Origin of the sequence: Slackia heliotrinireducens DSM 20476 (assembly GCF_000023885.1) — a bacterium.
GTDB lineage: Bacteria > Actinomycetota > Coriobacteriia > Coriobacteriales > Eggerthellaceae > Slackia > Slackia heliotrinireducens.
Genome location: NC_013165.1, coordinates 2,180,995 through 2,238,407 on the forward strand (window position 1 = coordinate 2,180,995; position 57,413 = coordinate 2,238,407).

Sequence of the window (57,413 nt, forward strand, 5' to 3'; positions counted from 1 at the left end):
TGGCGGCCACATGCGGCTTGCGGCTCACCTTGCCCATATGGGCCAATGGCGAAACGAAGGCCTTTTCGGTATCGAGAGGGCCGTCTTCCTCCTGTGGCATGATCAAAGCTGACGGTGCGAACACCGGGTCGATGGAATAATCGATGATTTCTCGCCTGTCGGACACGTCGTTCTCCTTGCGTGAATGGTTCGTGCACGAATGCATTATACCCATATACGACAACGCGCCGGCCGATTTGGCCGACGCGTTTAGAGAAAGTACGTCTTTGCGGATTCGAACGAATGCGTTAGTCCGCAGCGCCCGCTCCGTCGCCGGAGCCGCCCTTAGGCGCAACACCGGCATGCGACAAGTCGAATTCCGGCAGCAACGAATCCGCTTCGCGGGCGATGCTGTCGCGCTTGCGCTTCTCGGGAATGACGCCTTCGCCGGCGGTGAACACCAGCTCGTCGTCCTTCACGTCAACGTCGATGACCGAACCGGCCTTCCAGGTGCCGTCCAGAATCTGCTCCGAAATCGGGTCCTCCAGCAAGCGCTGGATGGCGCGACGCAGCGGACGGGCGCCCATGGCCACGTCGGTGCCTTCGTCGGCGATGAACTTGGACGCCGCAGGCGTCAGGTTGATGGTCATATCCTGCTCGATCAGGCGGTCGCGCAGGTCGGCCACCATGAGGTCGACAATCTGCAGAATCTGCTCGGGCGTCAGGCTCTTGAAGACGATGATCTCGTCCAGACGGTTGAGGAACTCAGGACGGAACAGCTTCTTCAGCTCGGACATGACTCGGCTGTTGATTTCCTTGTCGGACAGGCCCTTCTGCGATTCGGGAGCGAATCCCAAAGGCGCGGTCTGGGCGATGTCGCGGGCACCCACGTTGGACGTCATGATGACGATTGTGTTGCGGAAGTCCACAGAACGACCCTGGGAGTCCGTCAAGCGACCCTCTTCGAGAATCTGCAGCAGGATGTTGAACACGTCCGGATGCGCCTTCTCGATTTCGTCGAACAGCAGCACCGAGTACGGGCGCTGACGCACAGCCTTGGTAAGCTGGCCGCCCTCGTCGAAGCCCACGTAGCCCGGAGGCGAACCCACCAGACGGCTGACGGAGTGCTTCTCCATGTATTCCGACATGTCGAAGGACACGAGCGCCTCTTCGGAGTTGAACAGGAACTCGGCCAGCGCCTTGGACAGTTCGGTCTTGCCCACGCCCGAGGGGCCCAGGAAGATGAACGATCCGGCGGGACGGCGGGGGTCCTTAAGTCCGCTACGGCTGCGGCGGATGGCCTTGGACAGGGCCGTGACGGCCTCGTCCTGACCGATGATGCGCTCGTGAAGCACTTCTTCCATACGCAGCAGCTTGGAGGTTTCGGCCTCGGTCAGGTTGCTGACAGGAACGCCCGTGGACATGCTGATGATATCGGCGATATCCTTCTCGCCCACCTCGGTGATGGTACGGTCGGCCTCTTCAGCGGCCTTCTTCATGACCTCTTCGCGCTTCTCCTGAAGCTCCTTCTCCTTGTCGCGCAGGCGTGCAGCCTCCTCGTACTCCTGCTTGCTGACGGCGGACTCGCGGTCGTTGCGGACCTTGCGGATTTCGTCGTCGAGCTCGCGGACCTCGTCAGGCAGCGTGCGGTTGCGAATGCGCGCGCGGGCGCCGGCCTCGTCCAGCACGTCGATGGCCTTATCGGGCAGGAAGCGGTCCTGGACATAGCGCATGGACATGGTGACGGCAGCGTGCAGCGCCTCATCCGTGAAGTGGACGTGGTGGTGTGCCTCGTACCGGTCGCGCAGACCCTCGAGAATGCGGATGGTCTGCTCCTCGGTGGGCTCGTTGACCATGACGGTCTGGAAACGACGCTCCAGCGCGGAATCCTTCTCGAGGTGCTTGCGGTACTCCTCGATAGTGGTTGCGCCGATGACCTGAATCTCGCCGCGGGACAGCGGCGGCTTCAAAATAGCGGCAGCGTCGATGGAGCCCTCTGCAGAACCAGCGCCGATGATGGTGTGCATCTCGTCGATGAACAGGATGACGTCCTTGGACTTGATGACCTCTTTGATGACCTTCTTCAGGCGCTCCTCGAACTCGCCGCGGTATTTGGAGCCCGCAACCAGAGCGGACACGTCCAGCGTGATGATGCGCTTGTCGGCGATGATGTCAGGCACCTGGCCGGCAACCACAAGTTCGGCAAGGCCTTCGACCACTGCGGTCTTGCCTACGCCGGGCTCGCCGATGAGCAGCGGGTTGTTCTTCTGGCGGCGCGACAGCACCTGCAAAACGCGCTCGATCTCGGCAGAACGACCGATGACCGGGTCGAGCAGGCCCTTCTTGGCTTTGGCGGTCAGGTCGGTGCCGAATTCGTCCAACATGCTGGATTCGTTGGCCGACTCACCCGTGCCGAAGAACGGCATGCCCGAAGCCACAGGCGATGGCTTACCCACCAGATCGTTGAGCGCCGCTCGCAGGTCATCGAGGTTGACGTCCATGCGCTTAAGCACGTCGACGGCACCGCCCTCGCCTTCGCGGATAACGCCGAGCAAAAGGTGCTCGGTGGAAATGAGGCCCTGCCCCATCTGCAGCGCTTCGCGCAGCGCCTGCTCAAGAATGCGCTTCACACGAGGAGAGAAATAGAGGTGCGTGGTACCGCTTTCCGCCTGGTCGGCAGACTGATCGGACGCTTCGCCTTTCTTCATCTCGGCAACCACGTCGCGGGCCTTGTCGTAAGTCACCCCCACCTGCGACAACGCCTGAGAAGCCATGCCTTCGGTCTCCTTCGCAAGACCCAGGATGAGGTATTCGCTGCCCACGCAAGGCGTGTCGAAGCTGCGAGCCTCCTCCTGTGCCAAAGCGAGGACGTGGCGTGCCCTCTCAGTGAATTTCTCCAATGGCATAATCGATTCCTTCCGATTGGACCCGGTCGCAATCCGGGTATGGTTTTTTACGTTTCGCATAGTAATGCATTCGCGGCTGCATACCTGCGGCAACCCCCATCTGTTACGTTTCTGAGAACTTCTATGTGCTTATAGTTCAAATAATCTATTAATCTGGCACTAAAGTTTTCTTATGCGAGGATTTGACGGGATTCGGCCGCGGATACACCGCGCGGCGACAGGCCCGAAAGCGCTGCCGCCGCACAGGATGCGTTTCTATGAGAGTGGTTCCCCTATGCCTCGGGGCGCATATGCGGGAACAACAGGACGTCGCGGATGGTCGCGGAATCCGTGAGCAACATGACCAATCGGTCAATGCCCAATCCCACGCCGCCTGCCGGCGGCATGCCGTATTCAAGCGCTCGGATGTAGTCCTCGTCGTAGCCCATGGCCTCCTCGTCACCCTGGACCTTGGCCTGCATCTGGGCGGCGAAACGTTCGCGCTGGTCCACCGGGTCGTTGAGCTCGGTGAACGCATTGGCGTACTCATGTCCGCAGATGAACAGCTCGAAGCGGGCGGTCAGCTCGGGGTTGTCAGGCAGCTTGCTGGCCAACGGGGAGATTTCCAGCGGATGCTCTGTGACGAAGATGGGCTGGATCAGATGGTCCTCGACGTAGGCTTCGAAGATCTCGGAAATGATCTTGCCCTTGCCCCAGGCGTCTTCCACATGGGCCCCGCCGCGTTCAGCGATGGCGGCCAGCTCCTCACGGGTGCGATCGAAGCTGACTTCCTCCCCGGCATATTCGGTGGCCAGGTCACACATGGTGCGGCTCTCCCATTCACCGGAGAGGTCGACAGCCTGACCCTGGTATTCGATCTGCAGCGTACCGCATGCCTCCTGCGCGGCAAACTGAATCATGCCTTGGGTAAGCTCTTTCATGCCGTCCAGGTCGGAATAGGCCTGATACGCCTCGATGGTGGTGAACTCGGGGTTGTGGTACGGGTCCATGCCTTCGTTGCGGAAGATGCGGCCCATCTCGTAGACGCGCTCGAAACCGCCCACCAGCAGGCGCTTCAGCGGAAGCTCCGTGGCGATGCGCAGGTAGAAGTCGATGTCAAGGGCGTTGTGGTGGGTCACGAAGGGCTTGGCGTTGGCACCGCCCATGATGGAATGCAGCATGGGGGTTTCCACAGCATAGAAGCCCTGGCCTTCCATATAACGGCGAATGGCCGCCAGAATCTTGAAGCGCTTCTCGAAGGTCTCGCGCACGTCGGGGTTCATGACCAGGTCGACATAACGCTGGCGGTAGCGGGTTTCCTTATCCGCCAGGCCGTGGAATTTCTCAGGCAGCGGACGGATGCTCTTGGAGAGCAGACGCACCTCGGTAGGCGACACAGATAGCTGGCCGCGACGCGTGCGGATGACGGTGCCTTCGGCACCGACCCAATCGCCCACATCGAGGTTCTTGACCTCTTCGTAGGCCTCTTCGCCCAACACGTTGATGCGGCAGAACAGCTGGATGTCTGCCGTGGCGTCACGCACGACGACGAAGGCAATCTTGCCCTGATTGCGGATGGCCATGATGCGGCCGGCCACCTTTACCACGTCTTCGGTGACTGCCCCGTCTTCCAGATCTGCGTACTTCTCTTCCAGTTCGGCCACGTGATGCGTGTAGTCAAAGCGAGAACCGTAGGGGTTCTTCCCTGCGTCGATAAGCGCCTGACGCTTGTTGAGGCGAACCTCGATGGGATCGTCCTCGATTGCTTCGGGCTGGATGTTTTCTTCAGTCATTACGCGTGTCTCTTTTCAAACAGCAAACGGGTGCGCATCGATTAATGCTCGATGTTGAGCACCGTGATTTCAATCTTGCGGCCAGTGGGGCCTTCGGTGGTGAGCTGATCGCCCTTCTTGCTGCCCAGCAGAACGGAGCCGACGGGGCTGTCGTTGGAGATCTTGCCCTCGGCGGCATTTGCCTCGGCGCCACCGACGATGGTGAAGACGCGCTCGCGTCCGCCCATGTCCACGGTGACGGTGCTGCCGACGGTTACGCGGTTGGAGCGCTTGGGCGCCTCCACAACCGTGGCGTTGGCCAAGATATCGTTGATCTGAGCGATGCGGACCTCGAGCATGCCCTGCTCGTTTTTGGCATCGTCGTACTCGGAGTTCTCGGAAATGTCACCGAACTCGCGGGCGATCTTAATGCGCTCTCCAACCTCAGCACGCTTCTCGTTCTCGAGGTAGAGAAGCTCCGCCTCGAGCTTCTCCTTGCCTTCGGGGGTCAAAACGTAATCATTGGCCATTTGAAAACTCCTCTATGCAAAAACGGCACGCGGGCAGTGCACGCGTGCTTCCAATAAAAAAGACATGCCGAGAAGTATCGGCATGTCTAATCTGTACAAGTAACCGCTACTCCTCAGTGTCGGCCGAGGACGTGGAAGCGGCAGCCTTCTTCTTTTTGCGAACCGGCTTCTCTTCAACCTCTGCTTCAACCTCATCCTCAGTGGCTTCCTTTTCGGCTCCGCCGCTGATGCCTTCACGCAGATTCTTGACCGTACGGCCAAGTGCGTTACCAAGCTTCGGAAGGTTCTTGGGACCGAAGATAAGCAGAGCAACGGCCAAGATGATGAGAAGCTCAGGAACACCCAAACCAAAAATCTTCATTCAATCCTCCATAATCTGCTGGTATCTCGGTACGCGAGATTCCTTAGACATAGCCGTGCGAGAAAAGATGGTCGGGACGACAGGATTTGAACCTGCGGCCTCTGCGTCCCGAACGCAGCGCTCTACCAAACTGAGCCACGTCCCGACATGCTCGCAAACAGCGATGGATATGTTAACACAAATGCTTCAGAGGGCAAGAAAATGATTCGGCTCCAAATTAATACCATCTTAATGCCGCAACCCACGGGTTCCACGACGCCGTGCTGCTGTAGGACACGACATCGCCCGGCACCGGCGCATGGATGTAGCTCGAACCTCCCCTGTTGGCGGCGATTCCGACATGTCCGCTGGTCCAAAGCACGTCTCCTGTCTGGGCTTGGCTTGGCAACCCCACCCATTGGGCATTGGCATACTGGGATGCGGACGTGCGTCCGATCCAGATGCCGGCGCCCACCGACCAGCAGTAGCTGGTAAGGCCGGAGCAGTCGAAACCCACGCCAGGCTCGCTGGCGCCGAACACATAATCAACACCAAGCTGGCTTTGGGCAACGGCCAAAATGGCCGATCCGTAGTTGTTCGCGCCGCCCGATCCGCCCGAATATGATGGTGTGGTGACATTGCTTCCGGAAGAGCTGGAAGAGCCCGAAGATCCCGACGAGCCTGACGAGCTGCCCGATGAACTTGACGAAGACGAACTCGACCTGGAACTTGAGCTGGAACTCGAGCTTGAACTTGAGCCGGAACCGGAGCCGGAGCTGGAGCTTGAGCCTCCGGACGAAGACGCACCACTCGATCCCGAAGAGCCGCTGGACGTGTCCTCCTCGGCTGAGGATCCTCCGTCGGATTCGGACCCTTCGTCAACGGACGCATCCGACCCGCCGTCCCCCTCTTCAGGGGCTTCTGCAGGCTGTTCCTCCCCCGCTGCCGGCATGTCGGTCTCGTCGACCATGTCGGCTGCCGCTGCGGCGGCTGCGGCAGCGGCGGCCTGTTCCTGCGCGATAAGCTCCGCCACCTCGGCGTCAAGAGCGTTGACCTCGGCCTGGTATTGCACGACCAGCGACTCGGCGTGCTCGCGAGCCTCATCGGCCTCAGTAAGCGCCACCTCCGCCTCGTCGGCGTGGTGCTGGTACGTTTCCTTCTGAATCTCGTTCTCGACTCGAAGCGACTTCGTCTCGATGACCAGATTCGCGTCCTGCTGGTTCATGGAGTTCAGTGCATCCCAGTTCTTTATGAACTCGTCATACGTGGCCGAACCTAGCACGATGTCCAAAAACGTCGTGCGGTCGGACGTGTACATGTCATGGGCGCGCTGGGCCAACCGGCGTTGCAGGTCGGCAATCCTGGCGTTGTTGTCGTCGATTTTCTGCTGGGTCTCATCCATGCCTGCGACAGCGGCGTCATAGTCTTCGAGCGCCTGGTTGTACGCGTCCGAAGCCTGGCCGAGTTCGATCATCATGGTATTGAGTTTTTCCCGAGCGGCATCTGCCTGGGCCTGCAGGTCAGCAGACGTTACCGCAAATGCATCCTTCGGAAGCGTGATGGCCACACCGAATGCAGCTGCTCCTCCGAAGAAGGCTCGTCTCGTCAATGGTGCGTTTAGAGTGTTCATAAACGAAGCCCCTTCGTATTCACTTGTCAACCCCAAAACGGAGTTCTAGTAAGCATACCAAACTCGAAGGAGAAATGCCAACTCGCCCGCATGAGACGTAGGCGCTGCGCCCGCCATTCGCCTCCCCTGAAGCGAAAACACCCCGATGAAGGGCGTTCGGCAGCGGGTTTTCCGGTTCTTTCCAATCCGCCTGACAAGCTAGACGAACACCCGCATCGGACAGCAAACCGCCGGAACGTGCCCTTCAGCACGCCCCGGCGGCTCAATAGCGATTATGGATGTCGATCAGACCAAAGCCCGATCGTACGCACGGCACTAGGCCATGCCGACCAGTTCCTTGGCCATCTTGACGGCCTCGACGGCGTTGCGGGAGTATCCTTCCGCACCGATTTCGTCTGCGAACCTGCGGGAAACGGGGCTTCCGCCGACCATGACCTTCACCTTGTCGCGGATGCCGGCCTCTTCCAGTTTCTTCACGACCTCACCCATGCCGCCCATGGTGGTCGTCATGAGGGTGGACATGGCAATAATGTCGGCGTCGACCTCCTTGGCCTTGGTGACGAAATCGTCCAGCGGAACGTCGCGGCCCAGGTCGTAGATTTCGAAGCCAGCGGTTTCCAGCATGATCTTGACCAGGTTCTTGCCGATGTCATGTGTGTCGCCTTCGACCACGCCGATGACCACCTTCTTGCGCTGACCGTCAGCCTCTTCAGACTTCAGGTGCGGACGCAGGACGTCGAGGCCCGCATACAGCGCGTCCGAGCACAGCAGCACGTCGGTAACGAAGTATTCCTCCTCGTCGTACAGCTCACTAGCCCTGTTCATACCTGCGACCAGGCCTTCCATGATGCCATCGTAGGCATCGTAGCCGGCTTCCAGGTATTCGTTGCACACATCGACGACCTCTTCGTCCTCCATCTCGACGACGCAGTCGTACATTTTCTGAATCAGCTCTTCTTTGCTTGCGGCCACCATAGCCTCCTGTAATCGTACTTGTCACGTTCTGTCTCTACACCGCCCGCTCTTCAGGCGGTCGTTCTGCATACATATGGCAAGGCCCTACAACTGGCCTTCCATTCCCTTGGGCATGCATCCCTTGCGGGCGCCGCGTCCGTAGGTGCGGGCCGCGTAGATGAACGCCATGAAGTTTTCACGCGGGGTTCCGATGGGCACCTGGCAGCCGGTTCCGAGGTTGTAGCCAAGCGGGCTTTCGGCACCTTGGCGAATGCATTTCTTGCACGACTCGATAACGTCATCAATGGAGCCCTTCAGCATGACGTCCACGGGAGGCACATTGCCGACCAGCGCGAACTTGTCACCCATGCGGTCCTTGGCTTCAGCGAGGCTCTCGCGGTTGTCGACGCTGAAGCTCGCAACCTTCAAGTTGGCCATGTCGTCCCACAAGGGGTTGGTCTTGCCGCAAATGTGCAAGCCGGGTTTGCGGCCCAACGCCTTGGTCAGACCCTCGATGAGCTTCTCCTGCGCGGGCATCGAGAATTCGAGATACTGCTTGCGGCTGAGGATGTCGGCGCAGCTTACCGGGTCGCAGATGGTGCATGGGCCGCCGCCGAACTCCTTGGCGAACATCTCCGCCCATGCCACGGAATGGTACACCGCGAAATCCAGCAGGTCGCGCACCGCCTGCGGATGCTTGCGTGTGTCGCGCAGCAGGCGCTCGATAGGCATGATGGTCGAAGCCACCGTGAAGGGACCCGCGACAGACGTTCCGATGCCCATCTCGGGGAACTCGTCCTTAAGGATGCGTCCGCGCTCGAGTATGGCCTGATATACCGGGCTTGTGTACGGATCGACGGACAGAACCTTGTCGAGGTCGGCAAGCGTCTGTATCGCATGCGTCTCGACTCGGTCGATGCCCACCTCGGGGAAGAACATCTTCGTTCCGACCGCCTGGCCGACCGTGCGCAAGCGCTGGCCCGCGGCCAGACCCACGATGCCGAACTCGTCGCGCCGACGTTTGATGACGTCGATGTGCACTTTGGGGTCGTTACGCCACTGAGCGGTAGTGTATCCGAACAGGTCGGCCATGGCCTCTTCGTTACTCTGGATGGAGAACGGGATGTAATCCGCCTCCTCGCCGGAAGCATACGCCGCAGCGCGTTCCCCTTGGGTCATTTCATCTTTGTAATCGTAGAACAGCTTCTCGAGCTCTGCACGATCCATATCGGCTCCTCGTTCCGTATAGTGCGTTTACCGAGCAGATGCGTTCCGCCACGCGCGGGACGCAGGCCCCCTAATCGGCAAACAGCGCCGAAAAGCCAAGGCTCTCGACGCATCGAAGTCATATGCAGAAAGATGTTTTGCGAATAGCGCCAACCTTGCGGCCGCCTGTGCAGAATGCAGCCACAGAGCCACCGCCCGCAAGCAGAATGGGCGGCGTTGGCGATTGACGGCCTTCATTATAATACGAAGAGCCCCCGCGCAGACCAACGGGTTGAATCAATTCGGTTCTGTGGGCCCTTTTCATGCGCTTTGCAATCCTTGCGGCATGCACCCCTTTCGTGCACCCCGCCCATAGGTTGCCGCAGCATTCATGAACGCAATCATGTTATCCAAAGAGGTTCCCACAGGCGTCGTGCAACCCGGGCACAGGGTGAAACCCCGCGGGTTGTCTGCCGCCTGCTCGATGCAATCGCGAACTGATGCGGCGATAGCCTCCTGCGTTCCGTTGCGAAGGACATCAACCGGCGCAACGTTGCCGGAAATGCCGATACTGCTTCCGTGGGCGTTCTTCAGGTCGCACAGGCTTTCGCAGTTGTCTACCCAGAAACCGCTGATGCCGCATTCCACAACCTCGCTCCAGCGGTCGTTCGTATGCCCACAGATATGCAGCGAGGGCACGTTCTGGAATTCGCTCATACGTTCGACGCATTGGCGCAGGTAAGGCACGAAAAACTCGTTGAACTGCCGTTTCGACACCAAGTCTTTGGACGCCACGGGTTCCGAAAGCGAGAATCCGATGCCGAGAATCTCATGCAAATCGCGGCAGCATTCCACCACGCAGTCGGTGGCGTACTGCATCAGACGATGCACGCCTTCCGGGTCTTTGCGGGTGGCCTTCAGGAACCGCTCCACGCCGTAAAGCGTTGCCGCCGTAGTGAAGGGACCGGCCAGGCCGCTTCCCATGGTACGCACATCGCCGTACTTGTCTTGCAGGCGCTGGAACGCCTCGATAATAATGGGAAGCCGACCGTCCTTGCGCACGTCGACGTGGGGCCGCCCCTCTACCTCGTCCAAAGACTTAAGAGCCGGCTCTTCCACATACGAAACGCTGGTTTCAGGATATGCCAGCTTGCAGCCGAGCGCCTCCGGCACCGTACGAAGCCCCAGGCCCATGCCAAGGTTATCCGCACCTGTACTGTCGGCCAAAAACGACTCGATCCGCACCATGATATCGGCCGAGAAATAGTAGTCGCAGATGGGTATGCCCAACAGATGCAAACAACCGGTCTCCCCCGCGCTCAATGTCGTTGGAATGCGGTCCACCTCTTCGCCGCGGGCATACGCCGCCAGGCGCTCTTTCGGCGTCATTTCCATCTGGATGAGCTCAAGCATCTTCTACCTACGCTTCTGTTTCTGCATACACCCAAGCGTGCCCTTCGGGATTCACCCCAAGGGCACGCCTTGTTCTTTCATCAGGTTATCCTGCTCGTAAAGGGCAGGCCTTCCGTGTTTTTACTGCCACATGGGCACCATGGTGCCCTGCTTCTCCTCGGCGAAGTAGGTGGCCAAGTCGTCGCACTGAACGGCCTCGGCCAGCGTTTTGGCCCACTCGGCATCTGCATCCTCTGGACGAACGACGAAGCCCACAGCATAGGTCTCGGCGTCATCGGAGGCTGCGATATAGGAGGAAGCGTCCATGCCGGCATTCACGATGTGCGCAGCAGCCAGGCAGATGGCGTCGACGTCAGCCATGGACTGGGGAAGCACCTGCATCTCGGCCTCGATGAACTTGAAGCCGCGGGGGTTCAAGTCATCGGTGATGTCATAGATGCTGGGAACTTCGACATCGGCGGGCAGGGAAATCAGACCCAGGGACTCCAAAAGATGCAGGCCGCGGTCCTGGTTCGTGGTGTCGTTGCACATGCCGAAGGTTGCGCCGTCGGGAATCTCATCGACCGATTTATGGGTGGAAGAGTACATGGCGAACAGAGGCGCTGCAGTCTTGGGCTGGATCATCACGAATTCCGTGCCGTTCTCGGCGTTGTAAGACTGCATGTAGGGCTCATGCTGGTACCAGTTGCAGTCGATGCTGCCTTCGGCCAGAGCCACGTCGGGCTGGACGGAGTCGTCGAACAGAACATAGGAGGGATTCAGGCCGGTAGCCTTGATCTCGTCCTCCACGACCAGGTACTGGTCGATGCCGTCGGAGCGCAGGCCGATAACGACGTCAGTCTTTTCGGCGGCAGCTTCGCCACCCGCTGAGCCGCAGCCTGTCATAAAGCTGCCCATGGCCACAGAGCCAGCGGCGGCAAAGCTGAGGCCGACGAACTTCCTGCGAGAAATGTCCATGATGGTACTTCCTTTCGTTGCTTGTCCCTCGCTTGCCCATGAGAGACCTTGTGCCCCCTTCCCCACTAGGAAGGGCATGAACGGGATCCTTTGCCCCGGTTTCACCGATAGAGTTACTTCAGCCTGCGGTAGATCCATTCGCCGAAGTACTGGATGAAGGCGACCAGGATGATGAGCACCACGCAGATGGTGTACATGACCTGGTCGTTGAAGTTCTGGTAGCCGTAGGTCAGGGCAATGGCGCCCAGGCCGCCCGCACCCACAGCGCCCGCCATGGCGGTGCAGCCGAGCAGGTTGATGATGGCCAGGATCAGGCCCGACACGATGGCCGGCACCGACTCCTTGAGCATGACGGACACGATGATCTGCAGGCGGGACGCGCCGAAGGACTGGGCGGCCTCGATGAGGGCCGGGTCCACCTCTTTCAATGCGTTCTGGATGATGCGCCCGATGAAGGGCGACGCCGCGATGGTCAGCGGCACGATGGCAGCGGCCTCGCCGATCGACGATCCTACAATCAGTCGTGTCAGCGGGATGATGGACACGATGAGGATGATGAACGGGAACGAGCGGACGATGTTCACGATGACGTCGAGGATGCGGTTGACCACGACGTTCTCGCACAGGCCGCCCTTCTCGGTGACGACAAGCACGACGCCGATGATGAAGCCGAAAATCGTAGCCAGAATGCCCGAGATGAACACCATGCGCACAGTTGCGGCAAAAGCCGGGATCACAAGGATCGTTACGATGTCGTAGAAGGTGAAATTCGCAAGAGACATGGGTTATTCGCCTTCCCTTCCGTCGATGATTTCGGACGCTTCATCATGTATCTCTATCTCATGCCATTCGAGATCGCGCGCGTTCAAATACTGACTGACCGCTGGCATATGTTCGTCATCCACATTGATGGTGAACATGCCCACGTTCTGTCCGCGGTAATCCAGGATCTGGCCGTCGAGGATCGGGAACACGTAGCCCAGGTCGAACGCCATCTGGTTCAGCAGCTTGCCGTCTTCGGGAGTCTGCACCAGATGGGAGATGCGCAGGTTGTGCCCGTCGCTCGGCAGGGTCTGGCGCTCGTCGCCCAAAAGCCGCAGCAGCGAGTCGGGGCGGTCGAAGAAGATGTCCTCCACGGGGCCCTCCGCCGTGATGACGCCGTGCTCCAGGATGCAGGCGCGCTGGCAGGCCTTGCGCACGACCTCCATCTGGTGCGTCACGATGATGATGGTGATGCCCGTCTTCCTGTTGATCTCGAGCAGCAGATCCAGGATAGAGTTGGTGGTCTTGGGGTCGAGCGCCGAGGTGGCCTCGTCGCACAGGAGATACTTGGTCTCCATGGTGAGGGCGCGGGCGATGGCGACGCGCTGCTTCTGTCCGCCGGAGAGGTTGCGGGGCTTGGCGTCCTTCTTGTCCGCCAGGCCAACGAGCTCGAGCAGCTCCATCACCTTCGCGTGCTGCTCCTCCTTCGGATACTTCCAGCACTTCATGGGCAAGGCAACATTGTCGTAGACCGTCGCGCGCTCCAGAAGCGAGAACTGCTGGAAGATCATGCCTGCATGACGGCGGAGCTCGCGGAGCTCTTTGGGGCTCATGTCCTTGACCTCGCGGCCGTCCACCTTGATGCTGCCCTCCTGATAGGAGGTTAGGCCGTTGATGCAGCGGAGCAGCGTTGACTTGCCGGCACCGCTTCGGCCGACGAGGGCGTACACGTCGCCGTCGCCGATGGTGATGTTGATGTCCTTAAGGGTGACGGTCCCGTCGTCCCACACCTTCTTAAGGTTCTTGATTTCAATCACAAAGCTACCTCCGCAATCCGATGAAAACCGCAGCAAACCAAGACCCACGTTCAGGGTCGACTCGCATATATATTGGTTAGGCAGAATAAACAGCAGGGCACGATACGCAAGCGCAGACGTGCCCCTTAGGGCATATAAAGCAGATGCCTACGGCCTGGCAGAAGGCCGTAGATTTTATATGATCATCATGATAATAAAACTCAACCCATTGTCAACGGGTAAGAGTCATATGGGTTTATACTCTTTATCAAAGCATCTCGCGATATATATTTCCGATTTTATATTATCGGTTCTTCATACAAGTGTTGAACTTCGGTTTCTGCAATCGCAGGCTTTTGTCGTGCAGAAAAAAAAAGAAAGCCCGCCGAAGCGGGCTTTCTTAAAACCATCGTACTACCAGCGAAGTGCGCAGTAGAACAGGCTGTAGCTGCCGTACTTGACGCAGCTGCCGGGTGCCTCGGCGTGGATGTAGGATCCGCCGCCCGAAGAGGCGCAGATGCCCACGTGGCCGCCAGTGTACAGAACGTCACCGGGCTCTGCCTGAGACAGAGGCAGAATGTAGTTCGCGCAGCCGTACTGAGCGCTGGAGGAGTGCGGAATGCTGTAGCCGTAGCAGTAGCTGGTCAGGCCGGAGCAGTCGAAGCCGACACCGGGCTCGGAAGCGCCCCAGATGTAGGGCACGCCCAGCTGGCCTTCGGCCAAGGCGACCGCACCGTAGTTTGCCGATCCGCCGGAGCTGTAGCTGGAAGAAGTGTCTTCCTCGTAGCCATCGCCCGTATCCTCGGAATAATCGTCACTCGAAGAGTCGTCGTAAGTCTCGCCGCCCGTATCGCTGTCGGTGTCCGCGGGGGCTTCGTTATTGGCGGGCGCCTCGGATCCACCGCCGTTGTTCGAAGGGGCAGCGGCTGCGGCAGCTGCCGCTGCGGCAGCTTCTTCAGCCTGCTTCTTGGCGAGCTCTTCAGCCTGGCGCTTGGCCTCGGCTTCAGCCGCGGCCTGGCGCTCCTTCTCTACCAGCTCGGCAACCTCGGCATCGAGAGCGTTGACTTCGGCCTCGTACTGGGTAACCAGCTCCTGGGCCTCGGCCTCGATAGCCTGAGCTTCGTCCATCTTTTCCTGGGCAATCTCGGCCTGAGCTTCGTACTCGGCCTTTTGCGTCTCGTTGTCCTCGCGCAGAACCTTGGTCTGGGCGACCAAGTCGGCGTCCTGCTGGTTCATGGCGTCGAGGGCGTCCCAGTTCTTCAGGAAGTCGTCAAACGTGTTGGAACCGAGGATGACATCCAGAATCGTCGTGCGGCCGTTGCGATACATGTCGCGGGCGCGGCCACCCAAGCGCTCCTGCAGGTCAGCGATTTCAGCATTGTTCTCATCGATGCGCACCTGGGCCTCGTCCATGGCGGCCACAGCGTCATCATGCTCGACCATAGCCTCGTAATAGGCGTCGGAAGCTTCTTCCAGCTTCGTCATCATGTCGTCGAGCTTAACACGGACAGCGTCGGCCTCGGCCTGAACGTCGGCAGAGGTGCGCTCTTCGTCAGCCAAAGCAGGCAGCGGGGACGCCAAAGCGACGCCAAATGCAGCTGCACCGCCAAGAAATGCCCGTCTGGAAAACTGTGTTTTCGTAATCGTCACAACAATCTCCTTATGGTCATGTGGCGCATAATTGCGCCGTACGGTTCTCAAGGGTAACAAACCTCTTCCCCTTGCTCAAACCAATGCACGGTATCAACAAACACTTTCCTCAAAAGGTCGCTGTTTCTGCATAATTCCACTACATCAGAGCATGGGGAGCACTGTATCTTCGCGCTTACAGTAGCGCGTTCATCAGGTGTTATTGTGCAACGTTCGGAGCCTTTGCTACCCTTGGGACAAAGCGATGCAGAATGCGTCGAGCAAACGAATCGCTTCATGATGGGCAGCTTGGTTCAGATTGTCCTCGGAGCCATCAGCGGGCGGATACGCAACCTCAACGGCAATGCGCGCAGGGGCGGAACCGTCCACCTGAGATTTCGCCGAACCTATGGCAGCTTCAAGACGAATGGCGTATGAAGACGGATCGTCATCGGACACGCGGGGCATGCCTTCGGTGGCCGTGGTAGGCTGCACGATCTGCGTCAGAAGCATGGAAGAATCCGGCGGAACCAGCAGGATGTCCGCACTGAGCATCTTGGAGCGCGGATTCGTGGCCAGCGCCAGGTTCGAAAGGTAAGAAGCCACCATGCGTGTGTACTCGTCCGTTCCGAACAGGCAGACCGCATTGTGCTCCAGCACGTCGGCGGCACGGGCGAAACCGATGTAGGAAGACGAACCCAACGTGGGCTTGTCCATCCAGGCCTTATGCAGGTGCTTCAGCGTGTCGTAGGTTTTGAGACCGGCGATTCCGTCGGGCTCGAGGCCCATGTTCAGCTGGAACTTGCGCAATGCGCCTTCCGTATACGCGTCGAAGGTGCCCGACGCTCCGCCGCATGCGAAACCCAGGGCTCCGAGGGCAGTCTGCAGCTGCTCTACGTCCTGCCCCTGGAAATGCGGCGTACGCAGGTATAGCAAGCGCTCGCCCAGAGAGTACTTCAGGCTTTCGCTGTCTTGGCGTTGAATCGTTTCCATAGTTCTTAGCTCCAGTGTCGGTTCTGTGTCGGCCCAAGCGGACGATGTTATTTGAGACGGTTGACGAAGTAGTCGGCCATGGAAAGCAGCAGATCGCGTGCAGTGCTCGGCTCAAGCATATCGACCAGTCGGTTCTTCGCTATGCTCGTGAGGTTTTCCGCATAGTTGCGCGCGTATTCCACCGAACCGGATTCGCGCATGATGGATACGGCCTCGACCAGTGCATCGTGGTCGGTGGTCTTCGAAGAGAGAATTTCCACCAGCCGATCGCGCTGCGTCGAATTCTGCAGGGCATGCACCACCATGAGTGTGCGCTTGCCTTCGGTGATGTCGTTGCCCCAGTCCTTCCCTACCACATTCGGGTCGCCTTCGATGTTGAGCAGGTCGTCCTGAATCTGGAAGGCAAGGCCGGTGTCCAGACCGTAATTGCGCAGCGCCTCGATTGCTCCTTCAGTCGCCCCTCCGACGATGGCGCCGATGGCCAACGGTACGGCACCGGAGTAATGGGCGGTTTTGTGTGTGGCCATGATCAGGTAGTTCTCAGGCGAAATGTCGTAGCGCTCGTCACGGGCCCAACCGATGTCCATAGCCTGCCCCTCGATGGTCCGACGGGTCATCTCAATGAGCTCGGTCACGACGCGGACCTTGGTGTGGTCGTCGAGGGCCGGATCTTTCATGACGGTGCCGTTGACCAGCGACAAGCCCAAATCGCCCATGTTAATGGCCAGCCCCATGCCGTAGGTGAGGTGCAGGCACGGCTCGCCGCGGCGAAGCGTGGCCTCGTCAGCGATGTCGTCGTGGATGAGCGCCGCCGTATGGAAGTGCTCGATAGCCGCCGCCGAAGACAACGCCTTGCGGACGTCGCCGCCCACGGCTGCGCAGGCTGCCAGGCAGATAAGCGGGCGGTGGCGCTTGCCGCCGTTTTTGCTGTACGCCAGCAACGGGTCGTACAGATAGCAATCCATATCTGCAACCATGCCCTGGGGGATGTAGGTGTTCACCAAATCGCCCACAGCGTCCGCGTACACATTGAGGTACTCTTCGAAGTCCTTCGGCGGATTGGCAATTCCCGACATGATTGCAGCCATACGTTTGCTGCGCTCCGCTTCCAGCAGCGCTGCGTTGGGGTTTTCAACAACCATTCGTAAGCATCCTCTTCTGCCCAAGGCGTCAAGCGAATTGAAAGTGGTAGGAGCGGTGGGACTCGAACCCACAAGTCAAAGACGGAGGATTTTAAGTCCCCTGCGTATGCCAATTCCGCCACGCTCCCGTAGCGTCGGTTCGAAAACGAACGTCCGAATATCATAGCAAATTTAGAGCTCCATGCTCCGTTTCGCGTATTTCCACACGACAGAATCACGCGCGCGCCGCATCCAGAACAATTCCCTGGAGCAGGTCGCTTTCGCTGATGGTCATGGAATCCACGCCGGCCAGGTCCATCACGACCTGCAGGACCCCCACCCCGGCAGGCATGACGGCTGCACGCTGGGGCTGCAGGCCGGGCATCTTCCTGCGCTCTTCCAACGGCAGTGCACACAGGCGGGATGCCACGTCGTCCAAATCGGCCCTGGTGACCGTGGCCTTGTGCACGCGGGAGGAATCGTAAGGCACCATTTCGTCCCGCACGGACACCACCGATGTGGCCGTTCCGGCGACGGCGATCACGCGCTGGCACGGCAGCCCCTGCGCGAAGAAGTCCGCCATGCCCTCCTTGGCCCATGCACGGGCCGCGTCCATTTCTTCAGGAGACGGCGGATCGGAATGCAGGAACCTCTCGGTTATGCGGCGGCAGCCGATGTTGAACGAGTGACGGGCATAGATGCGCGTTTCGGGCACGAGGCCGCCCTCCGCCTCAGCCCGGCCGAAGATAACCTCGGTGGAACCTCCGCCGCTGTCGACCACCAGGACGTCTTCGCCGCGAAACTCGTTAGCGGCACCCAGGAACGCCAAGGCGGCCTCACGCTCACCGGGGATGACCGTCAGTGTCACGCCCAGTTCACCCAGCTTCCCGACGAAATCCGCGGAGTTCTCGGCGTCGCGGCTTGCACTGGTGGCTAGGGCGACCAGACGGTCCACACCGCCCACCGCGTCAATCTCGCGCTTGTATTCGGCGACCTGGGCCACCGTACGGTCGATGGATTCCTGCATGAGCACGCCCGTCGCGTCGACCCCCAACCCCAAGTTGGTGATGACGCTCCGACGAACGATGGGGCTGATGCCCTCAGAGGTCACGTCGGCGATGTAGAGACGGCTGGTAACGGTTCCGATGTCAATTGCTGCAACGCGCATAAGTTCAATCCCTTGCTCGAAGTCGCGCACCTTTACTGTTGCTGTTCAGAAGCCCCTTCGGCTTCGGCCCCGGTCTCGGCTTCGGCCCCGGTCTCGGCTTCGGCTTCGGCTTCGGCCTCGGTTTCCGCAGCTGCATCGTCTGCAGACTCCTCTTCTGCGCCGACACCGTCATCGTAGCCGAACACGACATCCAGAAAGCCGGAATACCACGTATCGGGCGTTTTCACGCTTGAAGGGACGATGGATGTGTGCACGGCGCTGTCAACCGGTTCGTCATCGTCGTCGAGGCCTTCCACGATGACGGCCTGCTCACCTTCGCGAACCCAGCCGTATTCCTCGCGCGCGATATCCATGATACCCTCATCCGTCGACAGGCGGTCGATGTCGTCCTGAATGGCCTCGACACGCTGCTCTTCAGCCGCAGCAACGGCTTCGAGTCGGTCCTGCTCGCGCGAAGCAGTGTAATACTCCTTCGCCGGAGGATACAGGAACAGCATGATGAACGCCGCGACGAGCACGACGGCGGCAACGATGGCCATTTTGGGCGTGGCGCCGCCTGCAAGGGAGGTTATGCGGTCGATCGAGAACACGGGGGCATCCGCCGTGCCGGATTCCATCTCGCGGTTCGCCCTGCGTTGGTCGCGGCCCATCGAACCCGTGTACACCGCAGCCCTGGAGCCGGCGTTCGTATCCGCCTCGGAGCTTCCGAACTGCCTCATGAACTGTTTGTCGGCCTTGGCCTTCGACCGGTTGCGCTTGCGGGCTTCCGCACGGGATTCTGCACTGCGCTCGTAGGTTTCCACCGCAGCGCGGGGCTCGCGCGACGGATACGCTCGCCTTCCGTCGGCCAGCGGGGCCAACGAGGCGTCACGTCGCCTGGACGCACGCGCCGAGGACGCGACCGACCGGCGAGCAACGGGCTCGTCTGCCGCGGCCCTGCTCTTCGAAACCGCACGGCGGGCATTGGCCGCAGAAGGTCGCCGACGCGTTGCCGCCTCGTCGCGCGCCTCGTTGAAGGAGATGACGTTGTTATCCTTATTGCTGGCCATATGCCGTTTGAAGCCCCTCACGCATTGTAGTGTGTTTCAGTTGGTCGTTTAATGCTGAAAGTATAGCCATCCTAACAGCCAGCGCCGATTCTTACCACGCCTGCCGCCTATTTTACTGAAATCATCATGCGAGCGACAAATCGTGCCGTGTTCCGAAGGCGCCGAAAGCACCCTTCTGCCAGGTGCCCTGAAAATGCACAGGGCGCCCTCCAATGAGGACGCCCTGGGACGTGTTGGAAGCGATTAAGGCCCTACACCACGACGATGCCTGCGACGATGCAGTACACGCTGATGCAGAACAGCACGACGATGCCTGCGGCAATAACCTTGTCGTACCAGTTGGGCAGCACGGGCAGGCCACGCTGACGTTCGCCGATGGCATACAGGATGATGCCGGGGGCAATCAGGATGGTGGTAATCATGAAGTACGAAAGGCCGCCGGCGTAAATCAGGAACAGACTGTAAACGAAACCGATGAAGCCGATGACACGGTAGAACGTGAGCTTGCCCTGGGCGATGTGGGACATGCCGCCAAGCTTCTTGACAGCGCAGATGAAGAAGAACAGCGAGCTCAGGAAGTACGGAATGAGAATCAGCGACAGCGACACGCCGTAGAAGAACTGATAGGTCCTCTCAGAGAAAATAATGACGATCAGGAAGAACTGCACGATGGCGCAGGTCAGGGTGACCGTGAAGAACGGTGCGTTCTTTTCGTTGCGCTGTGCGAACTGGGTCGGGAAAACACCCTGGTCGGCAGCCTCGCGCGGGCACTCGGCGGACAGCAACGTGTAGCCGAGCATGGAGCCCAGCAACGACAGGCCGACGCCGAAGTTCACGAGCGTGGCGCCCCAAGGACCGACAACGGCCTCAAGCACGCCTGCGAGGGCTGGATTGGGCAGCTCGGCCAGTTCCTCCTGCGTCATGACGCCCATGGACAGGACGGAGATCATCAGATACAGAGCCAGGATGCACAGAAACGCCGTAATAGTGGCGCGACCGACATCGCGGCTGCGCTTGGCTCGACCGGAGATGGCCACGGCGCCCTCGATGCCGAGAAACACCCAGACGGTGACGCTCATCACACTGATGACCTGCTCATACACCGAACCGCTGTCGGCGGAGCCCCAGAAGTTCTGCACGAAGATGGCCGGATCGAACTTGAAGGCGAAGATGATTGCGACGACCACGACGAAAATCGGGACGATTTTGGCGATGGTGGTGACGACATTGACAGACGCCGCCTCTTTCACGCCGCGCGTGACCAAAAACCAGCAGACCCACACGATGATGGATGCGCCGATCATGGACGGGATGTTGTTGCCGGCGCCGAAGATCGGGAAGAAATACCCGATGGCCGCAAAGAGCAGCGTTGTGTACGAGATGGTTGCGAAAAATGCGCTGACCCAGTAACTGTAGACCGAGACGAAGCCAACGAACTTTCCGAAGCCTTCACGAGCATAGCTGAAAATGCCGCCCGTCAATTCCGGACGATACCGATTGAGGCCGTAAAAGCACATCATCAGACAGAAAACGCCAACGCCGCAGACAAGCCATGCGATAAGGACGGCGCCCGTATGGGCCCCGGCCATGGCCATGTCTCCGACCATTGAGAAAACACCGCCGCCGACGACCGCAGTGACGATCGCTGCGACGAGATGAGCCATGCCTAGGCCGTTAGGATCGTTGATCCCCTCTTCGCGATCCACAAGATCGTTCGCCATGATACCTAACCTTCTTCCTACCTATAGACCCACAGAGCGCCATACCGGCGCTCAAACCGAACTGTTTCAGGATACTCCAATTTGTAGCCTTTGTCCCAATAATTCTTTTAGAATTTGGTATGAATTGAAGCTTTTATGCACTATTAACCGCTATATATTGCATGTTTATGCATTTCGCTCGCATAGCAAAATGAAAGAGGGGCGATCGCTCGCCCCTCTCAGGAATACCATGAGCTCACAGACGCTTAGCCGCGGGTCGTGGTGTCAATGTTGTAGAAGGCATTCCAGCCGGCATACTGGCTGCTGGTGTACAGCTCGTCCTCGATGCGCATCAGCTGGTTGTACTTGGCGATGCGGTCGGAACGGCAAGGCGCGCCGGTCTTGATCTGGCCGGCGTTCACAGCCACGGACAGGTCGGCAATGGTGGTGTCCTCGGTTTCGCCGGAACGATGGCTGATGACGCAGGCATAGCCGGCCTGCTTGGCCATCTGGATGGCGTCCAGGGACTCAGTCAGGCTGCCGATCTGGTTGACCTTCACCAGAATGGCGTTGGCAACGCCCAGCTCGATGCCCTTCTTCAGGCGCTTGGGATTGGTGACGAACAGGTCGTCGCCCACCAGCTGGACCTTGTCTCCGATGCGATCGGTCAGAAGCTTCCAACCATCCCAGTCCTCTTCGGCCATGCCGTCTTCAATAGAGATGATGGGCCACTTCTCGACGAGCTTCGCCCAATAGTCGACCATCTGCTCGGAGGTATATTCCACGCCTTCGCCGGCCAGCACGTACATGCCGCGCTCGGCATCGTAGAACTCGGTGGAAGCCGGGTCCATGGCGTACATGATGTCAACGCCAGGCTTGTAGCCGGCCTTCTCGCAGGCCTCGGTGATGTAGACGAAGGGCTCTTCGTTGGTCTTCAGGTTGGGAGCGAAACCGCCCTCGTCGCCGACGCCGCCGCCCAGTCCGGCCTCATGCAGGACCTTCTTCAGGGTGTGGTAGATCTCGGCGCACCAGCGCAGGCCTTCGGCGAAAGAGCCGGCGCCCACGGGCATGATCATGAACTCCTGGAAGTCGACATTGTTGTCGGCGTGCACGCCGCCGTTCAGGATGTTCATCATGGGCGTGGGGAGCATGTTGGCATTCACGCCGCCAATGTATTTGTACAGAGGCAGGTCGGCGGATTCAGCGGCAGCGCGGGCCACGGCCAGAGAAGCACCCAGGATAGCGTTGGCGCCCAGCTTGCCCTTGTTATCGGTGCCGTCAAGGTCGATCATTTCCTCGTCCAGACCGCGCTGGTCATCGGCGTCCAGACCGATGATGGCTTCGGCGATCTCGTTGTTCACGTGCTCGACCGCCTGGGTGACGCCCTTGCCCAGATAACGCTCGGCGTCTCCGTCACGAAGCTCCACGGCCTCGAAAGCACCGGTGGAAGCACCGGAGGGAACGATGGCTCGGCCGGTGCAGCCGTCATCAAGCGCAACTTCAACCTCGACCGTGGGGTTGCCACGGGAGTCCAGAACCTCGCGACCGTAAACATCGATGATGATGCTCATGTAAGCAGCCTCCTCATTGAAAAGTTATACAACGCGAATGATTCTAGCAGGAGTCAGAGGAAGTATCCAACCGCGAAGCAACAAAGCGCCGCAAACGCAATGCAAAGAACATCGACAGGGCGCAAACTCAGGTCCTGCAGGCTCGTGCGAGGCCCAGCCCCGTAGCAACGCGAGTCCATGGCACCTGCAAGAACCTCGGCACGGCGGAACAACCCGACTATAACGGGAATGAACACGTTGGCCCAAGCCTTCAGACGAACCACCAGCCCGCCCGTATCAAGGCGGGAGGCGCGCGACTTTTGAGCCGAGGCGACGCGCTGCAGCTCATCGTAGCTCACGGGAATGAACCGGAGGGCGATAGATGCGGCCATGGCGAAATCGTCCACGGGCACGCGGAGGTGGCGAAAGGGCGCAAGCAGGGAGGCGATGGCCCGTGCGAAATCGTTGTTGTCGTAGGCTGAGGCCATGGCTATGGCACCGGCTGTCAAAAGGAGTATCCGGCAGGCGTAGTACAGACCCTCCCCCACGCCCGATGGGATGTGCGCTACCACAACGAACGCGAGAAGGACGTACAGGGGGATACCTACCAGAAGCAGACGCCGAACATCGCAGCGCAACGCAATGGCGAAGGCGACCAGCATCGTTGCGCATGCCGCCATGCCCGCCCAGCCATCAATCCAGAAAAGCGTGACGGAATAGAGGAGCACCACCAGGATGGCAACGCGTATGTCGATGCGGGAGCGACCCATCGCATTCCTTAAACCAGCAGTTGAATATAAAACGGAGGCGCGCCATGCGCCTCCGATAGGATATCTTCATTTAGTCAGGCGTCAAACCCGAAAGCCGTGAATTACTCGTCGACAGCAATACCGTTATCGCCATCGTCGACGGCGGCCGCATCCTGCTTGCGGGCCTCAGCGGCGTTCTTGAAAACATCGGCCGTCTTCTCAGCAGCGGCCTTCATGGCCTCACCGGAATGGGTGGCCACATCCTTGGTGGCATCCGCCATGGTGTTGCCGATCTTCGATGCGGTATCCACGGCGGCCTTGGTGGCATCCTTGGCTCCATCGATGGCACCTGGGACGGCGTCTGCCGTGCGGGTGATCATCTCCTTCGTCTTTTCGGCGGCGCTGTCTGCCAGTTTGGGAGCCACCTCTTGAACCTGATCGATAATCTTGTTGTTGGCCTCGATCATCTCGCCGGCGAATTCCTGAGCTTTATCGATGGCCTCGTTGATGAGCTTTCCGATTTCAGACATTGCACACTCCTTCATTCGGCAGTCAACCATTTGAACAACGCTATCGTACCATGGCTGCAAGGCCAAATGAGTCCGAAAGTGTTTGTTCATCGAACGGTTGCCTTGATACGCTTCGGCGCACAACGAAAAAGGCGCCTGCATGCAGCAGACGCCTTTCACACTCAGCGTGAGCGGAAACGACCTATTCGGCCTTCTCCTCAGCCTCTTCGGCCACAGCCTCGACAGCCTCTTCGGCCTCGGCCACCTCTTCGACTTCCTCTGCGGGAGCCGGAGCGGCTTCAACCTTCTTGGGCTCAGCCTTGGGGGCAGCCTTCTCAGCCTTGGGCTTCACCGGATCGGTGCACAGCTCCATGATGACCATGGGAGCGTTGTCGCCCTTGCGGGGGCCCAGCTTGTAGATGCGGGTGTAGCCGCCGTTGCGATCCTGGAACTGACCCTGCGCAACCTTCTCGAACACCTCGCGGACGAGTTCTTTGTCGCCCAGGGCTGCGATGGCGAGACGGCGAGAATGCAGGTCGCCACGCTTGGCCCAGGTGATGATCTTGTCGACGTCAGGACGAATCTCCTTGGCACGAGACTCGATCGTCTTGATGCGGTCGTTCAAGAACAGAGCACGGACCAAGGACTTCTTCATGGCCTTGGTGTGGCTGGAGTCAGTGCCCAGCTTGCGGCCCTTAACGTTATGCCTCATGGTTAAACTCCTATTGCTTCAAGTTGAGGTCCATGGAGATCAGCTTGTCCTTGACCTCCTCGATGGACTTCGCGCCAAAGTTACGAATGTTGAGCAGGTCGTTCTCGGAGAACTCGACCAGCTGGCGCACAGAATGGATGCCGGCGCGCTTGAGGCAGTTGTAGGAGCGGACGGAAAGGTCCAGATCCTCGATCTGCTTGTCAAGCTCAGCGTTGGACTCCTGGCCTTCGGTGGCGAAGATGGAGGGGATGTCGCCCTCGTCCTCGTCGGTGATGTCAGCCAGGGTCAGGAAAGCACCCATGTACTGGTTAATGATGTTAGCTGCACGGCAGACTGCTTCGTTCGGAGCGATGGAGCCATCGGTCTCGACTTCCAGCAGCAGCTGATCGAAGTCGGTACGCTGACCCACGCGGGTGTCGTTGACGGCGAGCGTGCAACGACGAACCGGCGAGAACAGGCTGTCGACAGGAATGATGCCGATCGGGTCTTCCGTGCGCTTGTTGCGCTCGGCGGAGACGTAGCCGCGGCCAACACCAATACGGATGCTCATGTTGAGAGTTCCGCCGTCAGCAACGGTCGCGATGACATGCTCCGGGTTGATGAGGGTGAACTCGGTGGGCACCTGGATGTCGGCGCCGGTCACCGTGCAGGGACCCTCGACGGAGATAGTTGCGGTTGCTTCAGTGTAGTCCTCGGTGAGAGCGGCGAAAACAAGACCCTTGACGTTCAGGACGATGTCGGTGACATCCTCGATGACGCCTTCAGCGGTCGTGAACTCGTGCTGCACGCCTTCAATCTGGATGGCGGTCGCGCGGGCGCCGTCCAGGGAGGACAGCAGAACGCGACGCATGCAGTTGCCCAGCGTATAGCCGAAACCACGCTCGAGCGGCTCCACAACGAAACGAGCGTCGGTATCGCTCACTTCTTCAGTTGTGACGGTTGGCCTCATGAACTCTGCCATAGTTTATAAGCCTCCTAATAAACCGCGGGATCAATACTACTTGGAATAAAGCTCGACGATAAGCTGCTCACGGATATCCAGATCGATCTGATCGCGGTTAGGGAGCGAAAGCACGCTGCCCTGCAGCTTCTCGATGTCAACTTCGAGCCATGCAGGAACCTGAACGCGCTCGTTGGAAACCAACGCGCTCTTGATGACGAGGAGGTCCTTGGCCTTGGGGGCGACGGAAACCAGGTCACCGGGACGCACACGGTAAGACGGAATGTTCACGCGCTTGCCGTTGACGTAGATGTGGCCGTGAGACACGGTCTGACGGGCTTCCTTGCGGGTGCGAGCGAAGCCCAGACGGAACACGACGTTATCGAGACGGGACTCGAGGATGCGCATCAGGTTCTCACCAGTGATGCCGGGCATAGCCTTGGCCTTCTTGAAGTAGCCACGGAACTGCTTCTCGAGCACGCCGTAGATGAACTTAGCCTTCTGCTTCTCGCGCAGCTGCAGAGCGTATTCGCTCTCCTTGCGGCGACGCTGGGGCTGACGGATGGATTCCTTCTTGCTGCTGTAGCCCAGGACGACGGGATCGATTCCGAGCTGGCGGCAGCGCTTAAGAACCGGGGTTCTATCGATAGCCATTGTTGGTTGATCCTTTCTGAACTACACGCGACGACGCTTGCACGGACGGCAACCGTTGTGCGGGATGGGGGTGCAATCCTGGATGCTGGTGACTTCCAGACCAGCAGCCTGCAGGGAGCGGATGGCGGTTTCGCGACCGGAGCCGGGGCCCTTGACGAAAACGGCGACCTTCTTCAGGCCGTGCTCCATAGCATTCTTGGCACACTGCTCGGCGGCCATCTGAGCCGCGAACGGCGTGGACTTACGAGAGCCCTTGAAGCCGACGGTACCAGCAGAGTTCCAAGCGATCACATTACCCTGAGGATCCGTGATGGAAACGATGGTGTTGTTGAAAGTGCTCTTGATGTGAGCCTGACCAACGGCAATGTTCTTGCGGTCGGCACGCTTCACGCGAGTACGAACGTTTTTCTTAGCCATGTGTCAAACCCCTACTTGTTCTTCTTGCCGCCGATTTGCTTGCGCGGACCCTTGCGGGTACGAGCATTGGTGTGCGTGCGCTGGCCGCGGACCGGAAGGCCCTTGCGGTGACGCAGACCACGGTAGCAACCGATCTCCATCAGGCGCTTGACGTTCTGGGAAACCTCGCGGTGGAGGTCACCTTCGACGGTCAGGTTAGCGTCGATGTAGTTACGGATCTTCTGCAGGTCTTCTTCAGAAATGTCACGGACGCGGACGTCGGGGTCGACGCCGGTCTCAGCGATGATCTTCTTGGCAGTGGTGTTGCCAATGCCGTAGATGTAAGTCAGGCCGGTCTCGATGCGCTTATCGCGAGGGAGGTCGACACCAAAAAGACGAGGCATATTACCTGTTCCCTTCCTCTCTTAACCCTGGCGCTGCTTATGGCGCGGATTCTCACAGATGACGAGCACCTTGCCATGGCGACGAATGATTTTGCACTTGTCGCACATCTTCTTGACCGAAGGACGTACCTTCATGTTCGTCTCCTTTTAATATGGTCGGCTTGCCTTTGAGTTGACGGTCCCTCAGGCTTGCCTGGTTTATCTTCTCTATACAACACGCCCAGCCGCAGGCGATAGTTGTCACATCATACAAGGGATGTTGCGAACATCCAGCCGTTCACCGTATTAACGCAGAAAAAGAGCGTCATTCACAAGAAGCACAAAATTGCGCTTCTTACAAGGAGTATTTGACGCCCCTATTTAAAGCGATATGTAATCCTGCCACGGCTCAGGTCATAGACGGAAAGCTCCACCGTAACCTTGTCGCCAGGAAGGATCTTGATGTAATGCATGCGCATCTTGCCCGAGATATGGGCGAGAATCTTATGACCATTCTCGAGTTCGACGTTAAACATTGCGTTCGGGAGCGCCTCAAGCACGGTGCCCTCAAGCTCGATTACATCTTCCTTAGCCAAGAATCTATTCCTCTTCTTTCTGAGTTCAAACGGCAACCGAGAATGTTACCAAAATTTTCGTAAAAAGTCACGGATAATCTCGTCCTCACCCAGCCACCACATTTTTTCCGAATACCAACCTCTTATGCAATACGCACCTCGATTGAGACGAACGAGTGTTAGAATGGGACTATCAATACCGATTCATTCGCCTTATAGGAGGGTCATCATGGGCAAGCAATACACCCGTATTTTCGCCGCTCTCGATGGAGCCAGGACTCAAGAAGCCGTAGCAGAACGGGCGCTGAAGCTCGCCTCCGAGGAACATGCCAGCCTGTGCTTCGGCCACGTGGTCGACTCTGTCCCCTACGAAGCCGCCGGCACCGACTTCGCCGCCCTCTCCAGCAGGATGCAGGAACAGCTGGAACAGTCCATCGGCGACATCCTTGCCGCTGCTAAGGCCGATCCCAACATCCCCGACGTGCAGGTCATCGTGAAGGCCGGCCGCATCACAGAGACCTTGGCGGAGCAGATTATCGCCCCGTACGACCCTGACCTCGTCATCTGCGGCGAGCGCGGCTTGTCCAACATCAAGTATGTGTTCGTCGGCAGCGTCTCCACGTATCTGATTCGCAACCTGCGCTGCGACGTCCTGGTCGTCAAGCAGGATTAGCCTGTCGTCCATCCAGCACAAAAGCCCTCGGAAGAAGCGCCTTCCGAGGGCTTTTTCATGGTTGCAGGCGAAATAGCGACGTTATGCGATGGCGGCGACGATGTCCTCGAAATGCCCGCCGTAGGGCTCCAGACTCAGAACACGAGTCTGGTCAGGAAGAATGCGGATGGTGATGGCAAGGCATTCATCCGGCTGGGCGTCTTCGAACTTGTCGGCCCACTCCACCACCGACACGCCGTCGCCTTCGATGGTTCCGTAGTAGTCGATGTCCTCAAGTTCGTCGGCGTCTTCAAGCCGGTACAAATCGAAGTGGTACAGCGGCAGGCGGCCGCCCTCGTAGACGAACATGATGTTGAACGTGGGACTGGTAGGCACCGTGGGCGTTTCCAGTCCGGCAGCCAGCCCCTGCGTGAAATGGGTCTTCCCCGCCCCGAGGTCGCCGTTGAGCAGGATGACATCGCCAGGCTCAACCAGACGGGCAATCTGCTGTGCGATTTCTTGCGTCTGCTCGACGGATGCGCTTTCCAGTTCCAATGACATACTGTGCTCCCTATTGAAAAAGGGCGGCCCGCAAGGACCGCCCCGACATACTTAACCGACGCTTTACAGCGCGAAATCCTCTTCGCCGTTGAAGACGGCCAAGGCGCGGTCGACGTCGTAGTCGGCCAGCGTGATGGCGGAAATTGCCTTGGTCAGACGGACAGCCTCGTCCAGCGAGCGCTGGTGGATGTTGCGGCCCGTCGCGTTGCCGGAAGCGCCGCCGATGTAGATCTGGTCATGCAGCTGCTGCAGGAAGACCTTGGCCTCGACGGTGGAACCGCCGGCGCAGACCAGGCCGGTGCGGCCAGCAGCGGCCGAAGCGACGGCCAGGTTCTCGGCAGAGGTCTTGTCCTCGGTGGCCACAGGCGGGTTCACCTTAACGAAGTCGGCGCCCAAGCACAGGGCCACGCCGGCGGCACCTGCGATGGTGGTAGGTGCCTTCTCGTCCTTTCCGACGGCCTTGCCGCGAGGATAGATCCAGAGGACCACGATCAGGCCTTCTTCATGGGCCTGAGCCACGAGCTGACCCGCTTCGGCAAGCATGGTGGCTTCGTATTCGCTGCCCAGATACAGGGTGTAGCCAAGGCCGACGACGTTGACGCCGTTGTCGCGCATGGCCAGAACGGCCTCGATGTCATGGAGCTGCGGGCTATAAGGGTCATCTTGGGCGGTCTTGACCAGGTTGGTCTTAGAATTCATCTTCACCAGATAGTTCACGTTGGGGTAATCGGCCGCATAGCGGGCGATGAGGCCGCGCTGGCCGGCCATGACGCCGCAGACGCCCTGGTCTGCGATCTTGAACAGATGCTCAGGATCGGAGTCGGAGATGTCGATACCCTCACCATAGAAGTCGCCGTTGAGGTGCTCGACCTTCTGGTCGCAGGCAAACAGCATCAGGCGTCCGGTGCCCTGCGTTGCCTTCATATAGTTGTCGATATAGGTTTCACGGGCGTCCGCAAGCACGTCAGCCGGGACCTTGACCTGATCACGAGTGATCTTGGGCATGTTTTCCTCCTAATGCATTGGTTTTTCGCGCCTTGTGAAGACGTTGGTACACCTATCAGTATACGCGAAAACCCGCGCCGCATGCAGCGTATCGCGAGAAGACGCACACATTGCTTGGTGAGCGTGCAGACCTGGCGGCTAGTAGGCGACTTTCGGGAACGGCGGTTCCAGGTTGCGCTTAAACTCGTAGGAGGCCACCCGCTTAACCACACGTTGCACCTCGTCGGCATCGTAGCCGGCCATAACGAGTTCGGGGATGCCCATGCCATGCTCCACATGATCGATAAGCAGCCTGTCCAGTTCAGCATAGGAGCCCAGCGTGGCCTCGTCCACCTGCCCGGGAGCCAGCTCCGCGCTGGGCGGCTTGACAAGCACGTGCTCGGGGATGGGCGGCGTGAGGCCGGCCTGTTCGGCACGGGCGTTGACATAGCGGGATGCGGCGAACACGTCCGTCTTGTACAGGCCGCCGATGGGCGCATAGGCGCCTGCCGTGTCTCCGTACAGCGTGGAGTAGCCCATGCAGGCCTCGCTTTTGTTGCCGGTGTTGATGAGCATCCACCCATGGGCGTTCGACAGCGCCATGAGCATGACCATGCGGCACCTGGCCTGGGTGTTTTCCGCTGCAAGCCCGCCGAAACCGTTGCAATGGGCGGCCAGTTCGGCGGCGAAGGCGTCATACGCCCCCACGATGGAGATGATCTCGGTGTTCAGCCCCAGGTTGTTCGCCAGAAGCTGGGCGTCGATGAGGGAATGGTCGGTTGAGTACGGGCCCGGCAGCATGTAGCCGTGGACGTGTTCGGGACCCAAGACCTCCACACACATGCAGGCGACCAAGCTCGAATCGATACCGCCGGAAAGCCCCAGCACCACATCGGTGGTACGGGTCGAATGGAGGAACTGGGTCAGCCCGTTGATGCAGACCTGGTATTTCTCCGCGATGTCCATGATAAGCCTCCTTATCGAACAGGCACTATATTTGGCTGCGAAGCCAATCCGCCCACGCCTCGACGCCTTCTCCTGTCGTTGCGACGACCGGGAAGATCGGTGCCGACGCATTGGCCTTGCGGACGAGCGAGCAGAACCGATCGAGATCGAATCCGCATTGGTCCGCCATGTCTATTTTATTCACAAGGACCGCATGGCAGCGTCGGAAGATTTCCGGGGCTTCAAGGGGCTTGGCGTCGCCTTCGGAAACGGCCGTCACCAAAACCTTCAAACCCTCGCCCACGTCGACGAAAACCGAGCCGGACGGGTCGCCCGCGTTCTCGATGATTACGAGGTCAAGACCGTCCAAGTCAAGTTCGGCCAAAGCATCGCGGACGCAGGCCGCGCTGAGATGCCCCGAAGGTTCGGCGTCGACCTGCACGGCGGGAATGCCGCGCTGGTTAATCCGCTCCGCTTGAATCCTGCTGGCCATGTCGCCCTCGATGACGGCGAGGTTGAATTCGTCCCGCAGCGCCTCGATGGTGGCAAGAATCACCGAGGTCTTGCCGGATCTCGAGGCCGCAACCACATTGACGGCGAACACGCGCTTTTCAGCCAACAGCTTGCGGTTGGCGAAGGCTGTCGCATCGTTTTCCTGCGCAGCGTGCATGCCCCTGACGGTGTCCACAAGCTGCCTACCCTTCCGATGACGGTTTCCCGTCATCATCCGGCGTCTCAACCTCGATGCTGTCGATCCGAAGCTCGCGGCCCGCAATGAGCCGGCCGAAGCCCCCGCATTCGGGGCAGGCCTGCTGGAACCTGTCATGCTCGTACTCATGTCCGCAGACGGTGCAGCGGCTTTTCGGCTGGATGATGTGGACGTCCAGCTCGGACCCCTTGAGAAGGGGGTCGTCCTCGGTAATGGCGTCGAATGCGAAATGCAAAGCATCTTCGATGGCTTCGGTCATGGCGCCGACAGACAGGGTCACCTTGTATACACGCGTGGCCCCAGCCTGTTTGGCTGCGGCAGACACGCTGTCCACAACGCCTGTTATGATGCCGAGCTCATGCACGTTAAATCCTCCTGAAAAATGAAGGCGCCCATGTTTGCGCCTCCACGGTGTCTCGCCCGGACAATCGGGCGAAAAAGCAAACGCGCCGACGGATGCAGGCGCGTTTGCGGAAACAATCTTATTCTTCTTCGTCGTCGCCTAAACGCTCTTTGATCCTGGCGCGGGTCTTCTCCCACTCCGAAGCCCATTCGGCCTCTTCGGCGGCTTCGGCGGCGGCCTCTTCCTTCTGCTTCTGGACGCGGTTGCCCAAAACCAAGCGGGCGATGAGCAGGCTGACCTCGTAGAGCATCAGCAGCGCCGCGAACATAAGCAGCATGGTGACGGGGGAAGCGTCCAGTGTGACCATGGCCGAGATGACCATGAGCACGATATAGACCGTGCGCCACTGCTCACGGAGCTTGGCGTAAGGAATAATCTCGAAGACCACCAGGTAGAACACAATCAACGGCAGCTCGAACGCGAAACCGAAGGCGATTTCGAAGTTGATGATGACGTCCACCCAAGCCTTGGCGTCCGGGAAGATGGACGCATATCCGCTGGCCTGGTCGGTCAGCCATGCGACGGCCGGGTTCAGAATCAGGAAGTAGCAGAACAGCGTGCCGGCGATGAACAGGACCACGGCCACGGCGAATGTGGGGATGAACCACTTACGCTCGTTGGGCTTGAGGGCCGGCAGGAAGAATGCCAGGATCTGCCAGAGGATGATGGGCATGGTAGCGACGACGGAGGCCCACAGCGCCACCTTGAAACGGATGGTGAAGGAGCCGAAGACGTCCAGGACGTTCAGCGTGTACGTGCCGTCTGCGTCATGGGGAAGGTATTCCGAAATGGGCTCGAACAGCAAATGGATGATGGTTGGCGTAGCAAGATAGAACACGCACATGGCGACGAAGAGAACCACCACGATGCGCACCAAACGCATGCGCAGCTCGCCCAGGTGCTCGAAGAGCGGCATTCGCGCCGGACCGATAGGCATTATGCATCCTCCCCTTCTGCAACATCTTCGGTTTTGGGAGCAGATTTCTTGGCTGCAGGCGCGGCGAAGATCTCGTCAGCCAGGGCGGCATCCGCCTCACGCTTGGCGGCGATGTCGGCGGCAGTCTCTTCGCTGGCAGCCTTGCGGGCGGCCATGACCTCCTGATGCAGCTTCACGTTGCTGCCCTTCTTGGGTGCGGCAGCGGCCGTAGCGGCGGCGCCGGCAGCGGCGGCGGTTTCGGCAGCGGTTTCCTCGGTGGCCTTCTTGGCGGCTTCGCGGACCTCGCGGGCAGCCTCGTTGGAAGCTTCGCGCTTCTTCTTCTCGGCGCGCTCGCGGTCGTACTTGGCCTTGCGGGAGGAGAAGGACTCCTTCCTTTCGACCTTCTGTTTGTTAGCCTTGTCGATAGACTTCACAGGGTTCTTGATCGGATCAGCCGCGGAGGGGTCGAACACTTCGTCCTTAACGACGCGGTTCATCTCGTCCTGAGCGCTGCGGAACTTAGCAAGAGCCTGGCCGATGACCTTCGCGATCTGCGGCAACTTGTCAGGGCCGAAGATGAGAAAGCCGAACAGCAAAATGAGGAAAAGCTCAAATCCACCTATGCCGAACACTGGTACCTCACAAAAGGGTCGTAATCCATACAAAACAGCGCGTCATTTTACCACAGCGGAGCAAGGCAATCTCGACATCTCATGAACGAAACAGAAACGTTAGGATTGGGTTAGAGTTCCTGGACTTGCAGCCTGCGCAGCTGTCGCCCAGCCTGCCGCGTCAGACCAAAACCACAAGGAAAGCCCCGTCCAGACAGATGCCGGACGGGGCTGAATATCGAAAGCGAACGGGATTGCAGCCGCAGGCGTCGTGCGGCGCACCTGAGGGGACGTGCATGTCAAGAAACCAGCTTCACGTAGTGCGCCGCCTCGTGGGACATGGCGATGAGCTTTCCGTTGTAATCCACCACAGAGCCAACCCAGCTGTTCTGCTTGACGTCCAGCCTGTCGTCGGGCCGCATGCCCAGGTTCTCCTCAAGGGCCTGGCCGACCGAACCCAAAAGCCATGCGATCCGATAGCTTCTTCCCGTTTGAGCCTGATTGAGCGTTATCATGCCGCGCCTCCTCCCTATCGGCTGCCTCCTGGTTCGACCATAGTACCCAAACCACCAGTTAGTCAAGAATTACATATTGTTTACCTGGGCAAACGCTATTCCGAGGCTAACTTTCAGAGGCTCCGGAAGGCATCAGGACAGCGCCGCTCCAGACGCTTCGGCATCCAAATCGCGCAGCCTGCGAAGCACGCGCCGACGCGATGCGCTACAGTGATGCCGCAGATTGAAAGGACCAGGAATGATTCAAGACATAGAGCCGCACCGCTTCGACAATGCGTTTCGCAGCACCGAGCCGCAGCAGGACGACCGGATGATGGTCTTCGCCGGCCGCACCATGCTGGTGCATCTGCTCGACGAGGCCGGAACCTTCGAATTTCCCACCTACGGGCACACGGAACCCGCTCTCCCCCATCCCGCCGTGTGCGTCTACGCCTTCTCCATCGATGACGAGAAGTACTTCGTGTCGCTCGGTGAAGGCGGCGATGCACCTGCAGGACTGGCCTACGTCCCGTTGGAAACGTTCCGCATGGCCACGCGCAAGCACATGGGGCATGCCGCCCAGACCGGCTGGCACCTGCACCGGTGGTACACGCGCTCCAAACACTGCGGAGCCTGCGGTAGTGAGATGCGGCACACTGTCGAGGAGCGCGCCATGGAATGCCCCGTCTGCGGCAACCGGTACTACCCGCCCATCTCGCCAGCGGTCATCGTGGCGGTCACCGACGGCGACAAGCTTCTGATGACGCGTTATTCCCGCGGAGCCTATAGACTGCGGGCTCTGGTGGCCGGATTTTGCGAAATCGGCGAGACCGCAGAGCAGACCGTGGCACGCGAGGTGCTGGAGGAAACGGGGCTTCGCGTGAAGAACATCCGGTATTACAAGAGCCAGCCCTGGGGATACGCCGGTGACCTGCTGCTGGGATACGTCTGCGACTTGGACGGGTCGCCCGAGGTGAGCCTCGACGACGCCGAGCTCGCCAGCGCCGAGTGGGTGCCCCGCGACGAGATCGTCGAAGAGGACGATGGGGCCAGCCTTACCCGCGAGATGATCGCCCGTTTCAAGAACGGCCTCCTGTAGCTACGCCGCGTCATAAGGTGCGCGGCCCGGCTCCCAAAGCCAGGCCGCGCACCTCAGCGGTTCGTCAGTTGTTCCAAAGGTACCCTGCGCCTCGGACCGTTTCTATATGCTGGGCAACTTCGGGACCGAGTTTCGCACGCAGCCGTCGCACGTGCACGTCCACCGTGCGCGACCCGCCGTAGTAATCGAAGCCCCAGACCTGGGACAGCAGCACCTCGCGAGAATAGATGCGCCCGGGATGCGTCGCCAAAAACGACAGCAGGGCGTATTCCATAAACGTCAAGTCGATGGGTTCGTCGCCCACTTTCACCTGGTAAGAGGCCAGATTGATGGTCAACGGTCCCAACTGGAGGAAATCGGCATCGCCCGTCGTCTCGCCAGGCCACAGCAATCGCCGCAGGCGCAGCTTCATCTCGTCGCCGCCGGCATACGACGACGCGAAGTCCGTTGTCACCACCAGCGGGAGCACCGCATTTGCCAGACGGCTTTCGTCCAACACGACGAACAGCGACGTCTGCCCGCCTGAGCCGAGGGATCGCTCAACTGCCTGCAGGTCGACCCCCTGACCTGTCGCGTCGATGACGAGCAGGTCCACGTCCAAGCCGCGGCCTGAAGCCAGCGCATCCTGCAGGGGCACTTTCAGAATACGAACCTGGACGTCCATGTGCGCGGTCAGCTCCCAGATGCGCTCAGGCGTCAGGACGGGCCCGCAAACGGCCAGAACCGTTTTCTCATGCATGCGCGGCCCCCTCTACAGCTTCGCCAGATACCGCTTGAGCTCCCAGGAGCTCACATGGCGCTGATAATCCTCCCACTCGCGACGCTTCGCATCCGCAAGGGCGCGATGCAGGTAGTCGCCAAGCACGTCGTGCATGAGCTCGGATTGTTCAAAGGCGTCAACGGCGCGGGAGAGGTCGCCTGGCAGAGCCACCGCATCCAAAGTTGCATATTCTTCAGGCGTCAGCGTAAGCCGGTTGCCTTCCACAGGCGGCTGCAGCACAAGCTCCTCCTCGATGCCCTTCAGCCCGGCGGCAAGCGTGGCGGCGATGGCCAAATACGGGTTCGCCGCGGAGTCTACGTTGCGTATCTCCACCCGGGCCGACATTTCCTTGCGAGGTTTGGAGCGGGGCACGCGCACGAAAGCGGAACGGTTCTTGTTGCCCCAGGCCGCATAGGTCGGCGCGTCGAAACCCGAGACCAGGCGCTTGTAGGAGTTCACATACTGGTTTGTGATGAGCATGTATTCCGGGGCGTATTTGAGCACGCCGGCGATGTAGTGCTTGGCCAAAGGCGAAAGACCGTACCCGTCGGGGTCGTTCAGATCGAAGAACGCGTTGCCCTCGTCGGTCAGCAACGACTCATGGATGAACATGGCCGACCCGTTCTCGTTTTCCAGAGGCTTGGGCATGAACGAGGCGTGGACCCCGTGCATGCAGGCCACTTCCTTCACCACCAGGCGCGAGGTCATGACGGCATCCGCCGCGGTCATGGCGTCGGAGTAATGAAGGTCGATCTCATGCTGCGACGGGGCGTTCTCGTGCAGCGACCGCTCGACCGGGATGCCCATCTGCTCAAGCATGAGGATAGTTTCGCGGCGCAGGTCAGAGGCGTTGTCCAGCGGCGTCAGGTCGAAGTAGCCGCCGTCGTCGATGGGTACGGGCGCGGTAGCGTCCTTGAAGTAGAAATATTCCAGCTCGGTTCCGACGTCCATGATGAAGCCCATGTCCTGGGCCTTGCGCAGCATGCGCATGAGAACCTGGCGGCTGTCGCCCGGCGAAGGGTCGCCGTCGGGCGTGCGGATGCTGCAGAACATGCTTGCCACGGCGTTGTTGGACGGACGCCACGGCAGCACTTGGAAGGTGGAGGCGTCGGGAACCACCAGCATGTCGGAGTTCTGGGCGCCGTGCACTATGCCTTCGATGGACGTTCCGTCGAAGCTTATGCCCTCTTGGAAGGCGCTGTCCACATCCGACGGGGTGATGGCGAAGCTCTTCAGGTTGCCCAGCATGTCGGTGAACCACAGTCGGATGAAGCGGATGTCCCGCTCCTCTATCTGCTTGAGGACGTATTGGCGCGTATCGATCATAAACGGCCCCTTCCCTGGGCGTACCGCATTGCATTTCGCATCATCATACCATCAGCCCGCAGGCAAGCCGTGTTTCCGTTCGGTTAATCCTGACGCGTCGGGCAGGATGCGGCTCCTGCAAGCGACTGCAGAAAAGCCGTATACGTGAAGAGGGGCGGCATGGCCGCCCCTCGGATTGGTTCGTCGTTCTGCTCGCGAATCGTTAGCAGTAGAACAGGATGTCGTTGTAGGTCGGAACAGGCCAGTACTCGCGGGCAACGATGGGCTCCATGGCGTCGACGGCGGCGCGCAGGGATGTCATGGCAGGCGCTACCTCGTGGGCGTAGACGTTGGCCATATCCTGGGAGTTCTCGCAGGACTTGGCCTTCTGATGGATGGCGGTCAAAGCGTCGATGCCTTCGTAGATGTCGCTCACGCCTTCGGTCAGGATCTTCAACTCGCGGCGCTCGTGGCTCATGGGCGCTTCCGGCATGGCGGTGGTCACCGTGGTGATACCCTTGGCGATCTTGGTGGCGTACGCGCTGATGACAGGCAGGTACGTGCGGCGGGCCTGGCGTTCCATGGTTGCGGCCTCGATGTTCATGAGCTTGCAGTACTTGTCCAGCTTCACCTCGTAGCGGCTGCGGACCTCCACCTCGGAGAGAACTTCCATTTCCTCAAACAGGGCGATGTTCTTCTCGGCCACGAAGCAAGGCAGCGCGTCGGCCGTGGTGGGGTAATTGCTCAGTCCGCGGCGGGCCGCCTCTTCATGCCACTCTTCGGAATAGCCATTGCCCGAGAACAGGATGCGCTTGTGCTCGGCGAGGCTCTTACGCAGGTACTCGATGGCGGCATCCTCGAAGGCGACGTCGCCCCGGTTCTCCATGGCGTCGGCGAAGTCTTTCAGGGACTTGGCGACGGCGGTGTCGAGCACCATGTTGGCGTCGGAGGGGTTGACCGCCGAGCCTGGCATGCGGAACTCGAACTTGTTGCCCGTGAAGGCGAAGGGGCTCGTGCGGTTGCGGTCGGTGGTGTCGCGGTCGAAGGTGGGCAGGACGGCCACGCCGAAGTCCAGCGACTCGCGCAGCTTGTGGCCCACGCCATGGCCTTCGGCCAAGCCCTCGACGATGTCGGACAGCTCGTCGCCCAAGAAGATGGAGACGATGGCCGGAGGCGCCTCGTCGGCACCCAGACGATGGTCGTTGCCGCAGGAGGCAACGGACATGCGCAGCAGGTCCTGGTAGTTGTCGACTGCCTCGATGATGCAGGTCAGCACCACGAGGAACTGCAGGTTCTCCTCGGGGGTGTCGCCCGGGTCGAGCAGGTTCTCATCTTCGGTGCCGAAGGACCAGTTGTTGTGCTTGCCGGAGCCGTTGATGCCCTCGAACGGCTTCTCATGCTGCAGGCACACCAGGCCGTGGTGGCTTGCCAGCAGACGCATCTCCTCCATGGTGAGCAGGTTCTCGTCGATGGCGCGGTTAGCGTTGCAGTACACGGGCGCAAGCTCATGCTGGGCAGGGGCCACCTCGTTATGCTTGGTCTTGGCTGCGACGGCGAAGCCCCACAGCACGTCGTCGAGCTCCTTCATGAAGGCGTTCACCGTCGGGCGGATGGCGCCGAAGTAATGCTCGTCAAGCTCCTGGCCCTTGCAGGGCGGCGCGCCGAACAGCGTGCGTCCCGTCATGATGAGGTCCTGGCGCTTCTCGTACATCTCCTCGGGGATGAGGAAGTATTCCTGCTCGTTGCCGACGTTGACCGTGATGGTCTCGGGGTGTTTTCCGAACAGGGCCAGCACGCGCTTGGCCTGCACGTCAAGAGTGGCCATGGAGCGCAGCAGCGGGGTCTTCTTGTCCAGAGCCTCGCCAGTGTAGGAGCAGAAGGCCGTGGGGATGCACAGCACCTCGTCTTTGATGAAGGCCGAGGACGTGGGATCCCATGCGGAATAGCCGCGGGCCTCGAACGTGGCACGCAGACCGCCGTTAGGGAAACTGGATGCGTCGGGCTCGCCCTGGATGAGTTCCTTGCCGGAGAACTTCGCAATGGCAGAGCCGTCATGCAAGGGCTCGATGAAAGAGTCATGCTTCTCGGAGGTAATGCCCGTCAACGGCTGGAACCAGTGCGCGAAATGCGTGGCGCCCTTCGACATCGCCCATTCCTTCATGGCATGGGCAACCGCATTGGCGACGTCCAAGTCGAGGGGCTTGCCCTTCTTGATGGTGTCGCTGAGCTTCTTGTAGATGTCGGAAGGCAGGTACTCTTTCATGACACGGTCGGAAAAGACCATGGTACCGTAGCGATCGGTCAGGCTCTCTGTCATGGGTTGCTCCCGTCTAGATAGAATTGGACGGAGGTATTGTACTACGGAGTGCCATCTGCGGCTTCAGAACGTGGACAGAGAAACGATATCTTAACATGTACGGCGCCGAACGCTGCTGGGCTCTCCCGTGCCATGAAAAGGGGCGGCCCCGCAGGACCGCCCCTCTGAAGGTTGTGTGGCAACCGAAGGATTACTCCTCCTCGTCGTCTTCCTCTTCGTCTTCTTCTTCGTCGTCAGCCTCGGCCGAAGCGGAGGTCTCGCCGAATCCGAAGTCGCCCAGACCACCGAGCAGAGCGTCGAGCTCGCTCAGGTCGCGGTGGTATGAACGCGGGGGCAGGGCCTCGCCCAGCATCTCCTCACCGTCGGTGTTGAAGGTTGCCGGGGCGTCGCCGCCGATGAGCACCGTGTCGTCGGGGCTGAAGACCATGTCGAGCAGCTGGCTCATCTCGTCGTTCGTGGCCGTGAGGTCATCCTCGAGCAAGCTTTCCAGACCATGGTCCTGCAGGCCCGCCTTGAGCTCCTCGAGAGCCTTGGCGCCGATGCCTTCGATACGCAGCAGCTCGTCTTCGGTGTAGCCGACCAGATCGCCCACGGTCTCGATGCCGGCCTCGCTGAACTTGTTGGCCCAGCGCTGGGAAACTCCCAGGTCGTCATAGAGGTACAGGCGGGCATCCTCGTCGGACAGCTTCTGGCCGCGCAGGCCGCGGTAGCTGTTGGTGCCGTACATGTTGGAGTAGCCGGCGTAGGTGTCGTCCAGCGACCAATCCTGCGGCTGGGGCAGCAGTTCCTCGATCTCACGCAGCTCGGAGGGAGCGACATCGGGCAGCGACTCGTTGTCGATGCCGGACACCGGCTGACCATGGTAGGTCAGGCCGACCTTATGGTAGCGAGGCAGGCCCGTACCGGCGGGAATCGGCTTGCCGATGATGACGTTCTCCTTCAGGCCGGCCAGCGTGTCGGTCTTGCCCTCGATAGCGGCATCCGTCAGGACCTTGGTGGTTTCCTGGAAGGATGCGGCGGACAGGAACGAGTCGGTGGCCAGAGACGCCTTGGTGATGCCCAACAGCAGCGGCTGGCCCACGGGCGGCTCTTTGCCTTCGGCGATGAGCTCGTTGGCGATGCGCTCGAACTCGTAGCGATTCACCTGGCGGCCAGGCAACAGGAGGGAGTCGCCTGCGGACATGACGGCCACCTTGCGCAGCATCTGGCGTGCGATGACCTCGATGTGCTTGTCGTTGATGTCCACGCCCTGGGAGACGTACACGTCCTGGACCTGGGACACGATGTAGCGCAGCGTGGTGTTCGGGTCGGTCAGACGCAGCAGGTCGTGGGGGTTCACGGAACCCTTGGTGAGCTGCTGGCCCACCTTGACCTGATTGCCGTCGCGGACGCCTGCCTGCAGCTGCGTACGGGCGGAAACCACGTACTCGCGGACGTTGCCTTCCTGGTCATGGATGGTCAGGGTCTTGGTGTTCTTGTCACCCGTGACCTGCAGCGTACCGGCGATTTCAGCCAGAACGGCCAGGCCCTTGGGCTTACGGGCTTCGAAAAGCTCGGTGACACGAGGCAGACCGTGCGTGATGTCGTCGCCCGCGACGCCGCCGGCGTGGAACGTGCGCATCGTCAGCTGCGTGCCGGGCTCGCCGATGGACTGGGCCGCGATGATGCCGACAGCCGTGCCGATGTTGACGGGGCGGCCGTTGGCCAGGTCCCAACCGTAGCACTTCTGGCACACGCCGCGCTCGGCATGGCAGGTCATGACCGTACGGATGTTGACCTCGGTGACACCGGCTTCGACGAGCTGCTTCAGGTCGTCCATGGAAGCGATGTAGTCGCCTGCAGCCAGGTGTCCCGCACCCTCGTTCATGCAGCGGCCGATGAGGTTGCCGTCGATGTCGCCCTTCTCGTTGAACAGCGGGTAGGGAACGCCCTCGGTGCTACCGCAGTCGATTTCGCGGACGATGACGTCCTGTGCGACATCGACCAGACGACGGGTCAGGTAACCGGAGTCGGCGGTACGCAGAGCGGTGTCGGTCAGACCCTTACGGGCGCCGTGGGTGGAGATGAAGTACTCCAGCACGGACAGGCCTTCGCGGAAGTTCGCCTTAATGGGTCGGTCGATGATCTCGCCCTTCGGGTCGGCCATCAGGCCGCGCATGCCGGCGAGCTGACGAATCTGCTTGATGTTGCCTCGAGCGCCGGACGTCGCCATCATGTAGATGGGGTTGTTGCGGTCGAAGTTCTTGTCCATGGCCTCGCCGACGGCCTCGTTGGCCTCGTTCCAAATGTCGACGACCTGCTGGTGGCGGTCATCTTCGTTCAGAATACCCCACTCGTAGTCCTCATCGATGGCGGCGACCTTCTTGTCGGCCTCGGCCAGGATGGATTCCTTCTCGGGCGGGATGGTCGCGTCGTAGACGGAAACCGTAATGCCCGCGCGGGTGGCGTAGTGGAAGCCAAGGTTCTTGATGCCGTCGAGAATCGGCGTCATCTCGGACAGGCTGTAGCGGTTGCAGCAGTCCTCGATCAGGCGGCCGATCTGCTTCTTGTCGACCACGAAGTTGACGAACGGATAGTCCTCAGGCAGCACCGAGTTGAAGATGATGCGGCCGATGGTGGTCTGGATGCGCTCGCCTGCCTTGTGCTCCTCGAGCTCGTCGAAGGAGTTCGCGACCTTGACGTCCCTGCTCAGACGCACGTTGATCTTGGCCTGCAGGTCCACATCGGCGTGGGCGTCGTAGGCGTTCAGGGCGTCGTCGAAGTCGATGAAGGTGCGGCCCTCGCCCGGGAATCCGTCGCGAGGCGTGGTCAGGTAGTACATGCCGATAACCATGTCCTGGGTAGGAATGGTCAGCGGACGGCCATGGGCCGGGCTCTTGATGTTGTTGGAAGACAGCATGAGCACGCGGGCCTCGGCCTGAGCCTCGTTACCCAGAGGCACATGGACGGCCATCTGGTCGCCGTCGAAGTCTGCGTTGAACGCGGTGCAAACCAGCGGATGCAGCTTGATGGCCTTGCCCTCGACCAGGACAGGCTCGAAGGCCTGAATACCCAGACGGTGCAGCGTAGGTGCGCGGTTCAGCAGGACCGGGTGATCCTGAATGACCTCTTCGAGGACGTCCCACACGTAGCTGGCGCCACGGTCGACGGCACGCTTTGCAGCCTTGATGTTGGCAGCGTACTCGAGCTCGACCAGGCGCTTCATGACGAAGGGCTTGAACAGTTCCAGGGCCATCTGCTGAGGCAGACCGCACTGGTGCAGCTTCAGGTTCGGGCCGACGACGATAACGCTACGGCCGGAGTAGTCGACGCGCTTGCCGAGCAGGTTCTGACGGAAGCGGCCCTGCTTGCCCTTGAGGGTGTCGGACAGCGACTTCAGAGGACGGTTGCCGGGGCCCGTGACGGGGCGGCCGCGGCGGCCGTTGTCGAACAGGCTGTCGACGGCCTCCTGAAGCATGCGCTTCTCGTTGTTTACGATAATCTCAGGGGCGCCCAGGTCCAGCAGGCGCTTGAGGCGGTTGTTGCGGTTGATGACGCGACGGTACAGGTCGTTCAGGTCGGACGTGGCGAAGCGGCCGCCGTCGAGCTGCACCATGGGGCGCAGATCGGGCGGGATAACCGGGATGACGTCCAGGATCATGTCGGCCGGGCTGTTGTCGGACTTCAGGAACGCGTCCACGACCTTCAGGCGCTTGACGGCCTTCAGGCGCTTCTGGCCCTTGCCAGTCTCGACGATTTCCTTGAGCTCCTCGGACACCTTCTCCAGGTCGATGGCCTCCAGCAGTTCGCGGACGGCCTCGGCTCCCATGCCGCCGTGGAAGTAATCGCTGTAGTTCAGGCGAATCTCACGGTACAGGGCCTCGTCGGGAATGAGCTGCTTGGGGGCGATGCGCATGAAGGCGTCCAGAGCCTCGGAACGCAGCTCCTTGCGCTCGTTGTACTCTTCGTAGATGTCGGCGATTTCCTCGGCCACCTCTTCGGGGGTCAGGCGCTCGTCGTCGTCGATGTCGTCTTCGAAGTCGTCGTCCTCGGGCACATAGTCCACGGACAGACGGCGGGTGGCCTCGATCAGGCGGTCACGCTCGGCGTCCAGCTCTTCGAGGTCGGCGGCCAGCTCATCGCGCAGGTCGTCGGCGTCTTCGTCGCGGGCTTCCTCGTCAACCCAGGTGATGATGGCGGATGCGAAGTACAGCACCTTCTCCAGCTCTTTGGGCGGGATGTCCAGCAGGTAGCCAAGACGGCTGGGGCTGCCCTTGAAGTACCAGATATGGCTCACGGGAGCTGCCAGCTCGATGTGGCCCATGCGCTCGCGGCGCACCTTGGCGCGAGTGACCTCGACGCCGCAGCGCTCGCAGACGATGCCCTTGAAACGGACGCGCTTGTATTTGCCGCAGCTGCACTCCCAGTCCTTGGTGGGACCGAAGATCTTCTCACAGAAAAGACCGTCCTTCTCGGGCTTGAGCGTACGGTAGTTGATGGTCTCGGGCTTTTTGACCTCGCCATGAGACCAGCTGCGAATATCTTCGGCGCTGGCCAGGGAGATGCGCAGCGCAGAGAAGTTGTTCACGTCGAATTCGGTCATTTATCGATCCTCTCCTTCGCCGTCGGCTTCCGGCTCGTCGCCGCCGAACAGGGTGTCGTCGTCGTCAGCGGTATCGGCCATCAGCGTGCGCAGGTCTTCGGCGATGTCTTTCAGGGCGTCGGATTCGACGGTCTCCTCCGCCTTGGCGCTGGCCATCATGGAAGACAGCATGGCGTCCTCGGCGTTGGGCTTCTCGTCGTATTCGGCGTCCAGGTCGATGGTGGCCTTGTCCTCGCCCACCATCTCGACGTTCAGGCCGAGGGACTTCATTTCCTTAAGCAGAACCTTGAAGGATTCGGGCACCTCTGCAGGCGGGATGTTCTCGCCCTTGACGATGGCCTCGTATGCCTTCACGCGACCCGCGGTGTCGTCGGACTTGACGGTCAGGATCTCCTGCAGGACGTTGGATGCGCCGTATGCATAGAGGGCCCAGACTTCCATCTCGCCGAAACGCTGGCCGCCGAACTGGGCCTTGCCGCCCAGAGGCTGCTGCGTGATGAGGCTGTAAGGACCGGTCGAACGCGCGTGGATCTTGTCGTCGACCATGTGGCCCAGTTTCAGGATGTAGGGGTAGCCGACGGTGATGGGCTCGCGGAAGGGCTCGCCGGTACGACCGTCGTACAGGGTGGTCTTGCCGAAGGCGTTCAGCTGGGGAACGAGTTCCTCGCGGGCCTTGTCGCCGTACTTGGCATGATGCACGTTGATGAGGTTACGATTCGCCTTCTGGATGACGTCGGCAATCTCTTCCTCGGTCGCGCCGTCGAAGACGGGCGTCGCAACGAACATCGGGCCCTCGACGGGCTCGTCGGACTCTTCGTTCCAGCCCCACTTTGCGGCCCAGCCCAGGTGGCATTCCAGAAGCTGGCCGACGTTCATACGGGAAGGAACGCCCAGCGGGTTGAGCATGACGTCGATAGGCGTGCCGTCCGCCAGGTACGGCATGTCCTCGACCGGCAGCACGCGGGAGATGACGCCCTTGTTGCCGTGACGGCCGGACAGCTTGTCGCCCTGCTGGACCTTACGCTTCTGAGCGATGTAGACGCGGACGAGCTCGTTGACTCCGGGAGCCAAATCGTCGCCGTTCTCGCGGCTGAAGCGGTTGATGCCAACGATGCGTCCGCCGGCGCCGTGAGGCACCTTCAGGGACGTGTCGCGGACCTCGCGGGCCTTCTCGCCGAAGATGGCGCGCAGCAGGCGCTCCTCGGCGGTGAGCTCGGTCTCGCCCTTCGGGGTGACCTTGCCGACCAGAACATCGCCAGGGAACACCTCGGCGCCGATGCGGATGATGCCGTCGGCATCCAGGTCGGAAATCATGTCCTCGGAAATGTTCGGGATTTCGCGGGTGATTTCTTCGGGGCCCAGCTTGGTGTCGCGAGCGTCGATCTCGTACTCGGAGATGTGGACGGACGTCAGCAGGTCCTCGGCCACAACGCGCTCGCTGATGATGATAGCGTCCTCGTAGTTATAGCCTTCCCAGGTCATGTAAGCGATGAGCAGGTTCTGACCCAGAGCCAGCTCAGCATGGTCACAGCTGGGGCCGTCGGCCAGCACGTCGCCGGAGTGAACTTCGTCACCCTTGCGGACGATGGGCTTGTGGTTGATGCAGCCGGACTGGTTGGAACGCTGGAACTTCGGAATGAGGTACTCGTCGAAATCACCGTCGTCGGTGCGGATGATGATGGTAGAACCGTCGACGTAGTCGACCACGCCGGGGTTCTGGGCGATGAGCATTTCGCCGGAGTCAACGGCGATGCGATGCTCGATGCCGGTACCGACGTAAGGCGCATGCGGGTTCAGCAGCGGCACTGCCTGACGCTGCATGTTGGAACCCATCAGAGCGCGGTTAGCGTCGTCGTGCTCGAGGAACGGAATGAGCGACGTGGCGACCGACGTCATCTGGCGCGGCGACACGTCCATGAAGTCGACCATCTGGGGATCGACTTCGTCAGGCTCGCCGAAGACGCCCTTGGCGTCGGTAGTGCGGCACAGGACCTTCGTAGAAGGCACGAACACGCCGTCGACCGTGCGGCCGAACTCGCGGGTCTCCTGGTCGAAGTAGTCGTTCGCCTGGGCGATGGTGTGTTTTTCCTCCTCGTCGGCGGTCATGTAGACGACTTCATCGGTGACCTTGCCGTCGACGACGCGGCGGTACGGGGTCTCGATGAAACCGTAGCTGTTGACGCGTGCGTAGGTTGCCAGCGAGCCGATCAGGCCGATGTTCGGGCCTTCAGGCGTCTCGATGGGGCACATACGACCGTAGTGGGAGGTGTGGACGTCGCGGACCTCGAAGCCTGCGCGCTCGCGGGACAGGCCGCCCGGGCCCAGAGCGGACAGACGACGCTTGTGCGTGATGCCTGCGGCCGGGTTGGACTGGTCCATGAACTGCGACAGCTGCGAGGAGCCGAAGAACTCTTTGATGGCGGCCACGATGGGGCGGATGTTCACCAGGGACTGCGGGGTGATCTCGTCAGCCTCCTGCATGCTCATGCGCTCGCGGACAACGCGCTCCATACGGGACAGGCCGATGCGGAACTGGTTCTGGATCAGCTCGCCCACGGTGCGGATGCGGCGGTTGCCGAAGTGGTCGATGTCGTCGGTGGTGAAGCCTTCCTCACCTTCGTGCAGAGCGACGACGTAACGCATGGTTGCGACGATGTCCTGCTCGGTAAGGGTGGAGCTATCGGCGCCTTCGCCTTCGGGATCGAAGCCCAGCTTCTTGTTGGCCTTATAACGGCCGACGCGGGCCAGGTCGTAGCGCTGGGGGTTGAAGAACAGGCCCTCCAGCAGCGTGCTGGCCGAATCCAAGGTGGGCGGCTCGCCCGGACGGAAACGCTTGTACAGCTCGATGAGGGCTTCCTCGCGGGTGGTGGCGGGGTCGCGGTCGAGGGTGCGCAGCACCATCTCGGAGCTGCCGAGGACGTCAATGATCTCCTCACGGGTCTCGGCGATGCCCAGGGCGCGCAAAAGCAGCGTGGCCGGCTGCTTGCGCTTGCGGTCGATGCGGACGGAAAGGATGTCACGCTTATCGGTTTCGAACTCGAGCCATGCGCCGCGGGAAGGGATGACCTTCGCGCCGTAGATGGTCTTATTGGAGGTCTTGTCGCGCTCGGCGCTGAAGTACACGCCGGGGGAACGGACCAGCTGGGATACGACGACACGCTCAGTGCCGTTGATGATGAACGTGCCGCGGGGAGTCATCAGGGGGAAGTCGCCCATGAAGACGTCTTGTTCCTTGATTTCGCCGGTTTCACGGTTCACGAAGCGGATCTGTGCAGTGAGCGGAGCCTGATAGGAGGCGTCCTTCTCCTTGCATTCGTCCACGGATTGCTTAGGTTCGCCGAACTCATGATCGCCAAACTCGACATACATGTCTTTCGAGGAGCTTTCGATGGGGCACACGGAATTGAAGGCATCCGTGATACCTTCGTTCATGAACCACTTGAAGCTCTCAGTCTGGATGGCAATCAGGTTGGGCACATCCATGACGTCGGGGATCTTCGCGAAGCTGCGACGTTCCCGGTAGACGCCGGTGGGAGCGCTTTTTTCTGCTTGGGCCACAGGTCTTCCTTCCTTAGTGAATAAGACAGGTATGCGCGTACGCGCAAACGTAATATTTAACCACTGAAATAATTAAAGTCAAGACTTTTCTTTACGAACTATGTGGGTTTTCTGCTCTTTGCTTCCACTCGCGGAAAAGACCGTCCATTCGGGGGCAAATACGACGGCGGCCTCGGCCGAAACGCCTTCCGAAGGCGTCGGCAGAGGCCGCCGAATGCGAGAATCGAAAGAAGGGACCGAAGCACCCTTTAACGGCTGCGGACCAGGCGGCGAGCCTGATTGGGAGCCAGACGACGGACGAAGGCGAAGGCATCGCCCAGGATTTCGCCCGTGGACTTGCCGCTGTCGGCAAGGGAGGCAACCATGGTGCAGGCGACAATCAGGATGGCACCCACGACACCCATGCCCGTGAGCATCTCGCCCAGAGCAACCGCAGACACGGCAGCCGTGAACACCGGCTCGGCACACAGGATGACCGAGATGGTCGCCGACGGAACATGCTTGAGGGCCGTGTTCTGCAGGAAGAAGGCCAGGCACGTGCCGACGCAGGCCAGAAACGCGATAGCGGTCCAGCTGACGGCGGGCACCGCCGCGAAGTCGGGCAGGGGTTCGGATGCGATGGCAGAGGCCAGCGCGCCCAAGAAGGTAATGCCGATCTGCATGGTGGACAGGGCGATGGGGTCGACGTCGTCAAGGCCGCGCTCGCCGAACACCAGAGATGCGGCGAAGCATGCGGAGCTGGCCAGCCCAAACAGCTCGCCCAGGCCGAAGGTGGGCGTGCCGCCGTTGCAGCAAAGCAGGTAGAGGCCGAATACCACGACAGCCTGCAGGACCGCGGTGCTGGCGGTGTACTTGCGGCCGGAAAGCACCAGGGCAAGCACGGGCGTGAACAGCATGGGCAGTGCGATGAAGAACCCTGCGTTGGTGGCGCTGGTCAGGTTGATAGCGATGCTGCATGTAATATAGGTAAGGGACATGAACACGCTCGACGGCAGCCACGAGGAAAGGCGTGCGGACTTCAGCATGCGCACGGTGCGGGGACCGAAGAAGAGCATGAACACCAGAAACGCCAGACCGAAACGGAGCGCGGCGCACCACAACGGGGAGATGCCTACATAGGCAATCTTTGTGACCACATTGCCGACGCCATAAATGGCCGTTTGCAGAACAACGAATAAGGTGAATATAGAGCTCTTGTTGAACACCGTTCCTCCAGTCTGGCCGCTTTCCGCGGCGGCTTGCACATTCTTTTCTATATATACAACCAGCGTATCCGAGCCCCCTTCGAAGCGCGCACGAACCTAAGAGGGCGGGTGCGCCTCTCGTTTCAACCAAGTGTTGTAATCGAGTCTTTCGTCGGTTTTGGCGGTGGTTTCCGCCTGCCCGTAAGGCTGATATCCGCATCCTATAGGCTTGACGTCTAAAAGTAAAATGAGTGTATGTTATAATTAGTTCAGATTTTCTTTTACCCACTCTTGAACTGGAGTTTTATGAATCCAAAGTATGAAGCATTCATGAAAGCCACCGAAACGGGTAGTTTTAAAAGCGCAGCTGAGGAGCTTGGCTACACACAGGCGGGCATCAGCTACATGATGAGCACCCTCGAAAAGGAGATGGGCACCACCCTGTTCATCCGTGACCACGCCGGCGCGCGCCTGACAGCCGACGGCGAAGCCCTTTTGCCGTGGATCCAGGATGTCTGCAACAGCGAACGGGCCCTCCAGACGCGCCTGGACGAGGTTCGCCACATCGACTCGGGCCATGTGCGCATCGCTTCGTTCGCATCCATCGCCATCCATTGGCTGCCGGGCATCATCGACCGGTTTCTGAGCGAACATCCCAACGTCACCTTCGACATCAGCTGCTTCGAGAACCAGGACGCTCTTGAAGACGAGATGAAATCGGGAAACTTCGACTGCGGCTTCGTTGTGCTGCCAGCGCCCGAGGGGTTCTACACCATCCCTTTGGCCCAAGACCCCCTGTATGTCGTGGTGGCCAAGGACCATCCACTTGCCTGCCGCGACTACTTCCCCACCGAAGCGCTGGCGGAAGAGCCATATATCAAAGTAAGGAACGACTCCCACACCGAAATGGACGCGCTGTTCGAGCGCCACAAGGTGACCCCAAACATCCGCTTCGTCATGGACAACGACTACGCGGTTATGGGTATGGTCAACGAAGGCTTGGGCTACGGATTGTTCTCCCGCCTCATCCTGCGCAACATCCCCTTCGACCTGGCGACGTTGGAACCGGAAATCCCCACCCAGCGCGAAATCGGAATCTGCGTGAGGTCGTACAAGAAGGCGCCCATTGCAACGAAGGCGTTCATCGAATGCGTCCGATCTTGGGTGGCCGAGGTCAAGACGAACCAATAGAAAGCAACACTTCCCTACTTTTTGTAGAACAATGACATCGCGGTTACGAATGTAACGCAATGGTTCCAAGTTAGCACTCTCATACCATGAGTGCTAAAAACAGGTCTATACTTCTTCTTGTCAAACGAAACGAGCCGGATGCGCCGAACAGAACAAGCCGCATCCGCACACAGACAGGAGATGACCATGATGTTGATGCCCCGCCGCAATTCTTTCTTCGATGACTTTATGAGCGACCCGTTCGAGCTGGCCTTCCCCGCCGCCCGCACCCAGGAAACCCGCAAACCCATCACCTCTTTGATGAAGACCGACATCCGCGAAACCGACCAGGCCATCGTCATTGAGATGGAGCTTCCCGGCGTTGCCAAGGAGAACGTCAAGGCCGAGGTCGAAAACGGATACCTCACCGTCACCGCAACCACCGAAGAGGTCAAAAGCGATGGTGACGAGAACGGAACCTGGCTGCGCAAGGAGCGCTTCACCGGCACCTCTCGCCGCAGCTTCTACATCGGTGAAGACGTTGCCGAAGAAGACATCCACGCCAAGTACGTCGATGGCATTCTGACCATCACGGTTCCGAAGAAGGAGCTTCTTCCCGAGCCTGAGACCAAGAAGACCATCGCCATTGAAGGCTAACCGAGCAAACACCTCCTCCTTATTTTGTTCTCCTTTCTCCCAGGGGCCGGATCGCAAGGTTCGGCCCCTCCCCTTCCCTTGTTCTTTCAACCACACCTCGCATCGAGCAAAAAACGCCCTGACAGCAATGCCAGGGCGTTTCTCGTTTCAGACCAGGCGCACACGTGGCTGATGCCCGGAACGGGCGAATGTCACATCACGAGCGGCGGCTGGAGCCGTAGGCCGAGTTTTTGCGGTTGCCGAAGGCGCTCCCCTTGCGTGCGCTCTTCTTCAGGTCGGCTAGAATGTCGCGTTCGTCGGAGCCTTCCACCTGGGCGCGCAGCTTGACCACCTGGTCGCGCAGTCGAGCGGCTTCCTCGAAATCCATGTTGACCGAGGCGGCCGCCATCTCTTCCTCCATGCTGGAAATGACGCGCATCACCTCGGCGCGAGACATTTCGGCCAGCACCTTGTTCACCTCGACGGAATCCCCCACCTCGTTGCCATCCGCATCGGTGATGAACCCCATGACGTCGTTGATAGCCTTGCGGATGGTCTGCGGCTCGATGCCGTGCTCTTCGTTGTACTGCATCTGCACGGCGCGGCGCCGGCGCGTCTCGGTTATGGCCAGGTTCATGGAGTCCGTCAGCTTGTCAGCATACATGATGACCTTGCCCGACACGTTTCGGGCGGCGCGGCCAATGGTCTGGATGAGGCTGCGGTGGTTGCGCAGGAAGCCTTCCTTGTCCGCATCGAGAATGGCCACCAAGCTCACTTCGGGCAGGTCGAGGCCCTCTCGCAGCAGGTTGATGCCCACCAGCACGTCGAATTCGCCTTTGCGCAGGTCGCGCAGGATTTCGACGCGCTCGAGCGTGCCGATGTCGGAATGCATGTAACGCGCCTTGATGCCCCGGTCCAGCAGATGGTCGGTCAGATCCTCGGCCATCTTCTTGGTCAGCGTGGTGATGAGCACGCGCTCGTTGCGCTCGCCGCGCTCCTTCGCCTCGTCGATCACGTCGTCAATCTGGCTGGCGATGGGCCGCACCTCTATTTCGGGATCAAGCAGACCCGTCGGGCGAATGATCTGTTCGACCTGCTGCTGCGTTACTTTCTCCTCGTAATCGCCAGGCGTGGCCGACACGTAGATGAACTGGGGAATTCGATCTTCGAACTCATCGAAGCGTAGCGGACGGTTGTCCAGGCAGCTGGGCAGACGGAACCCGTGCTCGGCAAGCGTGACCTTGCGGGAGCGGTCGCCTTCGTGCATGCCGCGGATCTGCGGCACCGTCACGTGGCTCTCGTCGATGATACAGACAAAGTCATCGGGGAAGTAGTCGATGAGCGTATAGGGCGGTTCGCCGGGCTCGCGTCCGTCCAGATGGCGCGAATAGTTCTCGATGCCGCTGCAGAAACCCATGGTTTCCAGCATCTCCAAGTCGTAGTTCACGCGCATCTCCAGGCGCTGGGCCTCAAGCAGCTTGCCTTCGTCCTTGAACTGCTGCAAGCGTTCCCGCAGTTCGTCCTGGATGGTGTTCAGGGCCTTATCCATCTTCGGACGAGCCGTGACGTAATGGGAGGCGGGCCAGATGGGAAGGGCTTCGTACGACCCCAGCACCTCGCCGGTCACGTTGTCGATCTCGGATATCCGCTCGATCTCGTCGCCCCAGAATTCGATACGGACGGGGTTGTCGGCATAAGGAGGGAACACGTCCAACGCGTCGCCGCGCACGCGGAAGGTTCCGCGTTTCAGCTCGTAATCGTTGCGATCGTACTGGATGTCGATAAGCTTGTAGATGACGTCGTCGCGGTCCTGAGGAACCTCCTTATCCACAAACACCGCCATGCCCGCGTAGTCCATGGGGCTGCCGATGCCGTAAATGCAGCTCACGGACGCTACCACGATGATATCCCGCCGCGACAGCAAACTGGACGTGGCCGCATGGCGAAGCTTCTCCACCTCCTCGTTGATGGAGGCGTCCTTCTCGATGAAGGTATCGGTCTGCGGCACGTAGGCCTCAGGCTGGTAGTAGTCGTAGTAACTGACGAAGTACACCACCGCGTTGTTCGGGAAGAACTCCTTCAGCTCGGCCGCGAGCTGGGCCGCCAGGGTCTTGTTCGGAGCCATGACCAGCGTAGGGCGCTGTATCGCCTCGATCGTCTTAGCCATGGTGAAGGTCTTTCCCGAGCCGGTGACGCCGAGCAGCGTCTGATACCGCAACCCGCTCTCGATGCCTTCCGCCAGTTTTTCGATGGCTTGGGGCTGGTCGCCCGACGGCTCGTAGGGCGCAACCACCTTGAAGGGCTGGTTCGCCAACCTGACCTCAGGAAGCTTCCCCTCCATGGTATTGCCCTCGATATTCGAAAGATGCGTAGACATGCTCACATTCCCCTCGTCGCAACTGAAACAAACCGGCCGGCCTGACGCCCGCTACTGGGCGATCGAGAACAACGCTGCCCCGACCATACCGGCCTCGTTGCCCAGGGCCGCCTTGCGAAATTCCACAGAGCGGCTCTCGCCAAGGGCGTACATATCGAATGATGCCCTCAGCATGTCCTCGAACAGATCGAAACACTCCGACACGCCGCCGCCCAGTAGGATGACCTCAGGGTCGATGACGCATGCGATGTTGGCCAGCGCATAGCCTAGCCGATCGCTGAACACTTCCATGGCGTGCACGGCATGCGGGTTCGACCGTTCGAACGCTTCCATGACCTGGCGGGCGTCCTCGACCGAAGCGGAACGCTCGTCGCCGGCCTGCAGGGCAGACTCGCGCATGAGACGGATAAGGCCACGTGCGGAAGAGTACTGTTCCAAACAGCCGTACCGCCCGCAGTTGCACTTCACGCCGCTGGCCTCGACGCACATATGGCCGATTTCGCCAGCGATGCCTCGGGCGCCCACGAGCACCTTCCCGTCCGCCACAACCCCGGCCCCGACGCCGGTGCCGAGCGTCACCAGTAGCACGTCCTTGCGACCTACCGCCGCACCGCGGTTGCATTCTCCAAACGCTGCGGCGTTTGCGTCGTTCAAAGCGCGTACCCACGCCGAAGGGAACTCGCGCTGCAGCGCCTGAAGCATCCCCGGCAGATCCAAATCGACGTTGACGCCCATCCGCAGGTTGCCGTCCCGGTCAACGGGGCCAGGCACGGCGAACCCCACGCCGTGGATGAGCCCCTGCTTGTCTCCGACAATGCTTCTGACCATGGAGGCGAAGGCATGCTGGGAGTCCTTGTCGCTTAATCCTCCTGTAGGAACGGTCTGTCGCGCATGCAGCGCACCGCTTTCGTCCACAAGGCCCACCTTGATGGTCGTGCCGCCCATGTCGATTCCGACAAGCAGCTTCCCCGTTTGGGCGCGCCCTGGGCCTACCTGGGCAGACGCATCAGTTGAATCATGAGTGGTCATCAGTATTCGTTCCTTCATGCAAAGCGCTGCGCCTGGCAGCGCCGTTTCAGTTGGCTCATCACGCTATCCACCTGCCTACGGGCTTCGTCCAGGCCGCCGTCGTTGTACACCACGAAATCGGCAACGGATTCGCGCTCCTCGTCCGTAGGCTGATGGGCCATACGGCGGCGAATGTCCTGCTCGTTCTGGGAACCCCGGCTGCAGGCTCGGGCAATTCGCAGATCCTCGGGGGCGCTTACGGCCACAAGGGCATCCGCCCAGGGCAGCGCCCGCTTGGATATTTCCCCAGAAGTGACCTCGACCATGACGATGTCGCGGCTCAGCAGCTCCTCCGTCATCCGTCTGTCCAGCTCGGCAAGAATGGGCGGATGGGTAATGGCGTTCAGAAGCTCCGTATGCTCCGGAGCATCGAACGCGGCCTTGGCGATTTCGGCGCGATCGGCAGAACCGTCCGCACGGACAACCTGCGGCCCGAAGGCCTCGGCCAAAGCTTGCAGCACGTCCTGGGATTCCAAGACCTCATGCCCGATGGCATCCAAACTGATCGTCCCGCAGCCGGCTTCGGAGAACATATTCAAAACAGTGCTCTTGCCCGAACCGATGCCTCCGACAAGAGCCACTTTAAGCGAGCCCATGCAACCTCCGTCAATCATTACCTAGTTCAGGATACCATTGTCCGCTTGTTCCAGAAAGCAACGAGGAGTTTGAACCGATTCTGTCACTTTGAAAAAAGAACCGCCGCCCATTGCTGGACGGCGGTTCCGAAGGATCGATATGCGGTGGATCCGGTTATTCCTCGGTTGCCTCGGCGGCCTCGGCTGCCTCTTCGGCAGGAGCCTCAGCCTTGTCAGCCTTCTTGCGGGGCTGACGGGGCTCGGCCTGGACGGTCTCGTCAACTTCGATCTCGATGCCGAGTTCGGCTGCGGCAGCCTTCATGGACAGGGAGATGCGACGACGCTCGGGGTTGACTTCCATGACCTTGACCTTGACATCCTGGCCGACCTTGACGACCTGGGCAGGAGTGTCGATGCGGCGAGGAGCCATCTCGGAGATGTGCACCAGGCCCTCGACGTTGTTGCCAAGCTCGACGAAAGCGCCGAACGGAACGATCTTGGTGACCTTGCCGTCGATGATGGAGCCTGCGGGATAGGCCTCGACGAGCTTCAGCCACGGATCCTCGGTGGTCTGCTTCAGACCGAGGGAAATGCGCTCGCGGTCGAGTTCGACCTTCAGGACCTCAACCTCGACCTCCTGGCCGACCTTGACGACCTCGGAGGGATGGTTGACATGGTTCCAGGACAGCTCGGAGATGTGAACCAGACCGTCGATACCGCCGAGGTCGACGAAAGCGCCGAAGTCGACGATGGAGGAAACCACACCGTTGAGGCGCATGCCGGCCTTGAGCTGACCGAGGATTTCGGCGCGCTCGTTCTTGCGGGCATCCTCGAGCAGAGCGCGACGGGACAGGACCACGTTGTTGCGGTTGCGGTCCATCTCGATGACGCAAGCCTCGAGCTCGGTGTTGAGGTACATGTCGAGATCCTTGACGCGACGGAGGTCGACGAGGGATGCGGGAAGGAAGCCACGGAGGCCGATGTCGAGGATGAGGCCGCCCTTGACGACTTCGATGACCTCGCCGACGACGGGCTCGCCAGCCTTGAACTTCTCTTCGACGCTGATCCAAGCACGCTCGTACTCAGCACGCTTCTTGGAGAGGATCAGGCGACCGTCTTTGTCCTCTTTCTGGAGGACCAGAGCCTCGATTTCGTCGCCTTCGGCAACGATTTCAGAGGGATCTGCATCCTTGCGGATGGAGAGTTCGCGGGAGGGGATGACGCCCTCGCTCTTGAACCCGATGTCGAGCAGGACTTCGTCATGCTCGATTTTCACGACTGTGCCCTTGACCAGATCGCCTTCGTCGAACTCGGTCAGGGTGCCATCGATCATTTGATTCATCTGGTCATCAGTGATGTCTTCAAACTCGATGACGTTCGTGTTCTTGATTTCGGTCAAAACGGACCCCTTTCAAGCACAGGGACCCTTCGTCATGGTGGTTAAATCAACATGTCTCGGGGGCCTATAGTTACCTTCCCGCTCGCGGATTCGAGACGGGGTTTGCGAGCCTTCGCCCACAAGCTGAGACATTGTACCACAGACGAATCCCCGCAACCGTCTGCAAATATCTTCCCCATATGTCATTTCACAGACTTTTTGCAGGGATGCCCGTAGGCGGACGAGACGACAAACGAGTCATGTTATCCTCGATATATTCTCGTCCAAGATGGAGGTTCAGATGGAAACGGCCCTGCAGCACCTGTCGTCCCTTACGGCCAGCGATTTATTCCGCAACACTCTCGTTGCGTTCCTGCTGCTTATCGTCACTTCCATCGTCGCGCACATCGCTACGAAAACCATTCGTCATATCACGACCAGCGAGAAGTCGCCCTTCCCTTCCAACAGTATCTTCATCAACATCGGACGCGTCATCGTATGGGGCACCGGCGTCTCCATCATCCTGGATTCCTGTTTCGGAGTGAACATGTCGGCCATCGTGACCGCTTTAGGCGTCGGCGGCATAGCCATTTCGCTGGGTGCCCAAGACACGCTGTCCAACCTGATCGGCGGCCTCCAGGTGACCGCCATGCGCATCATCGAGCCGGGCGACAACATCGAAGTAGGTTCGGACATGGGCGTCGTGCAGGACGTGAGCTGGCGCCACACCACCATCAAGAACCGGTTGGGCGAAACGGTCATCATCCCTAACTCCATCATCTCGAAGACCGCCCTCACCATCCTGCCGCCGGCGAACCGTTTCAATGTACCGTTCGCCGTGACCGAGACGACAAACGACATGGACGGCGTCCGCGACCGTATCCGCCGCGAGGCCGAAAACGCCGTGATACCCATTTCGGACATCGAAGAGGGCCCCAACGTGTTCTTCACCGACATCACCGAATACGGCTTCAAAGGCAAAGTCATCATCAGAATATCCGACGCCAGCAAGGTCAACGAAGCCATCGACGCCGTAGTCAGGGCGATTGCTGACGACACCCGCGGCTACATCCCCGAATCCGACGAAGACCGATAGGAGCACACCATGGTCTCATTCATCCCCGTCGTCTCCGAAGAGCAGCTTGGGCAGCTGGCCGACATGGCAGACGAAATCTGGCACGAATACTGGCCGGCCATCATCGGCATCGGACAAACCGACTACATGGTCGAACGGTTCCAATCGCTGCCAGCCATCAAGCGTGACATTGCCGATCACGGCTACCGCTACTGGTTCATCCACGACAGCGAACAAAAGGCCCGCGGCGGCATCGTCGGCTACACCGGCGGCCGCACCGAAACGGAAACGAACAGGTTCTTCATTTCGAAGATTTACCTGTTCTCGGACGCACGGGGCCACGGCTATTGCTCACGTACCATCGAGTTCTACGACCAACTGTGCAGGAACGAGAGTCTGCGGGCCATGTACCTCACAGTCAACAAGCACAACGACCTGGGCGTTCGTGCCTATCTGGCGAAGGGGTTCGAAACCATCGACTC

Annotated in this window: 52 protein-coding genes and 2 tRNA genes (2 of these 54 only partly in view); 6 read left to right on the forward strand and 48 right to left on the reverse strand. The window is 60.1% G+C overall.

Annotation, left to right across the window (positions count from 1 at the left end; genetic code table 11):
• The 30 genes from ispD to infA form a co-directional block, all read right to left on the reverse strand.
• A protein-coding gene (ispD, locus tag SHEL_RS09540; RefSeq protein WP_012799065.1) for a 2-C-methyl-D-erythritol 4-phosphate cytidylyltransferase crosses the window boundary here: on the reverse strand, positions 1–166 show its 5' end (the start). Its footprint begins 704 nt before the window's first position; the window shows 166 of its 870 coding nt (coding positions 1–166); it begins with the start codon at positions 164–166; the stop codon falls past the left edge of the window.
• A gap of 121 nt (positions 167–287) precedes the next feature.
• The gene (locus SHEL_RS09545; protein ID WP_012799066.1) at positions 288–2,885 is read right to left on the reverse strand and encodes an ATP-dependent Clp protease ATP-binding subunit; all 2,598 of its coding nucleotides are present in this window, start codon (positions 2,883–2,885) and stop codon (positions 288–290) included.
• 272 nt (positions 2,886–3,157) lie between these two features.
• Positions 3,158–4,657, reverse strand: coding sequence for a lysine--tRNA ligase (gene lysS, locus SHEL_RS09550; protein ID WP_012799067.1), 1,500 nt, complete (start codon positions 4,655–4,657; stop codon positions 3,158–3,160).
• A 41-nt stretch (positions 4,658–4,698) separates the two neighbouring features.
• Entirely contained in the window at positions 4,699–5,166 is a 468-nt protein-coding gene (gene greA, locus SHEL_RS09555) for a transcription elongation factor GreA (protein ID WP_012799068.1), read from the reverse strand.
• A 106-nt stretch (positions 5,167–5,272) separates the two neighbouring features.
• The gene (gene tatA / locus SHEL_RS09560; protein WP_012799069.1) at positions 5,273–5,527 is read right to left on the reverse strand and encodes a twin-arginine translocase TatA/TatE family subunit; all 255 of its coding nucleotides are present in this window, start codon (positions 5,525–5,527) and stop codon (positions 5,273–5,275) included.
• 68 nt (positions 5,528–5,595) lie between these two features.
• Positions 5,596–5,672 (reverse strand) — tRNA-Pro (locus SHEL_RS09565).
• Positions 5,673–5,744: 72 nt separating this feature from the next.
• Positions 5,745–7,136, reverse strand: coding sequence for a C40 family peptidase (locus SHEL_RS09570; RefSeq protein ID WP_041422549.1), 1,392 nt, complete (start codon positions 7,134–7,136; stop codon positions 5,745–5,747).
• A 315-nt stretch (positions 7,137–7,451) separates the two neighbouring features.
• Positions 7,452–8,111 carry a corrinoid protein gene (locus tag SHEL_RS09575; protein WP_012799071.1) on the reverse strand — a complete coding sequence of 220 codons (660 nt, stop codon included), beginning with the start codon at positions 8,109–8,111 and terminating at the stop codon, positions 7,452–7,454.
• A gap of 84 nt (positions 8,112–8,195) precedes the next feature.
• Entirely contained in the window at positions 8,196–9,317 is a 1,122-nt protein-coding gene (locus SHEL_RS09580; RefSeq protein WP_012799072.1) for a uroporphyrinogen decarboxylase family protein, read from the reverse strand.
• A 300-nt stretch (positions 9,318–9,617) separates the two neighbouring features.
• Positions 9,618–10,709: a uroporphyrinogen decarboxylase family protein gene (locus SHEL_RS09585; RefSeq protein WP_012799073.1), complete on the reverse strand. Its 1,092-nt coding sequence runs from the start codon at positions 10,707–10,709 to the stop codon at positions 9,618–9,620.
• Positions 10,710–10,829: 120 nt separating this feature from the next.
• The gene (locus tag SHEL_RS09590; protein WP_012799074.1) at positions 10,830–11,666 is read right to left on the reverse strand and encodes a MetQ/NlpA family ABC transporter substrate-binding protein; all 837 of its coding nucleotides are present in this window, start codon (positions 11,664–11,666) and stop codon (positions 10,830–10,832) included.
• A gap of 113 nt (positions 11,667–11,779) precedes the next feature.
• Positions 11,780–12,448 (reverse strand): methionine ABC transporter permease, encoded by a 669-nt coding sequence (locus tag SHEL_RS09595; RefSeq protein WP_012799075.1) that lies wholly within the window; start codon positions 12,446–12,448, stop codon positions 11,780–11,782.
• Between the two features lie 3 nt (positions 12,449–12,451).
• Positions 12,452–13,465 carry a methionine ABC transporter ATP-binding protein gene (locus tag SHEL_RS09600; protein ID WP_012799076.1) on the reverse strand — a complete coding sequence of 338 codons (1,014 nt, stop codon included), beginning with the start codon at positions 13,463–13,465 and terminating at the stop codon, positions 12,452–12,454.
• Between the two features lie 393 nt (positions 13,466–13,858).
• Positions 13,859–15,094, reverse strand: coding sequence for a coiled-coil domain-containing protein (locus SHEL_RS09605; RefSeq protein ID WP_012799077.1), 1,236 nt, complete (start codon positions 15,092–15,094; stop codon positions 13,859–13,861).
• A 225-nt stretch (positions 15,095–15,319) separates the two neighbouring features.
• Positions 15,320–16,066 carry a peptidoglycan-binding domain-containing protein gene (locus SHEL_RS09610; RefSeq protein WP_012799078.1) on the reverse strand — a complete coding sequence of 249 codons (747 nt, stop codon included), beginning with the start codon at positions 16,064–16,066 and terminating at the stop codon, positions 15,320–15,322.
• 47 nt (positions 16,067–16,113) lie between these two features.
• Positions 16,114–17,154 (reverse strand): polyprenyl synthetase family protein, encoded by a 1,041-nt coding sequence (locus SHEL_RS09615; RefSeq protein WP_126513895.1) that lies wholly within the window; start codon positions 17,152–17,154, stop codon positions 16,114–16,116.
• Positions 17,155–17,252: 98 nt separating this feature from the next.
• Positions 17,253–17,336 (reverse strand) — tRNA-Leu (locus SHEL_RS09620).
• An 86-nt stretch (positions 17,337–17,422) separates the two neighbouring features.
• The gene (locus SHEL_RS09625) at positions 17,423–18,355 is read right to left on the reverse strand and encodes a Ppx/GppA phosphatase family protein (protein WP_012799080.1); all 933 of its coding nucleotides are present in this window, start codon (positions 18,353–18,355) and stop codon (positions 17,423–17,425) included.
• 32 nt (positions 18,356–18,387) lie between these two features.
• The gene (locus SHEL_RS09630) at positions 18,388–19,404 is read right to left on the reverse strand and encodes an FtsB family cell division protein (RefSeq protein WP_012799081.1); all 1,017 of its coding nucleotides are present in this window, start codon (positions 19,402–19,404) and stop codon (positions 18,388–18,390) included.
• A 251-nt stretch (positions 19,405–19,655) separates the two neighbouring features.
• Complete coding sequence (locus tag SHEL_RS09635; RefSeq protein WP_012799082.1) at positions 19,656–21,125, reverse strand: basic amino acid/polyamine antiporter; 1,470 nt, start codon at positions 21,123–21,125, stop codon at positions 19,656–19,658.
• Positions 21,126–21,370: 245 nt separating this feature from the next.
• The gene (gene eno / locus SHEL_RS09640) at positions 21,371–22,675 is read right to left on the reverse strand and encodes a phosphopyruvate hydratase (RefSeq protein ID WP_012799083.1); all 1,305 of its coding nucleotides are present in this window, start codon (positions 22,673–22,675) and stop codon (positions 21,371–21,373) included.
• Positions 22,676–22,728: 53 nt separating this feature from the next.
• Positions 22,729–23,424 carry an energy-coupling factor transporter transmembrane component T family protein gene (locus SHEL_RS09645; protein WP_012799084.1) on the reverse strand — a complete coding sequence of 232 codons (696 nt, stop codon included), beginning with the start codon at positions 23,422–23,424 and terminating at the stop codon, positions 22,729–22,731.
• 101 nt (positions 23,425–23,525) lie between these two features.
• Complete coding sequence (locus SHEL_RS09650) at positions 23,526–23,933, reverse strand: hypothetical protein (RefSeq protein ID WP_012799085.1); 408 nt, start codon at positions 23,931–23,933, stop codon at positions 23,526–23,528.
• Positions 23,934–24,114: 181 nt separating this feature from the next.
• Positions 24,115–24,624, reverse strand: a complete 510-nt coding sequence (rplQ, locus tag SHEL_RS09655; protein ID WP_012799086.1) for a 50S ribosomal protein L17 — start codon at positions 24,622–24,624, stop codon at positions 24,115–24,117.
• 10 nt (positions 24,625–24,634) lie between these two features.
• Positions 24,635–25,585, reverse strand: coding sequence for a DNA-directed RNA polymerase subunit alpha (locus SHEL_RS09660; RefSeq protein WP_012799087.1), 951 nt, complete (start codon positions 25,583–25,585; stop codon positions 24,635–24,637).
• 36 nt (positions 25,586–25,621) lie between these two features.
• A complete protein-coding gene (rpsD, locus tag SHEL_RS09665) occupies positions 25,622–26,218 on the reverse strand; it encodes a 30S ribosomal protein S4 (protein WP_012799088.1) in 597 nt (198 codons plus the stop codon).
• 21 nt (positions 26,219–26,239) lie between these two features.
• Complete coding sequence (rpsK, locus tag SHEL_RS09670; protein ID WP_012799089.1) at positions 26,240–26,635, reverse strand: 30S ribosomal protein S11; 396 nt, start codon at positions 26,633–26,635, stop codon at positions 26,240–26,242.
• Between the two features lie 11 nt (positions 26,636–26,646).
• Positions 26,647–27,018, reverse strand: coding sequence for a 30S ribosomal protein S13 (gene rpsM, locus SHEL_RS09675; RefSeq protein WP_012799090.1), 372 nt, complete (start codon positions 27,016–27,018; stop codon positions 26,647–26,649).
• A gap of 21 nt (positions 27,019–27,039) precedes the next feature.
• Positions 27,040–27,153 carry a 50S ribosomal protein L36 gene (rpmJ, locus tag SHEL_RS09680; protein WP_006363204.1) on the reverse strand — a complete coding sequence of 38 codons (114 nt, stop codon included), beginning with the start codon at positions 27,151–27,153 and terminating at the stop codon, positions 27,040–27,042.
• Between the two features lie 221 nt (positions 27,154–27,374).
• Complete coding sequence (gene infA, locus SHEL_RS09685) at positions 27,375–27,593, reverse strand: translation initiation factor IF-1 (RefSeq protein ID WP_012799091.1); 219 nt, start codon at positions 27,591–27,593, stop codon at positions 27,375–27,377.
• Positions 27,594–27,801: 208 nt separating this feature from the next.
• Between infA and SHEL_RS09690 the strand changes: the two genes are divergently transcribed.
• Complete coding sequence (locus SHEL_RS09690; protein WP_012799092.1) at positions 27,802–28,245, forward strand: universal stress protein; 444 nt, start codon at positions 27,802–27,804, stop codon at positions 28,243–28,245.
• Between the two features lie 81 nt (positions 28,246–28,326).
• Here SHEL_RS09690 and tsaE read toward each other — a convergent pair whose 3' ends face one another.
• The 8 genes from tsaE to SHEL_RS09730 all read right to left on the reverse strand — a co-directional run bounded on the left by tsaE (position 28,327) and on the right by SHEL_RS09730 (position 33,868).
• Positions 28,327–28,785: a tRNA (adenosine(37)-N6)-threonylcarbamoyltransferase complex ATPase subunit type 1 TsaE gene (tsaE, locus tag SHEL_RS09695; RefSeq protein WP_012799093.1), complete on the reverse strand. Its 459-nt coding sequence runs from the start codon at positions 28,783–28,785 to the stop codon at positions 28,327–28,329.
• Between the two features lie 63 nt (positions 28,786–28,848).
• Positions 28,849–29,790: a beta/alpha barrel domain-containing protein gene (locus SHEL_RS09700; protein WP_012799094.1), complete on the reverse strand. Its 942-nt coding sequence runs from the start codon at positions 29,788–29,790 to the stop codon at positions 28,849–28,851.
• 138 nt (positions 29,791–29,928) lie between these two features.
• Complete coding sequence (gene nadE, locus SHEL_RS09705) at positions 29,929–30,735, reverse strand: NAD(+) synthase (protein ID WP_012799095.1); 807 nt, start codon at positions 30,733–30,735, stop codon at positions 29,929–29,931.
• Between the two features lie 25 nt (positions 30,736–30,760).
• Positions 30,761–31,402, reverse strand: a complete 642-nt coding sequence (gene hypB, locus SHEL_RS09710; RefSeq protein WP_012799096.1) for a hydrogenase nickel incorporation protein HypB — start codon at positions 31,400–31,402, stop codon at positions 30,761–30,763.
• Positions 31,403–31,409: 7 nt separating this feature from the next.
• On the reverse strand, positions 31,410–31,787 hold the full coding sequence (locus SHEL_RS09715) for a hydrogenase maturation nickel metallochaperone HypA/HybF (RefSeq protein ID WP_012799097.1): 378 nt from the start codon (positions 31,785–31,787) through the stop codon (positions 31,410–31,412).
• A gap of 118 nt (positions 31,788–31,905) precedes the next feature.
• A complete protein-coding gene (tatC, locus tag SHEL_RS09720) occupies positions 31,906–32,763 on the reverse strand; it encodes a twin-arginine translocase subunit TatC (RefSeq protein ID WP_012799098.1) in 858 nt (285 codons plus the stop codon).
• Entirely contained in the window at positions 32,763–33,374 is a 612-nt protein-coding gene (locus SHEL_RS09725) for a twin-arginine translocase TatA/TatE family subunit (RefSeq protein WP_012799099.1), read from the reverse strand. Before SHEL_RS09725 ends, tatC begins: the two co-directional genes overlap by 1 nt.
• A 278-nt stretch (positions 33,375–33,652) precedes the next feature.
• Positions 33,653–33,868: a ferrous iron transport protein A gene (locus tag SHEL_RS09730; RefSeq protein ID WP_012799100.1), complete on the reverse strand. Its 216-nt coding sequence runs from the start codon at positions 33,866–33,868 to the stop codon at positions 33,653–33,655.
• Between the two features lie 238 nt (positions 33,869–34,106).
• Between SHEL_RS09730 and nudC the strand changes: the two genes are divergently transcribed.
• Complete coding sequence (gene nudC, locus SHEL_RS09735) at positions 34,107–34,946, forward strand: NAD(+) diphosphatase (RefSeq protein WP_012799101.1); 840 nt, start codon at positions 34,107–34,109, stop codon at positions 34,944–34,946.
• 64 nt (positions 34,947–35,010) lie between these two features.
• On the opposite strand, the gene SHEL_RS09740 is transcribed toward nudC, so the two are convergent.
• From SHEL_RS09740 to SHEL_RS09765, 6 genes are all read right to left on the reverse strand, one after another.
• Positions 35,011–35,685 (reverse strand): winged helix-turn-helix domain-containing protein, encoded by a 675-nt coding sequence (locus tag SHEL_RS09740; RefSeq protein WP_012799102.1) that lies wholly within the window; start codon positions 35,683–35,685, stop codon positions 35,011–35,013.
• Between the two features lie 12 nt (positions 35,686–35,697).
• Positions 35,698–37,032 carry a glutamine synthetase family protein gene (locus SHEL_RS09745; protein ID WP_012799103.1) on the reverse strand — a complete coding sequence of 445 codons (1,335 nt, stop codon included), beginning with the start codon at positions 37,030–37,032 and terminating at the stop codon, positions 35,698–35,700.
• A gap of 202 nt (positions 37,033–37,234) precedes the next feature.
• Complete coding sequence (locus SHEL_RS09750) at positions 37,235–39,328, reverse strand: glutamine synthetase III family protein (RefSeq protein WP_012799104.1); 2,094 nt, start codon at positions 39,326–39,328, stop codon at positions 37,235–37,237.
• Positions 39,329–39,518: 190 nt separating this feature from the next.
• Positions 39,519–43,910 carry a DNA-directed RNA polymerase subunit beta' gene (locus SHEL_RS09755; RefSeq protein ID WP_012799105.1) on the reverse strand — a complete coding sequence of 1,464 codons (4,392 nt, stop codon included), beginning with the start codon at positions 43,908–43,910 and terminating at the stop codon, positions 39,519–39,521.
• Positions 43,911–47,468, reverse strand: coding sequence for a DNA-directed RNA polymerase subunit beta (gene rpoB / locus SHEL_RS09760; RefSeq protein ID WP_012799106.1), 3,558 nt, complete (start codon positions 47,466–47,468; stop codon positions 43,911–43,913).
• A gap of 248 nt (positions 47,469–47,716) precedes the next feature.
• On the reverse strand, positions 47,717–48,712 hold the full coding sequence (locus tag SHEL_RS09765) for a DMT family transporter (RefSeq protein ID WP_012799107.1): 996 nt from the start codon (positions 48,710–48,712) through the stop codon (positions 47,717–47,719).
• A 270-nt stretch (positions 48,713–48,982) separates the two neighbouring features.
• Between SHEL_RS09765 and SHEL_RS09770 the strand changes: the two genes are divergently transcribed.
• Positions 48,983–49,843 carry a LysR family transcriptional regulator gene (locus SHEL_RS09770; RefSeq protein ID WP_232001590.1) on the forward strand — a complete coding sequence of 287 codons (861 nt, stop codon included), beginning with the start codon at positions 48,983–48,985 and terminating at the stop codon, positions 49,841–49,843.
• Between the two features lie 186 nt (positions 49,844–50,029).
• Positions 50,030–50,479: an Hsp20/alpha crystallin family protein gene (locus SHEL_RS09775; protein ID WP_012799109.1), complete on the forward strand. Its 450-nt coding sequence runs from the start codon at positions 50,030–50,032 to the stop codon at positions 50,477–50,479.
• 196 nt (positions 50,480–50,675) lie between these two features.
• Here SHEL_RS09775 and uvrB read toward each other — a convergent pair whose 3' ends face one another.
• The 4 genes from uvrB to rpsA all read right to left on the reverse strand — a co-directional run bounded on the left by uvrB (position 50,676) and on the right by rpsA (position 55,877).
• Positions 50,676–52,835 (reverse strand): excinuclease ABC subunit UvrB, encoded by a 2,160-nt coding sequence (gene uvrB / locus SHEL_RS09780; protein WP_012799110.1) that lies wholly within the window; start codon positions 52,833–52,835, stop codon positions 50,676–50,678.
• A 51-nt stretch (positions 52,836–52,886) separates the two neighbouring features.
• On the reverse strand, positions 52,887–53,864 hold the full coding sequence (locus SHEL_RS09785; RefSeq protein WP_012799111.1) for an ROK family protein: 978 nt from the start codon (positions 53,862–53,864) through the stop codon (positions 52,887–52,889).
• Between the two features lie 14 nt (positions 53,865–53,878).
• Positions 53,879–54,499, reverse strand: coding sequence for a dephospho-CoA kinase (gene coaE, locus SHEL_RS09790; protein WP_012799112.1), 621 nt, complete (start codon positions 54,497–54,499; stop codon positions 53,879–53,881).
• Positions 54,500–54,653: 154 nt separating this feature from the next.
• A complete protein-coding gene (gene rpsA / locus SHEL_RS09795; RefSeq protein WP_012799113.1) occupies positions 54,654–55,877 on the reverse strand; it encodes a 30S ribosomal protein S1 in 1,224 nt (407 codons plus the stop codon).
• Between the two features lie 280 nt (positions 55,878–56,157).
• Here rpsA and SHEL_RS09800 point away from each other — a divergent pair, with 280 nt between their 5' ends.
• Together SHEL_RS09800 and SHEL_RS09805 are read left to right on the forward strand one after the other, a co-directional pair.
• Entirely contained in the window at positions 56,158–56,952 is a 795-nt protein-coding gene (locus tag SHEL_RS09800) for a mechanosensitive ion channel family protein (RefSeq protein WP_012799114.1), read from the forward strand.
• A gap of 9 nt (positions 56,953–56,961) precedes the next feature.
• Positions 56,962–57,413, forward strand: the 5' portion of a protein-coding gene (locus SHEL_RS09805; protein ID WP_012799115.1) for a GNAT family N-acetyltransferase. The gene runs 64 nt beyond the window's last position; the window shows 452 of its 516 coding nt (coding positions 1–452); the start codon lies at positions 56,962–56,964; the stop codon falls past the right edge of the window.

What these genes read in the sequence shown, in the direction of transcription:
- SHEL_RS09545 (WP_012799066.1), bottom strand. Translation starts at nt 2,885, where the DNA reads ATGCCATTGGAGAAATTCACTGAGAGGGCACGCCACGTCCTCGCTTTG.
- lysS (WP_012799067.1), bottom strand. Translation starts at nt 4,657, where the DNA reads ATGACTGAAGAAAACATCCAGCCCGAAGCAATCGAGGACGATCCCATC.
- greA (WP_012799068.1), bottom strand. Translation starts at nt 5,166, where the DNA reads ATGGCCAATGATTACGTTTTGACCCCCGAAGGCAAGGAGAAGCTCGAG.
- tatA (WP_012799069.1), bottom strand. Translation starts at nt 5,527, where the DNA reads ATGAAGATTTTTGGTTTGGGTGTTCCTGAGCTTCTCATCATCTTGGCC.
- SHEL_RS09570 (WP_041422549.1), bottom strand. Translation starts at nt 7,136, where the DNA reads ATGAACACTCTAAACGCACCATTGACGAGACGAGCCTTCTTCGGAGGA.
- SHEL_RS09575 (WP_012799071.1), bottom strand. Translation starts at nt 8,111, where the DNA reads ATGGTGGCCGCAAGCAAAGAAGAGCTGATTCAGAAAATGTACGACTGC.
- SHEL_RS09580 (WP_012799072.1), bottom strand. Translation starts at nt 9,317, where the DNA reads ATGGATCGTGCAGAGCTCGAGAAGCTGTTCTACGATTACAAAGATGAA.
- SHEL_RS09585 (WP_012799073.1), bottom strand. Translation starts at nt 10,709, where the DNA reads ATGCTTGAGCTCATCCAGATGGAAATGACGCCGAAAGAGCGCCTGGCG.
- SHEL_RS09590 (WP_012799074.1), bottom strand. Translation starts at nt 11,666, where the DNA reads ATGGACATTTCTCGCAGGAAGTTCGTCGGCCTCAGCTTTGCCGCCGCT.
- SHEL_RS09595 (WP_012799075.1), bottom strand. Translation starts at nt 12,448, where the DNA reads ATGTCTCTTGCGAATTTCACCTTCTACGACATCGTAACGATCCTTGTG.
- SHEL_RS09610 (WP_012799078.1), bottom strand. Translation starts at nt 16,066, where the DNA reads ATGGAAACGATTCAACGCCAAGACAGCGAAAGCCTGAAGTACTCTCTG.
- SHEL_RS09615 (WP_126513895.1), bottom strand. Translation starts at nt 17,154, where the DNA reads ATGGCTGCAATCATGTCGGGAATTGCCAATCCGCCGAAGGACTTCGAA.
- SHEL_RS09625 (WP_012799080.1), bottom strand. Translation starts at nt 18,355, where the DNA reads ATGCGCGTTGCAGCAATTGACATCGGAACCGTTACCAGCCGTCTCTAC.
- SHEL_RS09630 (WP_012799081.1), bottom strand. Translation starts at nt 19,404, where the DNA reads ATGGCCAGCAATAAGGATAACAACGTCATCTCCTTCAACGAGGCGCGC.
- SHEL_RS09635 (WP_012799082.1), bottom strand. Translation starts at nt 21,125, where the DNA reads ATGGCGAACGATCTTGTGGATCGCGAAGAGGGGATCAACGATCCTAAC.
- eno (WP_012799083.1), bottom strand. Translation starts at nt 22,675, where the DNA reads ATGAGCATCATCATCGATGTTTACGGTCGCGAGGTTCTGGACTCCCGT.
- SHEL_RS09645 (WP_012799084.1), bottom strand. Translation starts at nt 23,424, where the DNA reads ATGGGTCGCTCCCGCATCGACATACGCGTTGCCATCCTGGTGGTGCTC.
- SHEL_RS09650 (WP_012799085.1), bottom strand. Translation starts at nt 23,933, where the DNA reads ATGTCTGAAATCGGAAAGCTCATCAACGAGGCCATCGATAAAGCTCAG.
- rplQ (WP_012799086.1), bottom strand. Translation starts at nt 24,624, where the DNA reads ATGAGGCATAACGTTAAGGGCCGCAAGCTGGGCACTGACTCCAGCCAC.
- SHEL_RS09660 (WP_012799087.1), bottom strand. Translation starts at nt 25,585, where the DNA reads ATGGCAGAGTTCATGAGGCCAACCGTCACAACTGAAGAAGTGAGCGAT.
- rpsD (WP_012799088.1), bottom strand. Translation starts at nt 26,218, where the DNA reads ATGGCTATCGATAGAACCCCGGTTCTTAAGCGCTGCCGCCAGCTCGGA.
- rpsK (WP_012799089.1), bottom strand. Translation starts at nt 26,635, where the DNA reads ATGGCTAAGAAAAACGTTCGTACTCGCGTGAAGCGTGCCGACCGCAAG.
- rpsM (WP_012799090.1), bottom strand. Translation starts at nt 27,018, where the DNA reads ATGCCTCGTCTTTTTGGTGTCGACCTCCCTCGCGATAAGCGCATCGAG.
- rpmJ (WP_006363204.1), bottom strand. Translation starts at nt 27,153, where the DNA reads ATGAAGGTACGTCCTTCGGTCAAGAAGATGTGCGACAAGTGCAAAATC.
- SHEL_RS09690 (WP_012799092.1), top strand. Translation starts at nt 27,802, where the DNA reads ATGGGCAAGCAATACACCCGTATTTTCGCCGCTCTCGATGGAGCCAGG.
- tsaE (WP_012799093.1), bottom strand. Translation starts at nt 28,785, where the DNA reads ATGTCATTGGAACTGGAAAGCGCATCCGTCGAGCAGACGCAAGAAATC.
- SHEL_RS09700 (WP_012799094.1), bottom strand. Translation starts at nt 29,790, where the DNA reads ATGCCCAAGATCACTCGTGATCAGGTCAAGGTCCCGGCTGACGTGCTT.
- nadE (WP_012799095.1), bottom strand. Translation starts at nt 30,735, where the DNA reads ATGGACATCGCGGAGAAATACCAGGTCTGCATCAACGGGCTGACCCAG.
- tatC (WP_012799098.1), bottom strand. Translation starts at nt 32,763, where the DNA reads ATGCCTATCGGTCCGGCGCGAATGCCGCTCTTCGAGCACCTGGGCGAG.
- SHEL_RS09730 (WP_012799100.1), bottom strand. Translation starts at nt 33,868, where the DNA reads ATGATAACGCTCAATCAGGCTCAAACGGGAAGAAGCTATCGGATCGCA.
- nudC (WP_012799101.1), top strand. Translation starts at nt 34,107, where the DNA reads ATGATTCAAGACATAGAGCCGCACCGCTTCGACAATGCGTTTCGCAGC.
- SHEL_RS09740 (WP_012799102.1), bottom strand. Translation starts at nt 35,685, where the DNA reads ATGCATGAGAAAACGGTTCTGGCCGTTTGCGGGCCCGTCCTGACGCCT.
- SHEL_RS09745 (WP_012799103.1), bottom strand. Translation starts at nt 37,032, where the DNA reads ATGATCGATACGCGCCAATACGTCCTCAAGCAGATAGAGGAGCGGGAC.
- SHEL_RS09750 (WP_012799104.1), bottom strand. Translation starts at nt 39,328, where the DNA reads ATGACAGAGAGCCTGACCGATCGCTACGGTACCATGGTCTTTTCCGAC.
- SHEL_RS09755 (WP_012799105.1), bottom strand. Translation starts at nt 43,910, where the DNA reads ATGACCGAATTCGACGTGAACAACTTCTCTGCGCTGCGCATCTCCCTG.
- SHEL_RS09770 (WP_232001590.1), top strand. Translation starts at nt 48,983, where the DNA reads ATGAAAGCCACCGAAACGGGTAGTTTTAAAAGCGCAGCTGAGGAGCTT.
- SHEL_RS09775 (WP_012799109.1), top strand. Translation starts at nt 50,030, where the DNA reads ATGATGTTGATGCCCCGCCGCAATTCTTTCTTCGATGACTTTATGAGC.
- uvrB (WP_012799110.1), bottom strand. Translation starts at nt 52,835, where the DNA reads ATGTCTACGCATCTTTCGAATATCGAGGGCAATACCATGGAGGGGAAG.
- SHEL_RS09785 (WP_012799111.1), bottom strand. Translation starts at nt 53,864, where the DNA reads ATGACCACTCATGATTCAACTGATGCGTCTGCCCAGGTAGGCCCAGGG.
- coaE (WP_012799112.1), bottom strand. Translation starts at nt 54,499, where the DNA reads ATGGGCTCGCTTAAAGTGGCTCTTGTCGGAGGCATCGGTTCGGGCAAG.
- SHEL_RS09800 (WP_012799114.1), top strand. Translation starts at nt 56,158, where the DNA reads ATGGAAACGGCCCTGCAGCACCTGTCGTCCCTTACGGCCAGCGATTTA.